This is a genomic window from Rubrimonas sp. (assembly GCF_036788415.1).
Classification (GTDB): domain Bacteria; phylum Pseudomonadota; class Alphaproteobacteria; order Rhodobacterales; family Rhodobacteraceae; genus Rubrimonas.
Map to the genome: position 1 here is coordinate 54,921 of NZ_DAIQNN010000001.1, position 55,564 is coordinate 110,484.

Sequence of the window (55,564 nt, forward strand, 5' to 3'; positions counted from 1 at the left end):
CGCTCGTAGGCCTGCGGGCGCTCCGCGCGCTCGAGGACCGGCGTCGGGACCGGGCGGGAGCCGCGGGCGCGGGTGCGCTCGAATCCGGCGAAGGCAGGGGCCGCAGCCTCCGCCGCGATAGGCGCCGTCTGGGCGACGGCGGAAGGGGCGGGCGCGGCGGCTGCGAGGCAGGCTGCGGCGGCGGCGCAGGCGGCGAGGCGTCGGGCGAGGTTCATCGGGGGCGTCCTTTCGGTCCGAGTGTCCGGCGCCGGCGGCCTTTCCGCCGACGCCCTGACACTTGCCGATTCGCCGCCCCCGATCTGTGATCCGCTTCACATGGCCCGTGGCGCTCAGGCGCCGACGACCTGCGCCTCGATCTCGGCGGCGATCCCCGCCTCCAGCCCAAGCGCGGCGGCGAGTTCGCCCAGATAGGCCCGTTCCTTCGGATCGTCGCCGCCGCAGACCAGAGCCGACACCGCGTAGATTTCGCGCCGCGCCTGATCGCTGTCCGCGAGGGCCGCGATCTCGGCCGCGACGAGCGGCTTGGACAGCTCGTCCATCAGCACCGTCTGCGCGTCGGGGCCGAGTTCGGCGAGATGCTGCTGGATCAGCTTCTTCTCGGCGTCGTCGATATGCCCGTCGGCCTTGGCCGCCGCGATCATCGCCGAGAGGATGGCGGCGCTGCGGGCGTCCGCCGCCGGGCCGGCGAGTTCGCCCACCGGCGCCGCGTCGGGCGCGGGCGCGCCGGCGCTGCGCTTGGCGTAGGCGTCGTAGGCCATCTTGCCGAGCATCCCCAGCCCGCCGAGCAGCACGCCGGTCTTGGTCGCCGAGCGCCCGGTCTTGGTGCCGAGCAGCAGGCCCAGCACGGCCGCCGCGGCGCCGCCGGCCAGCGCGGTGTTGCGCATGGTCTCGCGGCTATTGGCGTCGTCGCCGACGCCGAGCTTCTCGGCGGCGAGGTTCTCGCCCTTGGCGTAGAGGTCCTTGCCCCCCGCCATGATCTGGTCGAGCACGGATTTCATCTTCGTGTTGAGGTCGTTCATGATTTTCTCTCCCTGCGGCGCCGAATGCGGCGGCGCGACACTATAATGAAAGTGCGACGGCGATGCGTCAGCCCGGCTCGCGGTCGCTGGGATGGTTCACGCCGTCGAACCACGCCACGGGCTCGACGGCCCGCATGTCCGCCCCCTCGACGCAGCCGAGATTGACGCCGCATTCCTCGGGATTCGAGCGGCGGCGGTGATGGGTGTAGATCCCGCAGACGCCGCAGAAATAATGCTCCGCCGTCATCGTGCCGAACTGGTAGCGGCGCAGCGCGTCGCCCGCCTCGACCACCAGATCGGCTCGCGGCACGCTGACCATGACCGCGCCCTTGCGCCGGCACAGCGAGCAGTCGCAGCGGCGCGCGCTGGCGAGGTCGAGCGCGGGGAAGCGCAGGCGGATCGCGCCGCAATGGCAGCTTGCGGTGACAGTCATGCGGTGGGCGCCTCGTCGAACAGCTCGGAGAACAGGAGGGCGGGGATCGCCGCGATCGAGGGCAGGACGATGTCGGCGAGCGCGCCGAGCTCCTCCTCGTCCGCCGGGCCGGTGAGCACGCCGATGGCGAGCGCCGCCCCCGCCGCCCGCGCCGCGCCCAGATCGTGCAGGCTGTCGCCGACCATCGCGATCTCCGCCGGCGCCAGCCCGGTCGCCTCCGCGAAGGCGAAGACCATGCCCGGCCCCGGCTTCAGCCCGTGCCCGCTGTCATAGCCCGCGACGAAGTCGAAATGCGCGTGCACGCCCGCGGCGCGCAGGTGCCGTCGCGCCGCGCTCTCGCTGTCATGGGTGGCGACGCCGAGCCGCAGGCCGCGCCGGCGCAGCCCGCCCAGAAGCCCGCCCAGATCCTCCGCCGCCGGCGTCAGCGTCGCCTCGCCGAGCCCGGCCTCCGCCGCCAGCGCCTGCGCCTCCAGCGCGCGCGGGTCGGCCCCCGGCAGATGCGCCGCCAGCGCCTCGGCGACCTGCCGCCCCGACCCCGCGACGCAGGGCGAGCCCGCCGCGAAACGGCCCGAGTGCGGATCGTAACCGATCGCGCCGCCCAGCCGCAGCCGCAGCGCCGCGTCGCCCGGCGCGAGCGCGTCGAGCAGGGCCTCGACCGCGGCCCGCCAGGTCGCGGCGAAGTCGAACAGCGTCCCGTCCTTGTCGAACAGCACGCCCCGGATCGGCCGTCGCTTCATACCCCGCCTTCGCGCCCCGTTTCGCCGCCCCGATGCGAGCGCCGCCAGCAAGCCCGCCGCCGCGCCGGAACGCAAGAGAGCCAATAGCAGAAATTGGTTCCTTTGGTCTGATATTGGTCTTGCATGCGTCCCGCCGCCCGGCTATTCCTCGCGAAAACGCAGGGGAAGGAGCGCGCGGGTGGCGACGGCGGAACAGGCTCTGGAGATGTTGCGCAAGGCGCTCGACAGCGGCGCCTATCCGACCGGCGCGCGGCTGCCGCCGGAGCGCGATCTGGCGCGCCGCTTCGCGATGGGGCGCGGGACCGTGCGCAAGGCGCTCGACGCTTTGGCGCGCGAGGGCCGGATCACCCGCCATGTCGGGCGCGGCGCCTTCGTCACCCAGGCGCACGGGCCGCTCGGCCTGACCGACGCGCCGAGCCCCGCGGACGTCATGGAGGTCCGGCTGATCGTCGAGCCCGCCATCGCCGCCGCCGCGGCGCTGCGCGCGCGCCCCGACGAACTCGCGCTGATCGGCGGTCTGCTCGAGCCCGACGCCGCCCCCGATCCCGACTGGCGCGCCTGGGAGGCGCGCGACGACGCGTTCCACAGCGCGCTCGCCGCCGCCAGCCGCAATCCGCTGCTCAGTTCGCTGCTCGAGACGCTGCACCGGATGCGCCGCAGCGAGGACTGGTCGCGCCTGCGCCGCACCACGCTGAGCCCTCAGGCACAGCGCGCCAATCTGCGCCGCCACCGCGAGATCGCCGAGGCCGTCGCCCGCCGCGACGCCGCCGGCGCGGCCTCTGCGATGCGCGCCCATCTGACCGAAGTCGACGCCGCCATGCGCGCCGGCGTCGACGCGGCGCTCGCCGAAACGCCTTCACATCAGGGAGAATCCGTCCGATGAATTTCGAACCCGCCGCCGCGATTCCGGCGATGCTCGCGCGCGCCGAAGGCCCCGCCCTCGGCGCCCCCGACCGCCCCGACCTTTCCTATGCGGCCCTCGCGGCCCAGGTCGCCGCCGCCGGCGGCCAGCTCGCGGGCCTCGGCCTCGGGCCCGGCGACGCGGTGGCGATCGTGCTCCCGAACGGACCCGAGATGGCGACGGCCTTCCTGTCGGTCGCGGCCCACGCCGTCGCGGCGCCTTTGAACCCGGCCTACACCGAGGACGAGTTCGCCTTCTACATCGAGGATCTGTCCGCCAAGGCGCTCATCGTCGCGGCAGGGGTCGAGACGCCCGCCCGCGCCGCCGCCGCCCGTCTCGGCGTGCGGCTCATTGAACTCGTTGTCGCCGAAGGCGCCCCCGCAGGCGCTTTCGCGCTCACCGAGAGCGGCGCGCCGGTCGCCCCCGCCGCGCCCCGCGCCAACGGGTCCTCAGACGTGGCGCTGGTGCTGCATACCTCCGGCACCACCTCGCGGCCCAAGATCGTGCCGCTGACCACCGCCAACATCTGCGCCTCCGCCGCCAACATCGCCGGCTCGCTCGACCTGCGCGCGACCGACCGCTGCCTCAACGTGATGCCGCTCTTCCACATCCACGGGCTGATCGCCGCCGTGCTGAGCAGCATGTCGGCGGGCGCCTATGTCTGCTGCACGCCGGGCTTCAACGCGATGAAGTTCTTCGGCTGGCTCGAGGCGGTGAAGCCGAGCTGGTACACCGCCGTCCCCACCATGCATCAGGCGATCCTCGCGCGCGCTGGCCGCAACGAGGCGATCGCCAAGGCCGCGGGTCTGCGGCTCGTGCGCTCCTCCTCGGCCTCGCTGCCGGTGCCGGTGCTGACGGCGCTCGAGGAGCTGTTCGGCTGCCCGGTCGTCGAGGCCTACGGCATGACCGAGGCGAGCCACCAGATGGCCGCCAACCCGCTGCCGCCGCGCCCGCGCAAGCCGGGCTCCGTCGGCGTCGCCGCCGGCCCCGAGATCGCGATCATGGGCGAGGAAGGCGCGATCCTGCCCGCCGGCGCCACTGGCGAGATCGTGATCCGCGGGGCCAACGTCACCCCCGGCTATCAGAACAACCCCAAGGCCAACGCCGAGAACTGGACGAACGGCTGGTTCCGCACCGGCGATCAGGGCGTGCTCGACGATGAGGGCTATCTGACCATCAACGGGCGGCTGAAGGAGATCATCAACCGCGGCGGCGAGAAGGTCAGCCCGCGCGAAGTGGACGACGTGCTGATGGAGCACCCGGCGGTGGCGCAGGCCGTCGCCTTCGCGTTGCCCCACGACAAGCTCGGCGAGGAAGTCGCCGCCGTGATCGTGCTGCGCGAAGGCGCGAGCGCGACGGTCGCCGAGATCCGCGCGCACTGCCAGAGCCGCCTCGCCGCCTTCAAGACCCCCCGCGAAATCATCTTCCGCGACGAGATCCCCAAAGGCGCCACCGGCAAGCTGCAGCGCATCGGCCTCGCCGAGAAACTCGGGCTCTGCTGAGAAAGGATCGAGTCGATGAAGATCTGCGTATTCGGCGCCGGCGCGATCGGCGGCTATCTGGCGGTGCGGCTGGCGAACGCCGGTCAGGAGGTTTCGGTGGTCGCGCGCGGGCCGCATCTCGCGGCGATCCGCGAGAACGGTCTGAAGCTGCGGATCGACGGGCGCGAGGAAGTCGCCCGCATCCGCGCGGAGGAGGACGCCGCCGCCCTCGGCCCGCAGGATTACGTGATCGTCACCCTCAAGGCGCACTCGCTGCCCCCGGTGGTGGACAAGCTCCTGCCGCTGTTCGGCCCCGATACGACCTTCGTCACGGCGATGAACGGCGTGCCTTACTGGTATTTCCACGGGCTGGAAGGGCAGGCATGGCGGCGCGTCGAGGCGGTGGACCCCGGCGGCAAGGTCTCGTCGGCCATACCGCCCGAGCGCGCGCTCGGCTGCGTGGTCTATCCCGCGACGGAAGTGGTGGAGCCCGGCGTGATCGAGCATGTCTCGGGCGACCGCTTCACGCTGGGCGAGCCCGACGGCTCGAAATCCGAGCGGTCGCAGGCGCTGTCGAAGGCGATGATCGCGGCGGGCTTCAAGGCGCCGGTGCGCCCGCGCATCCGCGACGAGATATGGGTGAAGCTGTGGGGGAACCTCGCCTTCAACCCGATGTCGGCGCTGACCGGCCAGACGCTCGACGTGCTCGCGACGCAGCCCGATCTGCGGGCGGTGGCGCGGGCGATGATGGTCGAGGGCCAGCAGGTCGCCGAGGCGCTCGGCGTGAAGTTCTCGATCGACGTGGACAAGCGCATCGCCGGCGCGGCGGAAGTCGGCGCGCACAAGACGTCGATGCTGCAGGACCTCGAACGCGGGCGCCCCATGGAGATCGACGCGCTGGTGACGGCGGTCGCCGAACTCGGCGCGGCGACGGGCGTCGCCACGCCGACCATCGACACGGTGCTGGCGCTGGTGCGCGCGCGCGCTCAGGCGGCCGGCTGTCTCTGACGCGCGCCCGGCCTTCGCGTCGCGGCGCTGATGCTGCGGCGCAACGCATCCGCGGCGGAACGCAGGGCGCGCGGAGGTCCGCAGCCTCCGCCGGCGGCCTTGCGCTTGCGTAACGACTCGCGCAATGCGAAAGCACTCGGGTATGCGACGATCTTCGGCATCATGCGCCTTTAACCACTTTGGTGCTGCACCGCACGCTAACGGTCGTTATCCTCAGGCATCCGTTTTGGAGCTTCGGACTTGCTGAACCGCGTCGCCGCCGCAGAGATCGGAATTCTCGGATACGCCTGCCGATTGCCCGGCGCCGATACGCCCAGCGCCTTCTGGAACGTGCTGCGCGAGGGACGATGCGTGGTCGGGAGGATCGGGCCAGAGCGGTGGTCCGACCTGTCCTTCGTCAATCCCGACCGCATGGCGACCGGTTTCACCTATACGGCCGCCGCCGCGGTGCTCGACGACGTGTGGAGCTTCGACGCTGGCTTTTTCGGCCTGTCCCCGCGCGAGGCGGCGCAGATGGACCCGCAGCAGCGGGTGATGCTCGAAGTCGCGTGGGAGGCGCTCGAGATGGCGGGCCTGCCGCCGTCGCGGGTGGCGGGGCGCGGCTGCGGCGTGTTCGTGGGCTCGTCCGGGCTCGATTACGGCACGGCCGGCGCGGCGGGCGACCCTGCGGCGGCGGACGCGCAGTTCATGACCGGCAACACGCTGAGCATCATCGCCAACCGCGTGGCGCATGTGCTCGACGCGCAGGGGCCCAGCTACGTGATCGACACGGCGTGCTCCTCCTCGCTCTTCGCCTTCCACGCCGCCTGCGAGGCGATCCGCTCGGGCGAGATCGAGATCGCGATCGTGGGCGGCGTCAACATGCTGCTCTCGCCGATGCCCTTCGTGGGCTTCTCGCGCGCCGGGATGCTGTCGCCGGGCGGGCTGTGCCGGCCTTTCGACGCGGGGGCGGACGGCTATGTGCGGGGCGAGGGCGCGGTCGCCTTCGTGATCGGCGACATGGAGATGGCGCGCGCGCAGGGCGATCCGGTGCGCGGCGTGGTGCTCGGCTCGGGGATCAACAGCGACGGCGGGGCCGGCGGGCTGTCGGTGCCGAGCTGCCGCCGCCAGGAAGAGCTGATGCGCAAGGTCTGCGCGGCCGCCGGGCTCGACCCCGACGACCTCGCCTTCGTCGAGGCGCACGGGACCGGGACCGCCGTGGGCGATCCGATCGAGGCGCGCGCGATCGGGCGGGCCTTCGGGGCGCGTCGGGCGGCGCCGTTGCCGATCGGGTCGGCCAAGTCCAATTTCGGCCATCTGGAGCCCGCTTCGGGTCTCGTCGGCCTGCTCAAGGCGCAGATGGCGCTGGAGGCGGGCGAGTTGCCGCGCACCCTCCATGTCGAGACGCCCAATCCCGCGATCCCCTTCGCAGCCCTCAACCTCGCGCTGACGACCGAGCCCGTGGCGCTGCCGGCGCGCGGCGCGCCTTGGGCCGCCGGGGTCAACTCGTTCGGGTTCGGCGGCGCCAACGCCCATGTGGCGATCCGGCAGCCGACGGCGGAGGAGGCGGCGGCGCCGGACGACGCGCCCGCGCCCGCGACGCAGGCCCCGCTGATCCTGTCCGCCGCCTCGGAGGAGGCGCTGCGCGCGACCGCGGCGCGCTGGCGCGGGCGGCTGGCCCAGGCCGACGTGGCCACGACCGACGCGCTGGTCGCGGCGGCGGCGCATCGGCGGGCGCGGCTGGCGCGGCGGCTGGTGGTGGTCGAGGGCGGGCGCGCCGCCCGGGTCGCGGCGCTCGACGCGTTTCTCGATGGGCGCGAGGATGGCGGCTGGGTGGTCGAGCAGGCGCTGGCCGGGCACGCAGCGCCCGTCGCCTTCGTCTTCTCTGGCAACGGCTCGCAATGGCCGGGGATGGGTCTCGCGGCCTATGGCGCGGACGCGGCCTTCCGCGACAGCTTCGACGCCACGGCGGCGCTGGTCGCGGCGGAGGGCGGCCCGGACCTCGAGGCGGAGCTGCGCGGCCCCGACCTAGAAGCGCGCCTGACGCTGGCCGACGTCGCGCAGCCGCTGCTGCTGGCGATCCAGATCGCGACGGTGGACGCGCTGGCGGCGCGCGGCGTGACGCCGATGGCGGTTGCGGGACATTCCGTGGGCGAGGTCGCCGCCTCCTGGGCCTGCGGCGCGCTCAGCCGCGCGCAGGCGGCGCGGCTGGCGGTGCGGCGGGCGCGCCGGCAGGCGCCTCTGCTGGGGACCGGCGGCATGGCCGCCGTGCTCGCCTCCGCCGAGGCGGTCGAGGCGCTGATCGCCGCGCGGGGCCTGCGCGACGTCGCCGTCGCCGCCGACAACAGCCCGCGCGGCGCAACGGTCTCGGGCGCTCCGGAGGCGATCGACGCGATCATCGCCGCCGCCCGCGCGGAACGCGTCGCGGCGCGCCGGCTGCGCGTCGACTACCCGTTCCACGGGCCGCTGATGGAGCGCATCCGCGAGCCCCTTCTCGCCGATCTCGCCGATCTCGCGCCGTCGCCTTCGCGCATCCCCTTCGTCTCGACGACCGAAGGCGCGGTCTGCGCCGGCGAGGCGCTCGACGCCGATTACTGGTGGCGCAACGCGCGCCAGCCGGTGCTGTTCCGGCAGGCGGCGCTCGCGCTGACCGAACTCGGGGCGGCCTGCTTCGTCGAGATCGGGCCGCAACCCTCGTTGCAGAACTACGTCGCCGACACGCTCTCGGCGCAGGGCGCGCGTTTCGTGACGGCGCCGACGCTGCGCCGGCAGGGCCGCGGCGCCGAGGATTTCGCCGTGATCGCGGCGCGGATCGCGGCGCTGGGCGGCGCGGTCGACGACGCGCGCCTGTTCGGCCCGCCCACGGCGATGCGCGTCGACCCGCCGCTCTATCCGTGGTCGCGCAAGGTTCACCGGATGGCGCAGACGCCCGAGGCGCTGAACGTGCTGCGCGCGCCGGCGGCGCGCCCGCTGCTCGGCTGGCGGGCGCGCGCCGACGAAGGCGCGTGGCGCGCGGTCTTCGATCTCGCAGAGCCCGAGCGCGGGGCGTGGCTGGCCGATCATGCGGTGGACGGACAGGCTGCCTTTCCGGCGGCCGGGTTCGTCGAACTGGCGCTGGAGGCGGCGGCCGAGGTTCTCGGCGACGGGCCGGTCGAGCTGTCGGGCTTCGAAGTTCTGCGCCCGCTGGCCTTGCCGCCCGGCGGACGGGTCGAGCTGCGCACCGCGCTCGACCCCGCGAGCGGCGCGGTCCGCATCGCGAGCCGCCCGCATCTCGGCGCCGGCGACTGGACGCTGCACGCCCAGACGACCGCGCGCAGCTGCTGGGCGGAAACTCCGCCGCCCGCCCCCGCCGCTTCGCCGGCCGATGCGCCCGACCCGACGCTCTACGCGGCGCTCGCCGGCGTCGGGCTCGACTACGGGGCGGTTTTCCGGCGCGTCGGCGGCCCGCGGTCGGGCGCTGAGGCGGGGTCGGAGGCCGGCGCGGCGCTGACGCGGTCGGCGCTCGCGCGGGGCCGCGTCTGGTCGCAGGGGAGGGTGCTCGACCCGACCGACCTCGACGCGGCGATGCATCTTCTGGGGCCTCTGCTCCAGCGGCGGGCCGAGCCGGGGCTGGGCTTCCTGCCGAGCCGCTTCGAACGCGTGATCGTCCACCGTCCCGGCGCGCTGGCCGCGCGCGCGGAGGCGCGGCTGCTCCGGGTCGGGGCGCGCAGCGCGCAGGCGGAGTTCGTCCTGCGCGACGCCGACGGCGCCGCCATCGCCGAACTCCGCGGCGCCCGCTTCGCCGCGGTGCGGCTGCGCCGGCGCGCCGACGCCGAGACGCCGTTCTGGCGGCAGACGCTGGTCGCGCCCGCAGGCGAGATCGGCGCGGGCGATCCCTGGGCCGATCCGCAGGCGCGCCTCGCCGCGCTCGGCCTCGCCACCTCCGATGCGCCGGACCCCGACGCCGGCGCGCTGATCGTCGAGGCCGCCTGCCGCCGGATCGCCTGGGACGCCGCCGCGGCGCGCGCGCAGAAGGGCGGCGTGCGGGCGGCGCTGCGCGCGCTGTCGCCGGCCCGGCGCGCCGCGCTGCTGATCGGGATCGACGCGCTCGCCGAGGATGGCGGCTACGATCCCGCCGCCGACCGCCTCGCCGACGCGCCGCCGGTGGCGCCCTTCGAGGCGCTGGTCGAGGCGTTGATGCTCGAAGCGCCCGAGCGCGCCGCCGATCTGGGCGATCTTCTGAACCTGCGCGCGGCGCTGCTCGGCGAGGCGGGAGACGCGGCTCCCGCCCATCCCCCGCGCGAGAGCGCGGCGCTCGAGACGGCGTGGCGGACGTTGCGCCGCGCCGCCGAAGACCTTCTGCGCGCGCGCGCGCCCACGGCGCGGCTGCGGGCGCTGGCGCTCGGCCACCCGCCGCGCGCCGTCGCCGAGGCGCTCTGCGCCGGGGCCGAAAGCGGCGCGCGCATCGTCGCGCTGAGCGACGCGGCGGATCCGGAGGCGCTGGCGGCGCGGCTTACGGAGGCGCAGGAGGTCGGCGCGTCCTTCGATCTGGTGCTCGCGGCCGGCGCGCTCGGGCAGTTCGACGCGCCCTCGCTGCGCCGGCTGGCCGGGGCGATGGCGCCCGGCGCGCTGCTCCTCGCCGTCGAACCCGAGCCCGACCTCGCGGCGGCGATGCGCGCCGCTCTGGCGGGCGACCCCCGCGCCGAGCAGGTCGTTGAGACGGGCCTCTCCCGCGCCCGGCCCGACTGGCGCGGCCGGCTCTTCGCCGCCGGTCTGGTCGAGGCCTACGACACGGCGCTGGCGAGCGCGGCGGTCGCGGCGCGCGCGATCAGCGCCCGCGCCCCCGCGGCGCATGGCGCGCGGGCGGAGCCGGCTGCGGCCCCTGCGCCGCGCGCGCTGGTCGTCCTCGCCGACGCCGCGAGCGCCGAATTCGCCGCGACGCTGACGGCGCGGCTGGCGGCGCTGGGCGTCGACGTCGAGACGGCGACCGACGCCGCCTCCGTGCGCCCCGGGGCGGAGTGCGTCGCGCTGGCCGGAGCCGTGGACGGGTCGAACGTCGAGACGACCGTCGCGCGCGCAGGTCTCCTGTCCGATCTTCTGGGCGCCGGGAAACCATCGCGCCTCTGGCTCGTCACGCGCGCCGGTCTGGCGGGCGGCGGCGAGGCGCAGCCTGCGCAGGCGGCGGCGGCGCGGATCGCGCGGTGCCTGACGAACGAACGGCCCGATCTCGATCTGCGGGTGCTCGACCTCGATCCGTCGCTCGACGCGGCGGAAGCGGGGGCGCGTCTGGCCGCCGCGCTCGCCGCGCCCTCGGCGGAGCGCGAACTTCGACTGACCGCGCAGGGCGCGCGCGCGCCGCGCGTCGAGCCCGCGCCCGACATCGCCGCCCGCGCGGCGCGCGCCCGCGCAGGCGGCGCGCCCGCCCTGCGGCTCGACGCCGGACATGGCGGGCTCGAAGCGCTGCGCTGGCGCCCCGCTTCGCGCCGCGCCCCGGGCGCGGGCGAGATCGAAGTGGAGGTCCGCGCGGCGGGGCTGAACTTCCGCGACGTCATGTGGGCGATGGGCGTCCTGCCCGAAGAGGCGATCGAGGACGGCTTCGCCAGCACGCTGCTCGGCATGGAATGCGCCGGGGTCGTGACGCGCGCCGGCGCCGGGGCGGGCTTCGTCGAGGGCGACCGGGTGATCGCCTTCGCCGCCGGCGCTTTCGCCACGCATGTCGTCGTGCCCGCTGAAGCCGCCGCGCCGGCGCCGCGCGATCTCGATTTCGCCGCTGCGGCGAGCCTGCCGGTGGTGTTCGGCACCGCCTGGCGCGCGCTGGTCGATCTCGGCCAGTTGCAGGCGGGCGAGAGCGTGCTGATCCATGGCGGCGCCGGCGGCGTCGGGCTCGCGGCCCTGCAGATCGCGCAGGCGCGCGGGGCGCGCGTGTTCGCCACCGCCGGCTCGCCGGAAAAGCGCGCGCTGCTGCGCATGCTCGGCGCGGAGGCGGTTTTCGACAGCCGCACGCTGCGCTTCGCCGACCAGCTGATGGCGGCGACCGGGGGCGAGGGCGTCGACGTCGCCCTGAACAGCCTGTCGGGCGAGGCGATGGAGCGCACGCTGGGTTGCCTCAAGCCCTTCGGCCGCTTCGTGGAACTGGGCAAGCGCGACTTCTACGCCGACACGCGGATCGGGCTGCGCCCGATGCGGCGCAACATCTCCTATTTCGGCGTCGATCTGGACGCGATGCTGGCGCTGCGGCCCGGGGGCGCGGGCCGGCTGCTGCGCGAAGTGGCGCAGCGCGTGGACGACGGGGCGTTCTCGCCGCCGCCCTTCCGGCTGTTCGAAGGCGCCGACGCGCTCGACGCCTTCCGGCTGATGCAGCGCGCCGGCCATATCGGCAAGATCGTGATCGCCCCGCCGCCCGCGCCCGCCGTCGAGGAGGCCGCCGCGCCGGCGCAGGGTCTGCGCGTCCGGGCCGACGGGGCTTATCTCGTGACCGGGGGCGCGCGCGGCTTCGGTCTGGCGCTGGCGGAGCGGCTGGTCGCGCGCGGCGCGCGCAGCATCTGGCTGACGAGCCGCAGCGGCGCGGCGGCGCTCGACGCCGACGCGGTCGCCGCGTCCCGCGTCGCCGCGATGCGGGACGCGGGCGCGCAGGTCGAGATCGCCGCCTGCGACGCCTCCGACGCGGCGGCGACGGCGGCGCTGCTCGCGCGCATCGCGGCGCAGGGCGCGCCGCTACGTGGCGTGGCGCATGCCGCGATGACGCTCGACGACGCGCTGTTCGACAAGGTCGACGCCGCGCGGCTGCGCGCGGCGCTCGCGCCGAAGCTCGGCGGCGCGCTGGCGCTCGACCAGCTGACGCGCGGCTGCGATCTCGACTTCTTCCTGCTGTTCTCCTCGGTCGCCGCCCTGTTCGGCAATCCCGGCCAGTCGGCCTATGTCGCGGCGAATGCGGCGCTCGAGGCGCTCGCGGCGGCGCGGCGGGCGGAAGGCCTGCCGGGCTTCGCCGCCGCCTTTGGGCCGATCGCCGATGTGGGCGTTCTGGCTGCGGACCCGGAGGCGCGGGCGCGACTCGAGCGGCGGGGCGCGGGGCTGATGCGCGCCGATCAGGCGCTCGACGCGCTCGAGACGGCGATGGAGGGCGCGGGCCCGGACGACGCTGCGCTCGCCATCGCGCCGATGCGCTGGGGGGCGCTGAAGTCGGATCTGGCGATCCTGCGGACGCCGCTCTTCTCGACGGTGGACCTCGGCGGCGCCGAGGCGGCGGTCGCGGCGGGCGGCGAGGATCTGCGCGCGATGGTGGCCGGTCTCGACGACGCGGCGGCCCTGCGCAAGCTGACCGGGGTCTTCTGCGCCGAAGCCGCGATCATCCTGCGCCAGTCGCCCGAGGAGATCGACCCCGCCCGTCCGATGGCCGAACTCGGCTTCGACTCGCTGATGGCGGTCGAGCTGAAGCTCTCGGCGGAGGAGAAATACGGCGTCTCCCTGCCGGTGCTGTCGCTGTCGGACGGGGCGACGCTGGCCGCCATCGCCGCGCGCACGCTCGCCGATCTGCGCGGAACGGCCGCCGCCGCGCAGCCGGTGGAGGTCGAGATCGCCGAAGCGCTTGCGGCGCGGCATCTGGGGGCGGAGGCGGCCGCGGCGGTCGGGCGCAGGTTGGCGGACACGGTCGAGGCGGAAGCGCTCGGCGTCGACGGAGCGGCGCGATGAAGCGGGGCGAGGGCGGGGAGGGTGCGGCGGCGCTGGTGGCGCAGTTGCGCGACGCGCGCCGCGCCAGGATCGAGGTCGCCCGCGCCCGGCCCGCAGCGCCCGAACCCGCGGCGCGCCCGCGCCGTCAGAGCTTCGACTTCGCCACGCTTCCGGGCTATCGCGAATTGCAGATGACGGAGGCCGCCGGCGCGCTGCTCGGCGTCGACTCGCCCTTTTTCCATGTCTGCGAAGGTCCCGGCGCGCCGGTCGCCATGATCGACGGGGCCGAGCGGATCAATTTCGGCTCCTACGACTATCTCGGCCTGAACCGCCACCCCGACGTGCTGCGCGCGGCGCGCGAGGCGGTGGACCGCTACGGCGTGTCCTGCTCCGCCTCGCGCGTGGTCGGCGGCGAGCGGCCATTCCACCGCGCGCTGGAGCGCGCTTTGGCCGATCTCTACGAGACCGAGGACGCGGTCGTCATGGTGTCGGGCCACGCCACCAACGTCACCACCATCGGCGCGCTGGTCGGGCCGGGCGACCTGATCATCTGCGACGAGCTGATCCACAATTCCGCCCTCGAAGGCGGGCGCATTTCCGGGGCCAAGCGGATCAACTGCCCGCACAACGATCTCGACTGGCTGGAGCGCACGCTCGAAAGCCTGCGCGCGCAGTATCGCCGCGTGCTGATCGTGGTCGAAGGGCTCTACAGCATGGACGGCGACGCGCCCGATCTGCGCCGGCTGGTCGAGATCAAGAACGCTTTCGACGCCTGGCTGATGGTCGACGAGGCCCATGGGCTCGGCGTGCTGGGCGAGACCGGGCGCGGGATCGCCGAGGCGCAGGGCGTCGATCCGCGCGGCGTCGAGCTGTGGATGGGCACGCTGTCCAAGACGCTCGCCGCGGCGGGCGGCTATATTTGCGGCTCGGCGCCGCTGATCGCCTATCTCAAGGCGCGCGCGCCGGGCTTCGTGTTCTCGGTCGGGCTCGCGGCGCCGCTCGCCGCCGCCGCCGAGGCCGCGCTCGCCGCGATGCGGGCAGAACCGGAGCGCGTGGCCCGGCTGCGCGAGAACGGGCGGCGGCTGCGCGACGCGCTGCGCGCGCATGGCCTCGACACCGGGTTGTCGCAGGGCTTCGCGGTGACCCCTGTGGTGCTGGGCGACTCGCCGACCACGGCGGCGACGGCGCATCTGGCCTTCCTGAAGGGCGTCGCGGCGCCGCCGATCCTGCACCCAGCCGTTCCCGAGCGCCGCGCCCGGCTGCGCCTGTTCGTGACCTCCGAGCACAGCGCCGCCCAGATCGACCGTGCGGCGGCGGTCGTGGCCGAAGCCGTCCGCGAGGCGCCCGCCATCACCCGCCGCCTGACCGGCGGCTGACGCGGCGCTACTGCGCCGCGCGAAGCCCGGCGGAGTCCGGCGGCTCCAGCCCGTAGCGGTCGAGCTTGGCGCGCAGGCCGACGCGGCTGAGGCCGAGCTCGTCCGCGGCGCGGCTCTTGTTCCAGCCATGCCGCGCCAGCGTCTCGCGCAGGATGCGCGCCTCCAGCCGCTCGACCCGGTCGCGCAGCGCGCCGCCCTGCGCCTCCGGCAGCGCGATGGCGACGTCGTCATTGGCGTGGGCGGGCGGCGCTGCGGCGAGGCGGATGCGGGCGGAGACGAGCTCCGGGCCGATCCGCCCGTCCTGCGCCGAGATCAGCATGCGCAGCACTTCGTTCTCGAGCTCGCGGATGTTGCCGGGCCAGCGCCAGCGCCGCAGCAGCGCCAGCGCCTCGGGCGCGATCCCGTCGACGCGCTTGCCATGCGCGGCCATCGCGCGCGTCAGCAGCCGATCCGCCAGCATCGGCAGATCGCCCATCCGTTCGCGCAGAGGCGGGATGCGGACCGGCGCCACGGCGAGGCGGTAATAGAGATCGGCGCGGAACCGGCCCTCCTGCACCGCCGCCTCCAGATCGCCGTTGCAGGCGGCGATCACCCGCACGTCGAGCCGCAGCGTCTCGTTCGAGCCGACCGGGCGGATCTCGCCTTCCTGCAGGAACCGAAGCAGCTTGACCTGAAAGGCGGGCGAGGTGTCGCCGATCTCGTCGAGAAAGATCGTGCCGCGGTCGACCTCCTCCAGCAGGCCGATCCGGTGGGCGTGCGCGCCGGTGAAGGCGCCCTTGCGGTGACCGAACAGTTCGCTTTCCAGCAGTTCGTCGGGGATCGCGCCGCAATTGACCGCGTGGAACGGCTTGTCGGAGCGCAGGCTGGTCTCGTGGATGGCGCGCGCGAGCAGCTCCTTGCCGACGCCGGTCTCGCCGAGGATCAGCGCCGGCACGTCGAAGCTCGCGACGAGGGCGGCGGCGCGGCAGGTCTCGGCCATCGGCGAGCCCGGGCTGCGCACGATGCGGGCGAAGGCGTCGGCGCGCTCGGGGTCGGCGGCGCGGGCGCGACGGGGGCCGCGCAACGCCAGTTCCGCGCGCAGCCGTCCGGTCTCGCGGCGGGCGCGGAACAGCGCCTCGGCGGCGCGGGCGGCGATGCGGGCGAGCGGCGCGCGCAGCGGCGTCGGCAGGTGGAGCTCGGCGCCGGCGGCTTCGGCGGCGAAGCCGGCCCCGTCCTCCGCCGCGCTCACGCCGACGCGCGCGATGTCGGGCCAGTCGCGCGCGAGCATGCCGAGCGCCGCGCAGCCGCGATCGGGATCGTCGAGCCCGACGAAGGCCGCGACGATGTCGCGCTCGGCCAGCAGCGCGCGCGCCGCCTCCAGGCCGTCCGCCGGATGCAGCTCGGCGCAACCCGAAAGCGCGGCCTCGAGCGCCGCGCGCCGGCCCGGGTCGGGGTCGATGGCCAGCATGCAGGGCAGGGCGCGTTTGAGGGTCATGCCGCCTCCAGATCCTTCACGCGCATCTCGTCGCCGCCGGTCGGCCTGAGGCGGGCGCCGCCGCAGCGCGGGCAGTCGTCGAGCCGGCCTGCGATCTCGACTTCGACGCCGCAGTCGAAGCACCAGGCGCGGCCGGGCAGGTCGATGATTTCGAGCGTCGCGCCTTCCGCCACCGAGCCGCGCATGACGACGTCGAAGCCGAAGCGGAGCGCCTCCACCTCGACGCCGGCGAGCCGCCCGATTTCGAGCCGCACGCGGCGGATCGCGCGCAGGTCGTGGCGTCGGGCGTGGTCTTCGAGCACGTCGCGGATGCTCTCGCAGAGGTCCATTTCATGCATCTTCGCAGGCCTCGACCTCGATGCGCGCGCCCATGCAGGGATCGACGCTCTCCAGCGCCAGCGCGCCGGCGACCGCGAGCGTCAGCCCGCCGCCGCTGCGCAGGCCGGCGAAAGCCGCGGCGAGGGCGCCGCGCTCGTGCAGCGCGCAGTCGGTGGGCGTGAGCGTGCGGAAGGCCCGCACGCGACCGCCTTCGGCTTCGCCCAGCGCGATCAGCGTTCCGCGCGCGGCCTGCGCGACGCCGAGGCCAGGGCCGAGCGCGCGCGGCGCGACCTCGCCTTCGCCCTCGCGCAGCGCCTCGATGAGCCGGGCCGCGTCGAGCAGGCGGGCCGCGACGCGCCAGAGCGCGCCGCGCCCGGTCTCGGCGGCGACCGCGCGCATCAGCGGATGCGCGCCCATCCGCGCCGCGAGGCCGGTCTCGACAGGGCGTCCGTCGATCTCGGCCCGCGCGAAATCGACCGCGCTGGCGGCGAGGGCCTCGGGCGGCGCCCAGAGGTCGGGGCCTGCGGCGGGGTCCTCGCGCCATGCGGCCCAGAGGCGGGCGAGGGCGCGGGCCGGGGCGGTCGCGGCGCGGGCGCGCCAGTCGGCGAAGGCGGCGCCGTCGGAGGGCGGACCTCCGGCCCCGAACAGCGCGCGCGACAGCAGGTCCATGTCGGGCTGCGCGCCGACATGGGCGAGGGCGCCGCGGTCGGCGTCGAGGCCCAGCGCCTCGGGCCAGTCGACGCAGAGCTTGAGCGCGTGATGGCGCAGGCTTTCGAGGGCGATGCGCCGCCCGATGTCGGGGCGCTGGGGCAGGCCGAAGGCGGCGCGGGCCGCCCCCTCCTGCGCAGCCCCGCACAGGTTGAAGACGAGGCCGGCGAGGCGCGCCGCCTCCTCCGGGGTCCTGCCTGCGAAGAGCCGCTCGGGCGCGCCCGCCCCTTCGACCTGCGAACGCGCGGCGACGCCCTCGCCCTGCGGGCGCAGGAAGATGGCGACGCCGCCGGAGATCACGTCGCGTCCGCCCCCCGGTCGGACGGCGCGTCGGCGGCGAGCCCGCCCGAGATCACTGCGCGCCGCGAGGGCGCGGCCCCGGCGGTCGCAGCGGCGGCCTGCGCAGCGGCGACGGCGTCCAGCTCGGCTTCGCGGGCGGCGCGGATTTCGCCCTGCCGGCTGGTCTCGGCCCGGTTCTTCGGATCGAACAGCGCGACCATCGCGGCGCGGGCGACGTCGGTCGCCTGAAGCTGGCTGGCGAAATCCTGCATCGGCGAGAACAGCGAGCACGCCTTGTAAGGCCCGATCATCGGGCGGCTGTTGGCGATGAACTCGTAGACGCCCGAGGGGAAGGCGACGTCCTCCTTGGCGCCGGCGACGAGGCCGGACCAGTCGTCGCCGGGGCCGGGCAGGGCGAACAGATTCATGAACCAGGGCGTGACCAGCGCGCCGAGCAGCCGCCCGTCCCAGATGCGGAAACCCACGGCCTCGACATGCAGCGAGCGGTTGACGATCGGCACGTCGCGCATCTTGCCGTTCCATATCTCGCGGAACTCGGCGACGAGCTTGGGCGGCTCGGTCACGAGGCGCGCGCGCAGAACAGAGTCGCGCGCATCCCCGGAGGACGGGTCGGCAGCGCGCGGCGCAGGTTGCTCGGCGGCCTCCGGCGCGTCGCCCGAAGCGGCGTCCGACGTCACCATGAACTGCGCCTTGGGGGCGGAGCAGGTCGGGCAGCGCCAGTCGTCGGGCAAGGCCCGGAACGGCGTGCCGGGGGGGATCATCCGCGTCTCGTCGCCGAGCGCGGGGTCGTAGGGCGTCCAGCAGATCTTGCACTCGAGCAGCGCGCTGTCGGAGATGCGCGCCTGCTCGCCGCCATAGGAGCCTTCGAAGCGCGCGTTCACGCGGCGGCTCCGGCGAGGGTGGCGTGGACTTCGCGCAGGCGCTCGGCGCTGTCGGCGAGGTCCTCGGGGGCTGCGAGCGCGACTTCGGGGACCTCAACCGCCTCGATCGTGTCGAGGATCAGCGCGTCCATCGAGTTGAAGAAGCGCACGCGCCAGACCCCGCGCGTCGCCGTCGCGTCCAGCCGGCAATTGCCGTAGCCGCGCGAGAGCAGCGTCGCGGCGCCATGGCCGAGCGCCGCGTCGAGATGCGCCAGATCCTGAACCGTGTGGGGCAGCAGGGTGAGGTTGACCACATGCGCCGGCGCGCCCGGCGCGGCGCCAGCGGCCTTGTCGAGCAGTTCCGCCACCAGCGCCGGCGCGCTCATCACCCCCTCGCCCGCGCGCGCCGACAGGCCCGGCGGCGGCGCGGCGGCCTCATGGGCGCGCGCGCGCAGCGCCTGCGGGATCGCGCCGATCTCGACGCTGTGGGCGTCGCCGCTCCGCACCCGCCAGACGCCCGCGAACACCGCCTCCTGCGCCAGCGTCTCGGGGGCGGCGCGGACGGCGCGCAGCGTGAGCGCCACTTCGCCCTCGCCGAGCGTCTCCTCCACCAGCGCGCGGTTGAACGGGTCGAGCCCGTCGAGCGGCAGGACGGCGCCGCCGCCCCCCGACGCCGCGCTCTCGCACGCCTCGGAGAGCCGCAGCAGGAACGCCAGCGCGGGGGCGGCGCGCTTGGGGTCGTCGATCTCCGGCAGATGCGCCTCGTAAGTCCGCATCCCTGAGGGCATCGCCATGTAGGACAACTCGCCATCCTCGGGCGCGGGCTGCGAGCCGGGTCCGAAGCCCATAGGCGGAAGCGTGAACGACATCGGCGGGCTCCCTATTCGGCGGCGAGCGCCGATCCGTCGAGGATCTGGCGGCAGCGCAGGATGTAGTCGTCCCAGTCGCGGACCTTGGCGATGTCGCCGAGCTGGACGCCGTCGCGGAAGAAGATCAGCGAAGGCGTCGGCCACACTTCGCAGCGCTCGCGCACCGCGCGCTCCGCCGGCTGGCCGATCACGGCGGGGCGGAAGCGGCCCTGAAAGGCCTGGACGAGTTCGGGCAGGATCACCGCGACGTCGGTGCTTTCGAGGTTCTTCGCCGGATCGCCCGTGACGAACAGGACCTGTTCGCCGCCTTCGTCGAGAAAGGCGTCGAGCGCGGCGAGGTCGTCGATGCGGGGCCAGCCCAGCTCGGTCGTCAGGCGGTCGATCAGCGGCGAGGGCATGGGCGGCTCCGTCGGCTCGTCTTCGGCGTCAGGCTGTCTCGCGGCCTTCGCGCACGGCCTCGGCGAGATGCGGCGGCAATTGGGGCTCGCGCCCCTCCAGATCGGCGAAGGCGTCGCCCAGATCGCCGCCCGCCAGCACCGAACGCAGACCCGCCAGAGCGCGCGAAATCTGCTCGGCCTGCACGGCGTCGATCGCCTCGCGCGCGGCGCCGAGATGGGTCAGCACCCAGCCGCCCACCGGCTGCGGCCCGACCAGCGACAGGTCCACCATCCCCTCGCGGTCGTCGCCGCGGCAGAACGCGCTGAGCCCCTCGACGCGCAGGACCTGCATCGGCACGCCCATGCACATCGCGATCACTCCGCCGCGAGGTTCAGAAAGCGCGCATCGCCGGTGCGGCAGGCCGCGTGCGCCGGCGGGCGACCGCCCTCGTAAGCCTCGCGCGCGAGCGCCTGCGCCGTCAGATCGTCGGCGCGGTCGGCGCGCAGCACCGGCTGGATGCGGTGGACGCGGCTGAGTTCGCTCAGCGCGATCTCGACGGCGGGCCCGATCTGCGCGGCCACCACGTCCCGCAGCCCGCCGCCGTAATCGTCGAGCTCTTCGGGTTGCACGCCGATGAGCGTCATCCGCCTCGGGCGCTGGCCGAGCAGTTCGGCGGTCGCCACCACGTCCTGAAATCCGGTCTGGTGCAGGCTCATCTTCTTGGCGCCCATGAAGGCGGGCACGGCGTCGTCGCGCACGATCTTCAGCGTTCCCGGGCGCAGGCCGTAATCGATCGCGTCGAAGACGATCAGCGCGTCGGCCTCGGCGAGATAAGGCAGAAGGTAGAGGCCCTGGGTGCCGCCATCCATCACGGTGACGCGGTCGGGGAAAGCCCAGCGGGCGTTGAGCGCCTCGACGGCGCGGACGCCGAACCCCTCGTCGGCCCAGAGGACGTTCCCGATGCCGAGGATCAGCACCCGCCCGGCGGTTTCTGCGTCGGCCATCGGAACCCCTCCCCAGCGCGGCGCGTCTCGGGCGCGCCCGTGAACGACGACACAATCGCGAAAGTCGGAAGTACCGATATGCGACTTTCGCACGAGACCAAGGCGCCGGGGCGGAAATCTGCGCGATCGATCAGTTGCTTGCGCGCACTGCGCGTCAGGTGGACGCAGCGCCGGCCCGCCCCCGCTTCGGCGGGTTGGACCTGCGGCGCGCAAGCCGCTAGCTTCCCCGCGAGGGGCCGCGTACGGCGCAAGGGGCGACATGACTTCCAGAACCATCGCGATCACCGGAGCCACCGGCTTCATCGGCGAGCGCCTGACCGAGGCGCTGCAGGCGCGCGGCGATGCGGTGATCGCGCTCACCCGCGACCGCGCCCGCGCGGCGCAGGAGCTGCCGCCGGCGCGCTATCCCGGTCTGAGGGTCGTCGAGTATTCCCCCGACCGGCTCGGCGACTGGGTCGGCGCGCTGGAGGGGGCGGATGCGGTGGTGCATCTGGCGGGGGCGCCGATCAACGGGCGGTGGACCCCTGAGTTCAAGAAGGCGATCCTCGACAGCCGCAAGCAGGGCACGCATGCGCTGGTCGAGGCGCTGGCGGCCCTGTCCAGGCGCCCCGAAGCGCTGATCAGCGCGTCGGCGGCGCGCTATTACGGCACCTCCGAGACGGCGCTGTTCGACGAGGACAGCCCGCCGGGGCCGATCAGCGACTATCTCAGCTTCGTCTGCCGCCACTGGGAGAACGAGGCGCTGCGCGCGAAGACGCTCGGGATGCGCGTGGCGGTCGCGCGCTTCGGCTTCGCGCTGGCGATGGGCACGACGTTCAAGAAGGCGCTGCCGGTGCTGGGCCGCTTCATGGGCGGGCGCGTGGGGACGGGTCGGCAATGGGTGAGCTGGATCCATCGCGACGACATCGCGCAGGCGCTGATCAGGCTGATCGACGATCCCGCGCTCGACGGCCCGTTCAACCTCACCGCCCCCAACCCGGTGCGGATGCGCGACTTCAGCGCGACCATGGCGCAGGTGACCGGCGGCAAGACGCCGCTGCCGGTGCCGGGCGCGGTGATCCGCCAGTTCCTCGGCGACGGCGCGACGGTGATCCTCGACGGCCAGCAGGTGGCGCCGAAGCGGTTGACCGAGGCGGGCTTCGCCTTCTCCCATCCCGACCTGCGCCCGGCGCTCGCGACGATCCTGTGAAGGGGGCTGCGCCGTTCAGGCCGCCATCCGCTCCAAAATCCACGCATGCGCTTCCGCGCGCGCGGCGCGCGCGATGGCGAGGTCGAACTGGTCGAAAGCGTGGACGCCCCCCGGATAGAGGCGCGCCGAAACCGCGCGCCCGGCCGCGGCCAGCCGCGCCGCCAGGAACAGCGTGTCGTCTATGAGCGGGTCGGCGGTCCCGCAGATCAGCAGCGCAGGCGGAAATGCAGCGAGATCGCCGAGCAGCGGCGAGAGCGCGGGGTCGGCGCGGGCTGCGCGGTTCCCCCCGGTCAGATTGTCTGCGAACCACTCCACTGTCGGCGTCGAGAGGATCAGCGACTCCGGCCCCCAGTTCGCCATCGAAGGCGTCAGCCGCAGATCGTAGAGCCCGTACCACAGCACCGCGCCTGCGATCCGCCCCGCCTCGCCCCGCGCCGCGAGCCGCGCCAGCGCGACGGCGGCGTAATGCGCCCCCGCCGATTCGCCCCCGATGAAGACCGGCCCGGCGCCGAATTCGGGATGCGTCAGGATGAAATCCAGCGCTTCGCAGGCGTCGTCGGCGCCGGCCGGCCAGGGATGCTCGGGCGCGAGGCGATAGCGCGCCGAGAGCACCGCCAGCCCGGTCGCGCGCGCCAGCGCCTGATTCGCAGCGTCGTAATGCTCGGGCGATCCGAAGGTCCAGCCGCCGCCATGCAGATGCAGATAGACCCCGCGCGGCGCGCCCTCGGGCGGCGACAGCCGCAGCCGCCCGTCCTCGATCCAGCGCGAGCCCTCCAGCGGGCCGCCGAGCGGGAAGATCCCCTTGCCGGCGGCGCGCGCGGCGCGGGTGACCTCGGGCGGGATCTGATGCGCTTGCGGCATCGCCGCGAGGGTCGCGCGCAAGCTGGCGTTGAAGGCGGCGGTCTCGGGGGAAGGCGGGGCGGTCAGTCCGGCGAAGTCGATCAGCGTCTCAGGCCCCCTTGAGCAGCCGCGCCCGCGACGGCGGCACGCGTGCGATCTCGACGCCCGTGAACACATGCAGCGTGTTCAGGTCGTGGTCGATCACCGCATGGTCCGACACCCAGCCGCCCATGACAAGATAGGTGCGCAGGAGCGGCGGCATGCGGCGCATCGCGAGCTTCATGTCGGGCCGCTTCAGCCGCAGCTTCAGCGCGAAGCGGAACACCTTCGGCGCCTTGACGCGCGGGAGCCAGCGCGGCGGCGCGAGGTGCCGCTCCTTCAGCAGCGCGAAGGCGTCCATGTACTCGTCCTCGTCCACTCCGTGGAAGGACGAGCAGCCGAACAGCATCCCCACCGCGTTCTTCTCGACGTAGTCGGTCATTGCGCCCCAAGCGGAGCGCAGGACGTCGGGGTCGCCGCGATGCTCCGGCGCGATGCAGAAGCGGCCCATCTCGACCATGCGCTCGGGATAGTCCTTCAGCGCAGAGAGGTCGTAGTAGCGCGCCGAATAGGTGCGCGCGATCTGCGAGCCGTCGTCGAGCGGCAGCATCCGGAAGCAGCAGACCAGCTCGCCCGACCGGCGGTCCTCGATCAGCATGTGGTCGCACAGCGCGTCGAGATCGTCGGCGTCGAGCCCCGCGGCGCGCGGCCCTTCGAGCGGCGTGTCGCGGCCCTCGATGAACGCCCGGAAGCGCAGCCGCTGGGCCGCCCGCACGTCGGCGATGCTCTCGGCGAGCCGCACGCCGTATCTGCCGCGCAAGAACACGCCCATCGCCCCCTCCGATCGCCCCCACACTCTGCGTCGCCGATACATCAGCGCTGCGACACTGGCGTGACAATCGCTCCCCGCCTTGAAAATAACCACCCGGGCGTGATCTGAACAGGCGAAAGCGCGGCCCCCCGCGCGCAGGAGGAACCGATGGAGAAAGTCGTCAAGACCGAGGCCGAATGGCGCGCCCAGCTCTCGCCCGAGGCGTTCAAGGTCACGCGCAAGCACGGCACCGAGCGGGCGGGCACACATGACGCCTTCCCCAAGGGCCCGGCGACCTATCGCTGCGTGTGCTGCGACGCGCCGCTGTTCGACGCCGCGCACAAGTTCGACAGCGGCACGGGCTGGCCCTCCTTCTTCCAGCCGATCGACCCCTCGGCGGTCGAGGAGCGCGAGGACCGCAGCTGGCTGATGCGCCGCACGGAAGTCGTCTGCGCCCGCTGCGACGCGCATCTGGGCCATGTGTTCCCGGACGGCCCGAAGCCCACCGGCCTGCGCTACTGCATGAACGGCGTGGCGCTGAAGCACGAGCCCTCCGAGTGAGGGCCGCCCCCGCCGAGGCGCCGGATGCGCGGGTCTCGGCGGTCCGCGCCTGGGTGTTCGACCTCGACAACACGCTCTACCCGCCCGAGGCGCGGCTGTTCGATCAGGTCAACGCGCGCATCACCGCCCATGTGATGCGCGCGCTCGGCGTGGCGGAGGCGGAGGCGGAGGCGCTGCGCGCGCGCTACTGGCGCGAGCACGGCACGACGCTGGCGGGGCTGATGGCGCATCACGGGATCGATCCGGAGGCGTATCTGGAGGACGTGCACGAGATCGACCTGTCGCCGCTTTCGCCCGATCCGGCGCTGGCGGCGGCGATCGCGCGGCTGCCGGGGCGCAAGATCGTCTACACCAACGGATCGCGCGGGCATGGGCGGCGGATCACGGCGGCGCTGGGCTTGAGCTTCGACGCGATCTACGGGGTGGAGGACGCCGGTTTCGCGCCCAAGCCCCGGCGCGAGGCGTTCGAGAGGGTGTTCGCGGCGGACCGGCTCGACCTGTCGGCGGCGGCGATGGTCGAGGACGACCAGCGCAACCTCCGCGCCCCGGTGGAGATGGGGATGGTCGCGATCTGGCGGCCCGCCCGCGCTGACGAGGCCCCGGAGCCGCATGTCCACTTCGTCGCCCGCGATCTGGCGGCGTTTCTGTCGGCGGTCGGCTGAAAGCGCGTCAGGGCAGCGGCGCGGTCCGGTGGAGCTGGATGCGCAGCTTGCCATGCGGGACCGGCGGCCCCGGAGGCGCGAAGGGCAGGCCCGTCGCATGGGCGAGCGCGGGTTCGGAGGTGATCACCGCCGCGCGCCAGCCCGCGAACCGCTCGCGCAACACGCGCCCGAGCGTCCCGTAGAGCGCGCGCAGGTCTCCCGCCTCGCCGATCCGCTCGCCATAGGGCGGGTTGACGATGACGAGGCCCGGGGGCTTGGCGCGGAGTTCGTCGGGCGGCGCGAAGTCCGAGATCGTCTGGCGCCGGAAGGTCGCGACATGGCCGACGCCCGCGCGCTCCGCATTGGCCTGCGCGGCGGCGACCGCGCCCGCGTCTCGATCCATGCCGAAAAAGCGCAGGGCGGTGTCGCCGGGCGCGACGGCGGCCCGCATGCCCGCCCACGCCTCGGCGTTGAAACTGGCGAACCTTTCGAAGGCGAAGGCGCGCGCGCGGCCCGGCGCCAGCCCCAGCGCGATCTCGGCGGCCTCCAGAACGAGCGTCCCCGAGCCGCACATCGGGTCGAGCACGGGCTCCGTCCCGCGATAGCCCGCCTCGCGCAGGAACAGGGCGGCGAGAGTCTCGCGCAGCGGGGCCTTGCCGACGTCCTGCTTGAAGCCGCGCTTGTGCAGCGGCTCGCCCGAGGCGTCGAGGCTGATCGAACAGAAATCGTCGTCGATGCGGACCAGCACGCGGATCGCGGCCTCCGGGTCGGTCGGCGCGCCGGCTATGTCGGCGATGGCGCGGGCGACGCGTTCGGCGGCGGCGCCGGCATGGTAGATGCGCGACTTGCGGCAGGCGGCGTCGACGCGGACGGGCGCGCCCGGGCGCAGCAGCCCATCCCATGGCAGGCGGTGGGCGCGCTTGTCGAGTTGGGCGAGGTGGACTGCGTGAAACGCGCCGACCCGCACCAGCACGCGCCCCGCCCCGCGCAGCGTCAGGTTCGCGCGCCAGACCTCCGGCCAGTCGCCGCGCGTCAGCACGCCGCCCGGCGACGGCTGCGGATCGGCGAAGCCGAGCGCGCGCGCTTCGTCCGCAAGCGCGGGCTCGAGGCCGGGCGTCGCGGCGAGGAAGATCTCCAGCTCGGCGGGCGGGGGCATGGCGGGGCTTTCGGGGCGGGCCGGAACCCCGGCCGCCGGCGTGCGGCGGCCGCGGCCCTTCCCCGAACGGCTCAGTTGGGCAGATCGCCGACCACGCCCTCGACGAACCAGTTCATGCCGAGCAGCATCTCGTCAGTGGCGACTTCGCCCGCCGCCAGACGCTCGACGCCCTCGCGGTCGCGGATCGGGCCGGTGAAGGGGTGCAACTCGCCCGCCTTGATCGCGGCCTCCACCGCCGCGGCCTCCGCCGCGACTTCCGCTGGCATGTTCTTGTAGGGCGCCATCAGCACTTCGCCTTCGGCGAGGCCCGCCCAGGTGTCGCCGGTCTCCCACGTCCCGTCGAGCGCCTGCCCGACGCGCTTGACGTAATAGGGCGACCAGTCGTCGATGATCGCGGTCAGGTGGCGGGTCGGGCCGAAGCGCTCCATGTCGGACGCCTGCCCGAAGGCCCAGACGCCCGCGGCCTCGGCGGTCTGCACCGGCGCGGGGCTGTCGGTGTGCTGCATGATCACGTCGATGCCCTGCGCGATCAGCGCCTTGGCGGCGTCGGCCTCGCGGCCCGGATCGTACCAGCTGTTCACCCACACCACATGCATGGTGACGTCGGGGTTCACCTTGCGCGCCGCCAGCAGCGCCGAATTGACCCCCATGATCACTTCGGGGATGGGGAAGGAGGCGATGTAGCCGATCTTGTTCGACTGGGTCATCCGCCCCGCGATCGTGCCGATCACCGCGCGCCCCTCGTAGAAGCGGGCGTTGTAGATGGCAAGGTTAGGCAGGGTCTTGTAGCCGGTGGCGTGCTCGAACTTCACGTCCGGGAACTGCTCGGCGACCTTCACGGTGGCGTCCATGAAGCCGAAGGAGGTGGTGAAGATCAGGTTGTGGCCCGAGGCCGCGAGCTGGCGGATGACGCGCTCGGCGTCGGCGCCTTCGGGCACGCTCTCGACATAAGTGGTCTCGACGCGGTCGCCATAGGCCGCCTCGACCGCCTGCCGGCCCTGATCGTGCTGGTAGGTCCAGCCGAAATCGCCGACCGGGCCGACATAGATGAAGCCGACCTTGAGGTCGGCGGCGGAAGCCGGCGCTGCGGCGAGCAGCGCGGCGGCTGCGGCGCTGGCGAGGAAAGTTCTGCGGATCATGCGTGCGTCTCCATGCTTGGGGTGTGTCAGCGGGTCGCCCGGAACGGCCGCCCGATGCAGGCGGGCGCGTTGGCGAGGGTGAGGTTGCGGTCGCGCGAGATGATGACGAGCGCCGCGATGGTGGCCAGATAGGGGGCCATCGCAAGGGCCTGCGACGGCACGCCGAGGCCCCATCCCTGCCCGTAGAACTGCAATTGCGTGACGGCGGCGAACAGATACGCCCCGACCAGCAGCCGCCACGGCCGCCATGTGGCGAACACCACCAGCGCCAGCGCGATCCAGCCGCGCCCGGCGGTCATGTTCTCGCCCCACATCGGCGTGTAGGCGAGGCTGAGGTAAGCGCCGCCCAAGCCCGCCATCGCGCCGCCGAACAGCGCCGCCAGCGTGCGCACGCCGATCACGCCGAAGCCGAGCGCATGGGCGCTGTCGTGATTGTCGCCGACGGCGCGCAAAACCAGCCCCGCCCGGCTGCGCGCCAGGAACCACGCGACCGCCGGAACCATCGCCAGCGCCAGATAGACGAGCGCGTCCTGCCCCAGCACGATCCGCCCCAGCGCCGTGCTCTCGCTTAGAAGCGGGATGTCGAGCTTCGGCGGCGCCTGCAGCGGCTGGCCGACGAAGCCCTGCCCGATCAGCCCCGAGGCGCCGATGCCGAAGATCGTCAGCGCGAGCCCCGTCGCCGCCTGATTGGCCATCAGATGCAGCGCCACCAGCGCGAAGATGCCCGCCATGACCAGCCCCGCGCCTGCGCCCGCGACCACCGCCAGCACGGTGGAGCCGGTGGTGAAGGCGACGGCGAAGGCGGTCACCGCCCCCATCAGCATCATCCCCTCGACGCCGAGATTGAGCACGCCGGCGCGCTCGGCCACAAGCTCGCCGAGAGCTGCGAACAGGAAGGGGGTCGCGGCGATCATCACGGAGGCGAGGAAGGGCTCCATCAGGCCTCCCTCCGCGTCGCCCACACGATCCGCCAGCGGATCAGCGTGTCGGTGGCCAGCAGGAAGAACAGCAACATGCCCTGGAAAACCCCGGTCACGTTCTTCGGCAGCTTGAGCAGGATCTGCGCGTTCTCGCCGCCGATGTAGCTGACGGCGAGGATGAAGGCGCCGGCCAGCGCGCCGAGCGGGTTCAGCCGGCCCAGAAACGCCACGATGATCGCGGTGAAGCCGTAGCCGGCGCCGATGTCGGGCTGCACCCGCCCGATCGCCGCCGACACCTCCACCGCGCCCGCGAGCCCCGCCAGCCCGCCCGAGAGCAGCAGCGCGAACCAGATCGTGCGGTCGCCCGAGAAGCCCGCGAAGGCCCCGGCGCGCGGCGCCGCGCCGAACACGCGCAGTTCGAAGCCGCGCATCGTGCGCGCCATCATCACCCACAGCGCGACGCAGGCGGCTATCGCGACGACCAGCCCCAGATGCAGCCGCGTGCCGTCCAGCAGCACCGGCAGGATGAAGCCCTGCGAGAAGCGGGGGCTCTGCGGGAAGCCGAAGGCGAGCGGGTCGCGCCACGGGCCGCGCACGAGGAAGTCGAGCAGCAGCGCCGCCACATAAGTCAGCATCAGGCTGACGAGGATTTCGTTGGCGTTGAAGCGCACCCGCAACAGCGCCGGGATCGCCGCCCAGAGCAGCCCGCCAAGGGCGCCCGCAGCGAGATAGGGGACGAGCCAGAGCTTCGACGCCGCCTGCGGCATGGCCAGCGCCAGCCAGCCGGCGAAAATCGCGCCGAGGGTGAACTGCCCCGCCGCCCCGATGTTCCAGACATTGGCGCGGAAACAGACGGCGAGCCCCGCGCCGATCAGCGCGAGCGGCGCGGCCTTCACGGTCAGCTCGGCGCGCGAATAGCCGTCCATGAAGGGCGAGACGAAATAGACCCACAGCGCCTGCCCCGGATCGCGCCCGAGCGCCGCGATCAGCGCCGCGCCCGCGACCAGCGTCAGCGCGATGGCGATGACGGGCGAGAGCAGCGACAGCGCCGTCGAGGGCCGGGCGCGGGGCTCCAGCGCGATCACGCCGCCGCCTCCCCGCGCGCATCCGCCGCCGGATCGGCTTCCGGATGCGCGCCCCCCATCAGCAGCCCGACCGCCTCGGGGGTCATCGCGCCGGCGGGGCGCGCCTCCGACAAGCGGCCCTTGTGAAGCACCGCGATGCGGTCGGCGATCTCGAAGATCTCGTCGAGGTCCTGGCTGATCACCAGCACGGCGGCCCCGCGCCCCGCCAGATCGATCAGCGCCTTGCGGATCAGCGCGGCGGCCCCCGCATCGACCCCCCATGTCGGCTGGTTGACGATCAGCACGCCCGGCTCGCGCAGGATCTCGCGCCCGATCACGAATTTCTGGAGGTTGCCGCCCGAGAGCGACCCCGCCACGGGCTGCGCGCCGCCCGACCGCACGTCGAACGCCTCGCGCACGCGGCGCGCCCAGCTTGCGGCGGCGGCGAAGTCGATCCAGCCGCGCTTCGCCACGCCCTCGGCGCGGTGATGCGAGAGGATCACGTTCTCCGGCAGGGTCATCTCGCCGATGGCGGCGTGGCCGTTGCGCTCCTCCGGGGCGAAAGCCGCGCCGCGCAAGCGCCGCTCGGTCGGGCCCATCCGCCCGACCGGAGCGCCGTCGAGCAGGATCATCTCGGGTGAGGGCGCGCGCCGCTCGCCGCTCAGCGCCGCCGCAAGCTCGGTCTGCCCCTCGCCCGCGACGCCCGCGACGCCGACGATCTCGCCGCCGCGCACTTCGAGCGAGACGTCGCGCAGCGCCATCGCGAATTCCGAGGGCGCGGGCAGGCTGAGATGATCGAGGAGCAGGCGCACCGGGCCGGGCGGCGGCGCGTCGGGCTTCTCGACCCACGCCACCGCCTCGCCGACCATCAGCTCCGCAAGCGCCCGCGCGCTCATCTCGCGCGGATCGCAGCGCGCGACGACCCTGCCATGGCGCAGGATGGTGGCGGCGTCGCAGAGCGCGCGCACTTCCTCCAGCCGGTGCGAGATGTAGAGGATCGCGCGCCCCTCGCCCGACAGCCGGCGCAGGATGGCGAACAACGCCTCGGCCTCCTGCGGGGTGAGCACAGAGGTCGGTTCGTCCATGATCAGCAGGCGCGGGTCCTGCAACAGGCAGCGGATGATCTCGACGCGCTGCTTCTCGCCGACCGACAGCGTGTGCATCGCGCGGTCGGGGTCGATGGCGAGGCCGTACTCCTGAGACACCTGCGCGATGCGCCGGGTCAGCGCCGGCATCGGCTGCGGCGGCAGCGCGAGCGCCACGTTCTCGGCGACGCTCAGCGCCTCGAAGACCGAGAAATGCTGGAACACCATGCCGACGCCGAGCGCGCGCGCCTCCGCCGGGCGCGCGACGCGCACGGGCTGGCCGTTCCAGAAGAACCGCCCTTCGGTCGGCTGGAGCACGCCGTAGATCATCTTGACGAGGGTGGACTTGCCCGCCCCGTTCTCGCCGAGCAGCGCGTGGCGCTCCCCCGCCCGGATCGTCAGCGACACGTCGCGGTTGGCGGCGAAATCGCCGAACATGCGGGTGACGCCGCGCGCCTCGAACAAGGGCGGGGAGGGGGCTGACAAGGCGGGCGCGCTCCTGACGCTGACGGACCTGCATCGTTGCGCAGCGCAGCAAGACCGCGCAAGAGGAAGTTGCGCGCGCATCGAGGCGGAGGCGGCGATTGACAGCGAGCCGGCGCTGCGGTCGGAATGTCGGCGCAGACCTCCCCGCGAAAGGCGCAGCCCCTCATGCAGCGGATCGGCCCGGCGGCGGGCGCCGGACAGAGCATCGGCCTGCTCGGCGGGTCCTTCGATCCGCCGCATCGGGGTCATGTCCATGTGACGCTGACGGCGCTGCGCGCGTTCGGGCTCGACCGGGTGTGGTGGCTCGTCTCCCCCGGAAATCCGCTCAAGCGCCGCAGCCCCGCCGAGATGGCGCGCCGCGTCGCCGCCTGCCGGGCGCTGATCCGCCATCCCCGCGTCGCGGTGACGGATCTGGAGGCGCGCCTCGGCACCCGCTTCACCGCCGACACGCTCGCCGCCCTGCGCCGCCGCCGCCCCGAACTGCGCTTCGTCTGGCTGATGGGGGCCGACAACCTCGCCTCGCTGCATCGCTGGGAGCGGTGGGAGGCGATCCTGCGCTTGGTTCCGGTGGGCGTGGTTCCGCGCCCCGGCGCCCAGCTGCGCGCGGGCCTGTCGCCCGCCGCGACGCGCTTCGCGCAGGCCCGTCTGGGGCCGCTTGCGGCGCAGGGGCTGGGGCGCGCCGACCCGCCCGCCTGGGCGATGGCGGGCGGCCCGATGTCGCCGCTCTCCTCCACGGCGTTGCGCGAGAGCGGGGTCTGGCCGTGAGCGCGCGCCTCACCCGGCGTGCGGCCATCGCCGCGCTCGGCGCGGCGGTCGCCTGCGCGGCGCAGGCCGGCGCTCCGCCGATCGCCCCCGCGCCCCGCCCCCGCAGCGCGCCGACCGGCGCGGCGCTCGCGCAGGCGCGCGGCTTCAGCGGCGAGGTCGGCTTCGTCCTGTGCGACGCGGCGACTGGCGCGACGCTCGAAGCGCTGAACGCCGGGCGCGGTTTCGCGCCGGCCTCGGTCGTCAAGCTCGCCACGGCGCTCTACGCGCTCGAGACGCTCGGGCGCGCGCATCGCTTCGAGACGGCGACGCTGGCGCGCGGCGCGCTCGCGGACGGGCGGCTCGCAGGCGATCTGGTCCTGCGGGGCGGCGGCGATCCCGAACTCGACACGGCGCAGCTCGCGCAGCTCGCGGCGGAGACGGCGCAACGGGTGCGCGGCGTGACGGGGCGATTCCTCGTGGAGGACGCGCCGGCGGCGGCGCTGATCGACGCGGACCAGCCGGCGGAGGCGTCCTACAACCCGGCGGTCGGCGCGCTCAACCTGAACTTCAACCGGGTGCGTCTGGCCTGGTCGCGCCGCGGCGGCGCGCTCGACGCGCGCATCGAGGCGCATTCGGAGCGCCTCAGCCCGCCGACCGCCGCGGTGGGGCTGCAGATCGAAGGTCTGGATTGCGGGTGCCCGGTCTTCTCGCACGACGCCTCCCGCGCGCCGGAGCGCTGGCGGGTCCGCGCGGACGCGCTGCGCGGCGAGGGCTCGGTGTTCCTGCCGGTGCGCGCGCCGGCGCTCTACGCGGCGGACGTCTTCCGCAGCGCGGCCGCGCAGGCCGGCCTCGCCCTGCCGCCGCCCGTAGTCGCGGCGGCTGGCGCGGGCGGCGGCGCGCCGCTCGCGGCGACGCGCAGCCGGGCGCTGGACGAGATCGTCGGCGACATGCTGCGCCACTCGACCAACCTGACCGCCGAGGCGCTGGGCCTCGCGGCGACGCGGGCGCGCGGCGGCGACGCGGCGAGCCTCGAAGCTTCGGGCGCTGCGATGTCGGCCTGGGCCGAGGCGCGGGCCGGCGCGCAGGGCCTCGCGCTGCGCAACCATTCCGGTCTGAGCGCCGAGAGCCGCGCGCGCCCCGAAGCGTTGGCCGCGCTGATGCGCGCGCCCGGCGCCTTCGAGACGCTGGCCCCGCTGATCCGGGCCTACCCGCTGGAGGGCTTCGAAGCGGCGGTGGTCCTCGCCAAGACAGGGACGATGGACTTCGCGCGGGGCCTCGGCGGCTGGCTGGTCGGGCCGTCGGGGCGGCGGATGGTCTTCGCGATCTTCTCGGGCGACCTGCCGCGCCGGGCCGCGAGCCGGGGCGGGCCGGCGCAAGGCGCGCGCGGCTGGCGCAACGCGGCGCTCGGTTTCGAGCGCGCCCTTCTGGGCTCGTGGTTGACGCGCTTCGGGTGAGCGGCGGGCTTGCGCGGACTCCGGCCGTTCGCGATCACCTCCGTCGACGTCGGCAGCGCGGACCAAGCGGCCATTGGTCAAAGGGCAGGTACGGCTCCTTGGGGCCATTCCCGACTTGCGCGGCGACGGTCGGATGGGGTCCATCCTCGTCACGAGACGCTCTGCGCCGAAGGACCGCTCTCGTGTGCGTCTCAAAGGCGCAGGTCTGAGGCATCGCCAAAGGCGGCGCGCCATCGATTCGCGGACGGCTCCAGCTGCGCCTAAATCTTCGATAGCGCCGCGAGCGCAAGCGGCGCGAGAAGGATGGTCAGCAGGGCGTTCATGATCATGCCGAGACTCGCGAAGGCCCCGGCGGTCTCGGAGATCTGGAACGCGCGGGCCGTGCCGATGGCGTGCGATGCGACGCCGAGGGCGAAACCCTTCGCGCGGTCGTCACTGACGCCAGCCGCGTCAAGCATCGGCGGACCGAAGGCGGCGCCTATGATCCCGGTCGAGATCACGATCACCGCCGTCAGTCCTGGAACGCCGCCTAGGCGGTCGGTGATCTCTACCGCGACGGCCGCCGTCGCCGACTTGGGCGCGAGCGTGGCCATCAGCACGGCGTCCCCTCCGTCGGCGCCTGGATAGGCCAGAGCACTGCCGAGGGCCACGACCGATCCGGTCAGCAGTGCGACACCTATGGGAACGCCCGCCTGGCGGATCAGCCCGAACTGGCGACAGAGCGGCACCGACAGCAGCACGATCAGGAGGGCGAGCGTCTCGTTGATCAACTCGGTCCTCCGGAGATAGTGCGGGTAGGAAATCCCCAGCGCCATGAGGAGCGCTGCGACAAGGCACGTCGCCACGAGCACGGGGTTCAGGAAGGCGGAGTGGCCCGAGCGTCGCCAGAGGCCGTCCGCGACGGCGTACGCCGCCACAGTGACGCCCACCGCGAACAGCGGCTGGCCGCTGACGAGGGCGAGGGCGTCGTTCATGCCTCCGCCGCTTGGGCGATCCGCCGCATGAGGAACTGGAATACGATGCCGGTGATCAGCAGCGTCGCAGAGGTGCCCGCCACGACCGCGACCAAAATGTAGGTCCAGGCAGACGCCAGCATGCCAGAGTTCGCCATCACCCCGACGGCCGCAGGCACGAAGAACAACGGGAAGTATGGCGCCGCAAAATCGAAGAGCTCTCCCGACCCCCGGTCCGGCCCGCCACGGATCGCGAATGCGGCCGTGAGCGCCGCGAGGCCGAGAGCCGCCCCGGGAACCGGCAAGTCGTAGCCCTCGGCGATCGCGTCGCCCGCCAGCAGGAGAAGGAGCACGATCGCGGCGGACCTGATCATGAAAATTTCCTTCCATTCAGCATATTGCGACGTCATGGCGACGCTGCGCGCCAGTATCTTTTCGCCGGGAGACGATGAGTCACGCCGTGCAGATACCGCAATTCTGGCGCGCGTTTAATTCACTGATGGGTATACTTCGCGCCATGCCGAGAGATTCAGCCGAGACCCGCCAGCGAATCCTGAATGGGGCCTACGCCCTGTTTTATCGACAAGGCTTCGAGCGAACCGGCGTCGACGCCGTGGCTGTCGCCGCGGGGGTGACGAAGCGCACCCTCTACAATCACTTCGCGTCCAAGGACGACCTGCTTGCAGAGGTGCTCGCGGGACAGGCGCGTTTTGCTGCGAAAGAGATCCGGCGCTGGTGCGGCGATGAACCTCGCACGGCGGAGGATCTGGTCGGGGCGGTCTTTGGAGGTCTGCGCGAATGGTCCCGATCGCCGGACTGGCGGGGCTCCGGATTCACCCGGGCCGCCATGGAGCTCGCCTGGGCGCCTGGACATCCGGTCCGGCGCGCCGCGGCGACCCAGAAGAGCGCCGTGGAGCGCGCGCTGTCCGACGCGCTCCTAAAAGCCGGCGCCGTGGAGTCCGATCGGCTCGCACGAGCCCTCGTCGTCCTGATCGAGGGCGCGATGACTCTGCGCCTGATCCACGGGGATCCGCTCTGGTTCGACGTCGCCGAAGACTCCGCAAGAACCCTGGTGCAAAGCACTGTCTCCGGATGACGGTCTCCTTGTATCGGGCGAGAAAGCCAACTCGTTCGGACCAGCGATGCGACAGAGCGGCCCGAGACAGGCGAGACCTTCGAAATCGACCGTGCTTTCGGATCGACCGTGAGCCGACATTCACCGAACGCCCGGGAGGATCAACCTTTCGACCTCAAGACGGGCGGGCGCGATGGCGAAACCCCGCCCGGACCGGTCATCGCGTGAGCCGCTGCGGATAGCTGCTCTGGGCTCGCTCCAGTCGTTCGAGGCGCACGGCGCGAACGGCCGAACTGTGCGCGATGCGGCCGCCGCAGCCGTCAGAGCCGCGCGTAGCGCACCCGCGCGCCGCGTTCGATGGCCGCCGCCGTCAGCCGGTCCACCCCGAGGCCGTGCCGCAGGATCTCGAGGAAGTTCAGCTCCTCCAGCGAGGCGTCGCTGTCGGAGGCGGCCACGTCGCAGGCCAGCGCGTAGGCCGTGGCCCGCAGCCGCTCGGGCAGGACTTCGTCGATCATCCGCAAGGTCTGATCGATGCCGTCCTCCTCCTGCAGCAACTCCACCACCACGGCGCTGATCTGGCCGAACCGGCCCTCGGGGAACCCCCGGAACACCGGCAGGCGCGCGATGGTGTCCGAGATCGCCGCGCCTTCCTGGTCGGTCATCTCGCCATCGGCGGCGGCGGTCACCATCATCGCGGCGACGAGCGCGTCTTGCGGGCTGAAAGGCAGGGTCATGGACGGCGGGCTCCCGGGCCGGGGCCGTCGCGGCCCCGCCTCAGAGTTATTGACCGCGCGCGGGCGCTTCAATAGGCAGACGCCGCGCGACGCCCCCCTTTGTCGAGGAGCCCGATCCGATGTCCAGCCTGCGCGAATTCGCCGAGACGGCGAAAGCCTGGCCCTTCGAGGAGGCGCGCAAGCTCCTGAAACGGCTCGGCGGCAAGGACCCCGCCAAGGGCTACGTCCTGTTCGAGACCGGCTACGGCCCGTCCGGCCTGCCTCATATCGGCACGTTCGGCGAAGTGGCGCGCACGACCATGGTGCGCCGCGCCTTCGAGACGCTGTGCGACATCCCCACGCGGCTGCTATGCTTCTCCGACGACATGGACGGCATGCGCAAGGTTCCCGACAACGTGCCGAACCCGGCCATGCTGCGCGAGCATCTGCAGCGCCCGCTTACGGTCGTCCCCGACCCGTTCGGCGAATACGAGAGCTTCGGTCACCACAACAACGCGATGCTGCGCCGCTTCCTCGACACGTTCGGCTTCGAGTACGAGTTCGCGAGCGCGACAGACTACTACAAGTCCGGCAAGCTCGACGACATCCTGCTGCGCGCCGCCGAGAAGTATGACCAGATCATGGAGATCATGCTGCCGTCGCTGGGCGAGGAGCGGCAGGCGACCTATTCCTGCTTCCTGCCGATCAGCCCGACCACCGGCCGCGTCCTCTATGTCCCGATCCGCAACGTCGACGCCAAGCGCGGCGAGATCACCTTCGACGACGAGGACGGGACCGAGACCACTCTCCCCGTCACTGGCGGCCAGGTGAAGCTGCAATGGAAGCCCGATTTCGGCGCGCGCTGGGCGGCGCTCGGCGTCGATTTCGAGATGTACGGCAAGGACCACCTGCCCAACACCCCACTCTATGACGGCATCTGCGAGGCGCTGGGCGGGCGGGCGCCGCAGCATTTCATCTACGAGCTGTTCCTCGACGGCGACGGGCGCAAGATCAGCAAGTCCAAGGGCAACGGCATCTCGATCGACGAATGGCTGCGCTACGCCAGCGCCGAGAGCCTGTCGCTGTTCATGTTCCAGAAGCCCCGCACCGCCAAGCGCCTGCACTGGGACGTGATCCCCAAGACGGTGGACGAGTACGACGCGCATCTGCGCGCCTATCCCGGCCAGACCGCCGACAAGCAGGTCGAGAACCCGGTCTGGCACATCCATTCCGGCCATCCGCCGGCGTCCGACCTCGCCGTGTCCTTCGCGATGCTGCTCAACCTCGCCTCGGTGGCTCAGGCGCATGACAAGGCCGTGCTCTGGGGCTTCATCCGCAAATACGCCCCGGAGGCGAGCCCCGAGACGCATCCCGGGCTCGACGCCGCCGTGGGCCGCGCAGTGGCCTATGTCGAGGACCACATCCTGCCGAACCGCCGCTTCCGCGCGCCGACCGAACAGGAGCGCGCGGCGCTCGCCGACCTCGCCGACCGCCTGCGGGCCTGGGAGGGCGGTCCGGACGCGGCTGCTCTGCAGGACATGGTCTACGAGGTGGGCAAAGCGCACGGTTTCGGGGAGCTGCGGGCCTGGTTCGGCGCGCTGTACGAGACGCTGCTCGGCGCGGAGCAGGGTCCGCGCTTCGGCGGCTTCATCGCGCTCTACGGCGTCGCCGAGACGGCGGCGCTGGTCGAGCGGGCCTTGGAGGGGGCGCTGGTCGAGGCCGCGGACCCCGCCTCAGCCACACCGCGCCAGAGCGCAAACCGACCCGGGAAAATCAGGTGACCGAGCTTTTTCCGTTCGAGAACGACACTCCCCACCCGGTGGCCAGCTTCGTTAAGGTCGATCTCCGCTCCAGTCGGGGCGCCGCGCCTCAGTTGCGGTAGCTGTCCCAGTCGGTTCCGGGCGGCCGCTCCCGCGCGGCGGTCTCGCGGATGAATTCGACGATGCCAACTCCCGTCGATCCGCCGATCTCGCGCGTCTCGGTTTCGCGGGCGGTCGGAGTCGGCGCGCGCGCGGGCGCTTTGGACGGGGAAGGGGTCGAGGCGACGCGGACCGGTTCACCCGAAAGCGTCTGGGACAGGAGCGCGGCGCGCGCGGCTTCCAGGGCGCGGTCCGGATCGGCGAGCGGCGCGGGCGGGACGTAAACGACGGCCGACAGACCGATCGGCCATCGCCCCATGGCGGCGGAGGTTGCGACCGGCGCGACCGGCGTCGAAAGCGCAGCGTCCGCCGTTGGACCTTGATCGCCGAAGCTCGGCTCGCGGACGATCAGAAGCGCTGTGGAGAGGACGACGAACCCGATCGCCGCATGACCCGCGAGCCGACCAATTCTGTCCGGACTTCGCATCCGTCGTCCCGCTCCTTTAACCACTCCTTCTTTCTACATCGATCCGCCCGAATATCAAATGCGGATCACGCTAAAGCGAGCGGATCGGGGCGGCCGCCCGCGCGTTCGCGAGGCGGCGCGTCAGAATTCCGACCACAGGAACAGCTTGATCCGTGTGCCCAGGTCGATCTCGCGACCTGCGACATCGCGCTCCACGCCGACCCCGAGATGGAGGCCGTCCCGCACCTCTCGCGCCGCCGAAGCTGCGAGCTTGACCGAATCGAACCCCTCGCTCTGGTCGCCGTCGCCGTTGCGCAGGCTCAGCACGCTGAAGCTCTGGACCAGCGCCAGCCATCGCCCGTCGTCGAGTTCCCGGGGGCGCAGCCCCGCCGTCAGATCGACCCGGATCTCGTCGGAGGGGTCGCCCAGGCGCAACCGAAGGCCGGCCTGCGCGTCGTAGAAGGCGTCGCCGAGCGAGGTCGCGAAGCCGCGCCCGTAGAGGCTGCGCAGGTCGAACTCGAACCCGTCCGTCGCGCGCTGCTGCGGCTCGCCCGCCCGCGCGCCCTGCCGCGCATAGGACGCGCCGACCTGAACCGACAGCGGGTCGCCCGCCGCGCCTTCGCGCAGCTTCACGCGCGCGAACGCCGACCAGGTGAGGCGGTCCTCCAGCGCCGCGGCGGGGCCGGTCGGGCGGCTGAGTTCGGCGGCGCCGCCGACGGTCAGCCCCTCGCGCAGGCCGTATTCGCCATAGAGCGCGCCGAACATCTCCTCGTAGCCGCCGTCGTCGGTGCGATAGGTCGACGTCGAGACGCTCAGGAAGGTCTCGCCCGGCGCGCGCGTCCACGCCCCCGCCGTCGCCTTCGATCCTTCCGCAAGGCCCGCCGCCGCAGCGACGAGCGCCGCCGCGATCGGCCCGCCGCGTTTCATGATGCGCATCCGCGTCTCCGTACTCGCCGTCCCCGGCGCAATATGCATGTCGCGCCGCCGCAGGGGTTGCGACCATCCGCCGTGCCGCGCGGTCCGCCGCGCTTGACCCTCCGTCCCCCCGCCTATATCGAACGCCGGCGCGTCGGCGCGGGCGGGTAGCTCAGTGGTAGAGCATCCGACTTTTAATCGGATGGTCGAGGGTTCGATCCCCTCCCCGCCTACCAGCGCACCCTTGCGCGCAACTCCGCGCCGCGATCGAGCCTGCAGGTGCGCCGATGCCCGTGTTCCTCCGTCATGACGCCCTCGGCTTCGAGCGCGACTTCGCCGCCCTGCTCGGGCGCAAGCGCGAAAGCGCGCCGGAGGTCGACGACGCGGTCGCCGCGATCATCGCGCAGGTCCGCGCCGAGGGCGACGCGGCGCTGATCGCGCTGACCGACCGCTTCGACCGCCTCAGCCTGACCCGCGAGACGCTGCGCGTCTCCGACGCCGAGATCGAGGCGGCCTGCGCCGAAGTTCCCGCCGCCGAGCGCGCCGCGCTGGAGCTCGCCGCCGCGCGCATCCGCGCCTATCACGACCGCCAGCGCCCCGACGACGCGCGCTGGACCGACGAGACCGGCGCGGAACTCGGCTGGCGCTGGACGCCGGTCGACGCGGCGGGGCTCTATGTGCCGGGCGGCACCGCGTCCTATCCCTCCTCGGTGCTGATGAACGCGATCCCCGCGCAGGTCGCGGGGGTCGGGCGGCTCGCGATGTGCGTCCCGGCGCCCGACGGCGTTCTCAACCCGCTGGTGCTGCTGGCCGCCCGGCTGTGCGGCGTGTCGGAGATCTGGCGCATCGGCGGCGCGCAGGCCATTGCGGCGCTCGCCTACGGCACCGAGAGCGTCGCGCCCGTGGACAAGATCACCGGCCCCGGCAACGCCTGGGTGGCGGCGGCCAAGCGGCGGGTGTTCGGGCAGGTCGGCATCGACATGATCGCGGGCCCGTCGGAAATCCTCGTGATCGCCGACGCCGCCCAGAACCCCGACTGGATCGCCGTGGATCTGATGAGCCAGGCGGAGCACGACGTCAGCGCGCAGGCCATCCTCATCACCGACGACGCGGACTTCGCGCAGGAGGTCGGCCGCGCCGTCGACCGGCTGTTGCAGCGCCTGGCCCGCGCCGAGATCGCGGGCGAAAGCTGGCGCGAGAACGGCGCGCTGGTGGTGGCGCGCGACCTCGCCCACGCCGCCGCCCTGTCCGACCGCGCCGCGCCGGAGCATCTGGAGCTCTGCGTCGCCGACCCCGAGGCGCTGGCCGCGCGCATCCGCCACGCAGGCGCGATCTTTCTCGGCGCGCACACGCCCGAGGCCATCGGCGACTATGTCGGCGGCCCGAACCATGTGCTGCCGACGTCGCGCGCCGCGCGCTACGCCTCGGGCCTCTCGGTGCTCGACTTCATGAAGCGGACCACGCTGGCGCGGATGAGCCCGGATGCGCTGCGCGCAGTAGGGCCGGCGGCCGAGACGCTCGCGCGTTCGGAGCGCCTGGAGGCGCACGGGCTGTCGGTGCGGCGGCGGCTGGACGCGCTCGACAGCGGCCCGCCGAGGGAGAGCGGCGGCGCATGACCGAAATCGGGCCGGAACCGGGATCGCTGCGCGCGCACCGCACCGCCGCGCCCCCCGAGCCGCCCGAACCGACGCTCCGCCCGCTGTTCTGGCTGGTCTCGCTGTTGCTCGGGGTCGCGGCGGGCTACGCCGCCATCGGCTTCCGCCTCGCGATCTACGAAGCGCAGACGCTGCTCTACGGCGCCGACGACTACACCATCCACAGCCAGGCGGCGACGCTCAACCCGCTGATCGTGATGGTCATTCCCATTCTCGGCGGGCTGACGGTCGGCTGGATCCTCACCCGCTTCACGCCCAATGGAAAGGCGCTGGGCGTGGCCGACGTGATCGAGGCCTCGGCGCTGCGCGAGGGGCGGGTGAAGCTGCGCGAGGGCCTCGCCTCCGCCGCCGCAGCGCTCGTCACGCTGTCGAGCGGCGGCAGCACCGGGCGAGAGGGGCCGGTGGTGCATCTCTCCGCAGTGCTGTCGAGTTGGGTGGCGGACCGGTGGAAGAGCACCGGGCTGGAGGCGCGCGACCTGCTGGGCTGCGCCGTGGCCGCGGCGGTCTCGGCGAGCTTCAACGCGCCGATCGCCGGCGCGCTCTTCGCGCTGGAAGTGGTGCTGCGGCACTACGCGGTGCACGCCTTCGCGCCCATCGTGATCGCCTCGGTGGCGGGCGCAGTGGTCAGCCGCATCCATATGGGCGACGTCGCCGAATTCGCCCTGCCGCCGCAGACGGTCGAGTTCTATGCGGTGCTGCCGGCCTTCGTGCTGCTCGGCGCGGTATGCGGGCTGGCGGCGGTGGCGATGATCCGGGCGATGTTTTTCGCCGAGGAACTCGGCGACCGTTTGCAGGCGCGCTGGAAGCTGAGCCTGATGCGGCGCGCGGCGCTGGCCGGCGCGCTGCTGGGCCTGACGGCGACGATGTTTCCGTTCGTGATCGGCGTCGGCTACGAGACCACCTCGCGCGCGCTGACGGGCGGGCTCGACCTGTGGGCCTGCCTGCTCTTCGCCGTCGTGAAGATCTGGGCGGTGGCGACGACATGGGGCGGGCGGATGGGCGGCGGCGTGTTCTCGCCCTCGCTGATGCTGGGCGCGCTCGTGGGCGGGGCGTTCGGCGCCGGCGTCGATCTGATCGTCCCGGGGCCCGCGGGGGCGCAGGGGCTCTATGCTCTGGCGGGGATGGGGGCGGTGGCGGCGGCGGTGCTCGGCGCGCCGATCTCGACCACGCTGATCGTGTTCGAGCTGACCGGCGACTTCCAGGCCGCCATCGCAGTGATGGTGGCCGTGTCGGTGGCGACGGTCGTGGCGCACCGCTTCGTGCGCAAGAGCTTCTTCCTGACGCAGCTAGCGCGCGCGGGGGTGAACCTGATCTCCGGGCCGCTGGGCTTTCTGTCTGGCACGCTGCGGGTGAAGCGGCTGATGCGCGTGCGCGGCTCGGAGGACGGCGCGTCCGACACCGCCTGTCAGGCGCTGATCGACCAGGGGGCGTATCTGGAATCCGACGAGACCCTGCGCCACGCGCTGCCGATGCTCGACCGGCTCAAGGGCCCGTTCCTGCCGGTGGTCGAGACCAACGCCGAGGGCCGCAAGGAGCTGATCGGCGCCCTCTACCACCTCGACGCGCTGCGGGCGGTCAACCGCCTGCTCGAGGAGACGCACCGCGAGGAGCATTCCTGACCGCGCGTCCCGGCTGAGGCTGGACCCCGCGCCGCTCTCATGCAAATACTACATCTATGGCTGACGACACGCTCGACGACGATATCCCGGGCGGCGCCCCCGATGCGGTGAGCGCCGAGCCGCTCTCCCGCGCGCTGGGCGAGCGCTATCTGCAATACGCGCTCTCCACCATCATGCACCGCGCGCTGCCCGACGCGCGCGACGGCCTCAAGCCGGTGCATCGCCGCCTGCTCTACGCGATGCGCCAGCTGCGGCTCGACCCCGGTTCCGGCTTCAAGAAATCCGCCCGCGTCGTCGGCGACGTGATCGGCAAGTATCATCCGCATGGCGAGCTGTCGGTCTATGACGCGCTGGTGCGCGCGGCGCAGGATTTCTCCCTGCGCTATCCGCTGATCGACGGGCAGGGCAATTTCGGCAACATCGACGGCGACAACGCCGCCGCCCAGCGCTACACCGAAGCGCGCCTCACGCCGGTCGGCCAGGCGCTGCTCGACGGGCTCGACGAGGACGCAGTCGATCTGCGCCCCACTTACGACGGCTCGGAGATCGAGCCGGTGGTGCTGCCCGGCGCCTTCCCCAACCTGCTCGCCAACGGCGCGTCCGGCATCGCCGTCGGCATGGCGACCTCGATCCCGCCGCACAATGCGGGCGAGCTGTGCGCGGCGCTGCAGCGCCTGATCGCCGAGCCGCAGGCGTCGGACGAGGAGATCGCGGCGCTGGTCCCGGGCCCCGATTTCCCCACGGGCGGCGTGCTGGTGGAGCCGCGCGAGAGCGTGCTGCGCGCCTACGCCACCGGGCGCGGCGGCTTCCGGCTGCGCGCGCGCTGGGAGACGGAGGATCTCGGGCGCGGCATGTGGCGCGTCGTCGTCACGGAAATCCCGTATCAGGTGCAGAAATCCAAGCTGATCGAGCGCCTCGCCGAGCTGATCGCCGAGCGCAAGGCGCCGCTGCTCGCCGATGTGCGCGACGAATCCGCCGAGGACGTGCGCATCGTGCTGGAGCCGCGCGCCCGCACGGTGGAGCCGGCGGTGCTGATGGAGAGCCTGTTCCGCCTCTGCGACCTCGAAACCCGCTTTCCGCTCAACATGAACGCGCTGATCGACGGGCGCACGCCCAAGGTCTGCTCCCTGCGCGAGTTGCTGCTCGCCTTCCTGCGCCACCGCCGCGAGGTGCTTCAGCGCCGCTCCCGCCACCGGCTCGAGAAGATCGCCGCCCGCCTCGAAGTGCTGGAAGGCTACATCGTCGCCTTCCTCAACCTCGACCGCGTGATCGAGATCATCCGCACCGAGGACGAGCCCAAGCCGGTTATGATGGCCGAATTCGGCCTCACCGACACGCAGGCCGAAGCGATCCTCAACATGCGCCTGCGCTCGCTCCGCCGCCTCGAGGAAATGGCGCTGCGCCGCGAGCGCGACGCGCTCGTCAAGGAGCAAAAGGGCCTCACCGCGCTGCTCGGCTCCGAGGCGAAGCAGTGGGCGCGCATCTCCGAGGAAATCGCCGAGATCGACCGCCGCTTCGGGCGCGACGCCCCCGGCGGCGCTCGCCGCACCGCCATCGCCGAAGCCCCCGAAATCGAGGATGCGCCGATCGAGGCGCTGATCGAGCGGGAGCCGATCACCGTGATCTGCTCGAAACAGGGCTGGATCCGCGCCATGAAGGGCCACCAGCCGCTCGACGCGGAGGTGAAGTTCAAGGACGGCGACGGCCCGCGCTACGGTTTCCACGCCGAGACGACCGACAAGCTGCTGCTGCTCTCCAGCTCAGGGCGCGCCTTCACGCTGGGCGCCGACCGCCTGCCCGGCGGGCGCGGCATGGGCGAGCCGTTGCGGCTGATGATCGACCTGCCCAACGAGGACGAGATCGTCGCCCTGTTCCGCCATGCGCCGGGGGCGAAGCGCCTGCTCGCCTCCAGCGCCGGCGACGGCTTCGTCGCCGCGGAAACCGAGATGCTGGCCCAGACCCGCGCCGGCAAGCAGGTGCTCAATCTCGCGCCGGGCGCCTCGGTCGCGGTCTGCGCGCCGGTCTCCGGCGACGCGGTGGCGGTGGTCGGCGACAACCGCAAGCTTCTTGTGTTCGGGCTCGACGAATTGCCCGAGCTCGGCCGCGGCAAGGGCGTGCGGCTTCAGAAATACAAGGATGGCGGGCTGTCGGACGCCGTCGTGTTCTGGAAGGGCGAGGGCCTGATCTGGCGCGACCCAGCGGGCCGCACCCGCACGGTGGCCGGCGCCGAACTCGCCGAATATCTCGGCAAGCGCGCCACCGCCGGGCGGATGGCGCCGCGCGGCTTCCCCCGCGGCAACCGCTTCGCCTGAAGGGCGGGGCGCGGGCTCAGGGAGCCGTGCGCCCGAAGAGCTGCGGGCGGCGCTGCGCCCAAGGGGCGGCCTCCTCGATCTGCGCGCAGAGCGCCATCAGGGCCGCATCCGCGCCGAATCGCGCGGCGATCTGCACGCCCACCGGCAGGCCTTCGGCGCTCGTCCCCAGCGGGAGCGACGCCGCCGGCTGGCCCGAGGCGTTCGCGGCGACCGTGAAGGGCGAATAGGCGAAGACGCCCTCGGGTCCAGTGCGGTAGGCGGCGAAATCGTCGACGGCCGAATGCGCGAAGCGCCCGACGAGGGCCGGCGGCTCGGCCAGCGTCGCGGTCAGCAGCATGTCGAAGCCCTCGAAGAACGCCGCCGTGGCGCGCCCGAAGGCGTGGACCGTCTCGACCGCCTCCAGATAGTCGGCGCCGCCCAGCCCCGCCGCCATGCGCAGCGCGGCATGCGCCGCGGGCTCCAGATCGTCCGGGCGCAAGGGCCGGGCGCGCTTCGCCAGCGCCTGCCGCACCCACAAGGTCGTGCCGCAGGCGACGATGCGGGTCCAGGCCGCCATGAGCCCGTCGAGATCGGCCTGCGGGCGGGCCTCTTCGACGCGATGGCCGAGGCGTTCGAGCAGCGCCGCCGTCTCGCGCACGGCGCGGGCGCAGTCGGGGTGGATCGGGGCGCCGGAGGGGGCGTCGTCGTGGAAGGCGACGCGCAGGCCGCGCGGCCTCGTTCGGATCGCGTCGAGAAAGGTTCCCTCCATCGGCGGCGGCCAGTAGGGGGCGCCGAGGTCCGGCCCGCACACCGCGTCGAGCAGCGCCGCCTGATCGCGCGCCGAGCGGGTGAGAAACCCCTCGATGGCCATCCCCGCCCAGCCTTCCCCCGCATAGGGACCGTCCGGCGCCCGCGCGCGCGTCGTCTTGAAGCCGAACAGGCCGCAATTGGAGGCCGGGATGCGGATCGACCCGCCGCCGTCCGAGGCATGCGCCGCCGGGACGATCCCCGCCGCCACCGCCGCCCCGGCGCCGCCGGACGAGCCGCCGGGCGTGCGCGCGAGGTCCCACGGATTGCGCGTCGGGCCGCCATAGACCGCCGACTCCGTCACCGGGCCGACCCCGCCTTCGGGCGCTGTGGTGCGCCCGAAGACGACGAGCCCCGCCGCCCGCAGCCGCGCGACCAGCGCGCTGTCCACCGGGTAGCGCGTGTCCGCCAGCAATCGCGAGCCGTTGTTCGCAGGGAAGTCCGCCGCCTCGCCGCCTAGGTCCTTCAGAAGGAACGGAACGCCTCGCAGCGGCCCCGCCGGCGGACCCGCGGCGATCGCCGCGCGGGCCGTCTCGGGGCGGAGCATCGTCAGCGCGTTGAGCGCGGGGTTCAGCGCCTCGGCCCGCGCCAGCGCCTCCTCCAGCAGCTCCGAGGGCGAGACATCGCCGCGCCCGACCGCGGCGGCGAGGCCGGTCGCGTCCTCGGCGTCGTAGAGCGCGGCGACGGACAACGGCGCGGCGTCAGTCGGGGATCGGCGCGGTCAGCGTCAGCGCCTTCATCGCGTCGCCCATCGCGTTGGGCGCGAAGGACGCCTCGAAGATCTTCGCGACTTCGCCGCTGCGGTACATATGGCTGAGTTCGCTGTCCACCGCGGCGCGGAAGGCATGGTCGCCGAGCGGCAGCGCCAGCGCCTGCGGCTCGATGGTCAGGATGTCGGAGGAGATGGCGAGCTCGCTGCGCCGCTCGGAGCCGGCGAGCAGCCCCATCAGGATCGACTGGTCGGCGAAATAGGCGCGCACGACGCCGCCGAGCAGGTCGGTCAGTCCGTCGCCATGATCGTTCAAAGTCACCACTTCGGCCTCCATGCCGAGCTTGGCGAGCGTCGCGCGCAGGCCGGTCTCGGTGGTGGTGCCGGCCCGCACGCCGATGCGCGCGCCGGCGAGCCCCTTGAAGTCGGTGATCCCGTCGCGGCGCATGATCACCGTCGCGCCGTCGATGAAGACCGGGATCGAGAAATCCACCGTCGCGCGGCGCGAGATCGTCTCGGAGGCTGCGCCGCAGAGCAGGTCGATCCGGCCCTCGGCGACGGCGTCGAAACGGTTCGTCGCGTCGACTTCGACGGCGCGCAGGGTCAGCTCGCGCCCCAGCCGCGCCGCGAGCCGTTCGGCGAGCCGTTCGCAGACCGCGACCGTGTAGCCTGCGGGCTTTCCGTCGCGCAGATGGGATAGGGGGGCCGCGTCGGCGCGCACGCCGATGCGCAGCTCGCCGGTCTCGGCGAGGCGATCGAGCGTCTGGGCGTGGACGGAGGCCGCGAGCGCGCAGAGCGCGGCGGCGAAGGCGAGAGGGCGCATCATGGTGTGCCTCATTGGTGGGCGTCTCCGATGGCGGACAGGGCGCGTCGCCCCGGCACCCTAGCGCGCCGCGCGGCGCAGGTCAGCCCGTCCGCAGCATCTCGAGCGCGGCGCGGATCGCCGGCGGGATGTCCACGGGCTGCGAGGTCTCGCGCGCGACATAGACGTGTACGAAATGGCCTTTCGCCGCCGTCGTCGGATCGTCGTTGCGGAAGAGCCCGATCTCGTAGCGCGCCGAGCTGCGCCCGACATGGGCGACGCGCAGGCCCGCGTGGATCGCGTCGGGAAAGCCCGCCTGCGCGAAATAGGCGCAGCCGGTTTCGACCACGAGGCCGATCACCGGGCTCGTCGCGGGGTCGAGCCCGCCATGGCGGATCAGATGCAGCGCCACGGCGGTGTCGAAGAAGCTGTAATAGACGACGTTGTTGAGATGGGCGTAGGCGTCGTTGTCCATCCAGCGCGTCGGGATGAGGTGGAAGGCGCGATAGGCGGCGCGGGGCTCGGGGGTCGGTCGCTGCGCCGCCATGTCGTCGCTCCTCAGTCCTTCAGCGCGTCCTCCGCCGGGACATAGCCGAGGCCCTGCGCCTGCGCCACGGGTTCGCAGGTGATCTTCCCGTCCCACACGTTGAGCCCCGCGCGCAGATGCGCGTCGTCGCGCAGCGCCCGCCGCCACCCCTTGTCGGCGAGCGCCAGCGCGAAAGGCAGCGTCACGGCGTTCAGCGCGTAGGTCGAGGTGCGCGCGACGCCGCCGGGCATGTTGGCGACGCAGTAATGCACGATCCCGTCCACCACATAGGTCGGCTCGGCGTGGGTGGTGGGGCGCGAGGTCTCGAAGCAGCCGCCCTGGTCGATGGCGACGTCGACCAGCACCGCGCCCGGCTTCATCGCGGACAGCATCGCGCGGGTCACGAGCTTGGGGGCGGCGGCGCCGGGGATCAGCACCGCGCCGATCACGAGGTCGGCTTCGGCGACGCACTCCGCGAGGTTGGCGCGGTTGGAGAAGCGGGTGGCCGCGCGCGCCTCGAAATGCGTCGAGAGCCGCTCGAGCGCCTCGGGGCTGCGGTCGAGGATGGTCACGTCGGCGCCGAGGCCCACCGCCATCTGCGCGGCGTTGAAGCCCACCACCCCGCCGCCGATCACCGCGACTTTCGCCGGCGCGACGCCCGGCACGCCGCCGAGCAGCACGCCGCGACCGCCCTGCGCCTTCTCGAGCGCATGCGCGCCGGCCTGCACGCTCATGCGGCCCGCGACCTGGCTCATCGGCTTGAGCAGCGGGAGCCCACCGAAACGGTCGGTGACCGTCTCGTAGGCGATGCAGACGGCGCCCGAGGCCGTCAGCTCGCGCGTCTGTTCGGGGTCGGGCGCGAGGTGGAGATAGGTGAAGAGGATCTGGCCGGGCCGCAGCATGGCGCGCTCGGGGGCGAGCGGCTCCTTGACCTTCACGACCATCTCGGCCTGGGCGAACAGCTCCGCCGGCGTCTCGACGATGCGCGCGCCGGCGGCGCGATAGGCGTCGTCGGTCTCCCCGATGCCCGCGCCGGCGCCGGTCTCGATCAGCACGTCATGGCCATGCGCGGCGAGCTCGCCCGCGCTCTGCGGCGTCAGGCCGACGCGGTATTCGTGAGTCTTGGTCTCTTTCGGCGATCCGATGCGCATCGCGGCGTCCTCCCCTGTCGGCGTTCGCGGAGCATGCCCCGACTCGGCTCGGAAAAAATCCCGAAGACGAGCCGCGTATTTCGGGCTACGGGATGACGTTCGACAAAGCAGGCTGTTTTCGGGACCAAATTCGATGGATGAGGCGGACCTGCGAATTCTCGCCGCATTGCAGCGCGATGCGCGGCTGTCGGTGGCCGAGCTCGCCGAGCATGTCTCGCTGTCGCCTTCGGCCTGTCATCGCCGCGTGAAGCTGCTGGAGCAATCCGGGGCGATCGCCGGCTACGGGGCGCGGATCGACCGCGACGCGGTGGGTTTGAGCCTCGACGTCTTCGTCGAGATCACTCTGCGCGAGCAGACCGAGGCGGCGATGCTCGGCTTCGAGGCGGCGGTGCGGCTGTGCGAGGACATCCTCGAATGTCATCTGACCACCGGCGACGCCGACTACGCCTTGCGGGTCGCCGCGCGCGACATGGAGGATTTCGAGCGCATCCACCGCACCCGCCTCGCGCGGTTGCCGGGGGTGAGCCGGATGCGCACGAGCTTCGCGCTGCGCGCCGTCAAGTCGTGGTCGGGATTGCCGGTGCGTAGGAGGTGACGGGCGACGTCGGGCGGCGCGACCTCGCGCCCCGTTGGCGCCGCCGGCGCGCGCGCGATGATCGCGCCGCCCGCCAGGAGACTTCCGATGACCCGAGCCTACGCCCCGTTCCCCGCCTGCCGCCCCCGCCGCCTGCGCCAGGCGCGCTGGGCGCGCGATCTGGTCCGCGAGACCGAACTCACCGTGCGCGACCTGATCTGGCCGATCTTCGTCGTCGAGGGCGAGGACCGCGCCGAGCCGGTCGCCTCGATGCCGGGCGTCGCGCGTCTCAGCGTGGACCGCGCGGTGAAGGCGGTGGAGGAAGCCGCGAAACTCGGCATCCCCGCCATCGAGATCTTTCCCAACACCGAGGAGCGCCTCAAGACCACGTCCTGCGAGGAGGCGTGGAACCCCGACAACCTCGTCTGCCGCGCCACCCGCGCGATCAAGAAGGCGGTTCCCGAGATCGGCGTGATGCTCGACGTGGCGCTCGACCCCTACAACGCCGACGGCCATGACGGGCTGGTGCGGAACGGGCGCATCCTCAACGACGAGACGCTGGAATGCCTCGTGCGCCAGACGCTGGCGCAGGCCGAGGCGGGCGCCGACATCCTCGGGCCCTCCGACATGATGGACGGGCGCGTCGCGGCGATGCGCGGCGCGCTCGAGGGGGCGGGCTTTCACGACGTGACGATCATGTCCTACGCCGCAAAATACGCCTCCTGCTTCTTCAGCCCGTTCCGCGACGCGGTGGGCTCGGGCGGCGCGCTGAAGGGCGACAAGCAGACCTATCAGATGGACCCCGGCAACACCGACGAGGCGCTGCGCGAAACGGCGATGGACCTCGCCGAAGGCGCCGACATGGTGATGGTCAAGCCGGGGATGCCCTATCTCGACATCGTCTCCCGGGTGAAGCGCGAATTCGGGGCGCCGGTCTTCGCCTATCAGGTGTCGGGCGAATACGCGATGATCAAGGCGGCGGCGCTCAACGGCTGGCTCGACGGCGAGCGCGCGATGATGGAGAGCCTGCGCGCCTTCAAGCGCGCCGGTTGCGACGGGGTGCTGACCTATTTCGCGCCGGAGGCGGCGAGGCTGCTGCGCGGCTGAACCCCCGCCCCGGTCAGCGTTGCGCGCGCAACGCGTCGATTCTGGCGCGGCGCCGCGCAGCCGAGCGTTCGAGCATGGTCAGACCCGCCGCCGCGTCGTCGAGCGCCGTTTCCGAGGTCGCGTGCGACGCGACGTCCTCGACGATTTCGATCGCGCGCAGCGCAAGCGCCACCTGCATGCCGATCGCCAGACATGGCCGGTCGTGCGAGATCAGTTCCGATTGATGCTGGACGGACAGTGTCATGAGCGCCTTCCTGCCATGGGTGCGGCGATGCGGGACCGCTCCGTCGCGCGGAGCGTCGCTTCCCGCCGTCTGTTTGCATCGGGCTCACTTGCGGCCCATGCCGCGCGCGCGCAACCCCGCTTCGCGCATGCGTGATATTCTGCAACAGCATGGCCGCACGAGGCCCCACCAGATGTCGCGTATCGGCGCGCGCTCTACCCAAGCGGTCGCGGCTCGCCTATGGTGGTTGGGGTTGGGGCTGATCGGGGACCGGCATGCGCTGTCCGTTCTGCGGCAATGTCGACACGCAGGTGAAGGATTCGCGGCCCGCCGAGGATCACGTCGCGATCCGCCGCCGCCGCTTCTGCCCGGCCTGCGGCGGTCGCTTCACCACCTATGAGCGCGTGCAGCTGCGCGATCTGGTGGTGCTCAAGCGCTCGGGGCGGCGCGAGGATTTCGACCGCGACAAGCTCGCCCGCTCGATCCGCATCGCGCTCCAGAAACGCCCCGTCGAGCCCGAGCGCGTCGAGCAGATGATCTCAGGCATCGTGCGCAGGCTGGAGAGCACCGGCGACACCGACATCGCGTCGGAGACCATCGGCGCCATCGTGATGGAGACGCTGGCGCGCATCGACACCGTCGCCTATGTGCGCTTCGCCAGCGTCTACAAGAACTTCCAGGAGGCCGGCGATTTCGAGGAGTTCGTCGCCGAACTCCGCCCCCACGCCGCCGACCCGTCCCGCCCGCCCGAAGACTGACCCCTGCCCGGGAAGCCGCCGATGAACGCCGCGACCGCCGAGGAGGACCTCGCCCGGATGCGCGACGCGCTGGGTCTGGCGCGGCGCGGGCTCGGGACGACCTGGCCGAATCCGTCGGTCGGGTGCGTGATCGCGCGCGACGGCGCGACGCTCGGGCGCGGGGCGACCCAACCAGGCGGGCGCCCGCATGCCGAGCAGGTCGCGCTGGCGCAGGCGCGCGCGCGCTACGGCGCGGAGGCGCTGCGCGGGGCGACGGCTTGGGTCTCGCTCGAGCCCTGCGCCCATCACGGCCGCACCCCGCCCTGCGCCGACGCGCTCGCGAAATCCGGGATCGCGCGGGTCGTGTCGACCGTCGAGGACCCCGATCCGCGGGTGCGCGGCCGCGGCTTCGCGGCGCTGCGCGCTGCGGGGGTGGCGGTGGAGACGGGCATCTGCGCCGACGAGGCGCGGCGGCTGAACGAGGGGTTCCTGCTGCGGTTGGCCGAGGGGCGCCCGCATGCGACGCTGAAGCTCGCCGCGAGCCTCGACGGGCGGATCGCGCACGAGACGGGAGAGAGCCGCTGGATCACCGGGCCGCAGGCGCGCGCGCGGGTGCATCTGATGCGCGCGCGCGCCGACGCGGTGCTGATCGGCGCCGGCGCCGCGCGCGAGGACGATCCGATGCTCGACGTCCGGCTGCCGGGCCTGGAAGGCCGTCGCCCGGTGCGGGTCGTCGCCGATGGCGGGCTGAGCCTGTCGCTGATGTCGCGGCTCGCGCGCAGCGCCGGCGACGCGCCGCTCTGGCTGCTTCACCGCCCCGGCGTCGATCCCGCGCGCCGCGCGGCGCTCGCCGGCCTCGGCGCGCGCCCGGTCGAAATCGCCGCCGCGCGATCCGGCGAGATCGACATGGCGGCCGCTCTGACGTTTCTCGGCGGCGAGGGGCTGACGCGGCTGATCTGCGAGGGCGGCGGGCGGATCGCGGCGGCGCTGCTGCGCGCGGGCCTCGTCGACGAGATCGCGTGGTTCTCCGCCGGCGTCGCCATCGGCGCCGAGGGCCTGCCCGCCGTGGCGCATCTGGCGCTTCCCGACCTCGCCGCCGCGCCCCGCTTCGCGCTCGACCGCGTCGAGACGCTCGGCGAGGACGTGCTCAGCCTGTGGCGGCCCCGGACGGAAGCTTGAGCAGCCGCGCCAGCGCCGCGTCGAGCAGCGCGTCGGGCGCGCGCATCAGGCGCGGGCCGGCGGTGTAGAGCAGCGACATCTCGACGGCGCAGCCGGGATGGAGGCGGCGCAGCGCCTCGCGATAGGCGGCGAGCTGGCGCAGATAGGGCTCGGGGATCGCCTCGGGCGCGTCGGGCGGCGCGGCGTCGGTCTTGAAGTCGACGGCGCGCAGGCGCTTCGCATCCACGGCCAGCCGGTCGATCCGTCCGGCGATGCGCGCGCCGGCCAGATCGAGCGCGACGGCGATTTCGGCCAGCGCGCCGTCGGCGAAGAAGGGCGCGGCCTCCGGCGCCGCCATCGCGCGCGCCGCCTCCCCCGTCATTTCCGCGCGCTGCGCCGCGTCGGCCCAGGGGGCGCGGGCGCGCAGGAGGCGATCCGCGAGGGCCGGGCGCATCTCGGGCGGGGCGTCCGGCAGATGTTCGAGCAGGGCGTGGATCGCCTCGCCGCGCAGCCGCGCCGGCTCTGCCCCCGTTCCCGATCCGACCGTCCCCGATCCGACCGTCCCCGATCCGCCGGCGCCCGCGTCGCCCCCCAGCGCGCTCGCGGCGCGCCGGGGCGGCTCGGAGGGCGGAGGGGGCGGGGGCCTCCTCGCCCAGTTCGGAACGCGCGAGGGCGGCGCCGCTGCGTCTTCGGCGCGCCGTGGACGCTCGGTCGCGACGCCGACGTCCTCGACGCGCAGCATCCGCGCATCCTCCGGGAAACCCACAGGAGCCGCGACCTCGACCGCAGGCGCGGCGCGCATGCCGGCTTCGACGAGGCTGCGCCAGGTCTCCGCCTCGCCTTGCGCGCCGGCGCCGCAGACGATCAGCCAGTTCTGCGCCCGCGTCATCGCCACATAGAGAAGCCGCCGCGATTCCGCCCGCTCCAGCGCCTTCGCGGCCTCCTTGGCGCCTTGCAACGCATCCGGCGCCTCGCCCTCGGCGGCGGACCATGCGGGCAGCGGGCCGCCTTCCGCCTCCATCGCGACGATGGCGCGGGCGCGGCCGCCCTTGGCGCTCATCGAATCGGGCAGGATCACCACCGGCGCTTCGAGCCCTTTGGCGCCGTGCACGGTCATCACCCTGATCTCGCCTGCGGTCTTGTCGAATTCGCGCTTGATCGAGACCTCCGAGCGCGCGAGCCAGTCGAGAAACCCCTCCAGCGTCGGGATGCGGCCCTGTTCGTAGGCGAGCGCCTGGGCGAGGAACTCGTCGATCGCGTCCTCCGCCTCGACGCCGAGCCGCGCCAGCAGCCGCGCCCGCCCGCGCCCCTGCCCGGGGCCGGCGCCGAGCGCCGCTTCGAAGAACTCGTAGGGGCGCGCGAAATCGGCGTCGGCCATGGCGCGCTCGATCAGGCCGACGGCTTCCGGGTGGCGGTCGCGCGCGCCGCGCAGCGCGTCCCAGAGCCGCCCCTCGCGGCCATGCGCGAGCGCGAACAGGTCGTCCTCCGACAGCCCGCAGAGCGGCGAGCGCAGCAGCGCCGCGAGGCTGAGATCGTCCGCCGGCGTCAGCGCGACGCGGGCGAGCGCCATCAGGTCGCGCACCGCAAGCTCTTCGGCGACCTTGATCCGGTCGGCGCCCGCGACCGGCTGGCCGAGCGCCTTCAGCCGGCGCACCAGCTCCGCCGCCAGCTTGTCGCGCCGGCGCACCAGCACCATGACGTCGCCGGGCGCGACCGGGCGGCCCGCCCCGGGCAGAGGCTCGCCCTCGCGCAGCCAGCGGGCGATCTGCCCCGCGAGCAGGCCGGCGAGGCGGAGTTTCGGGTCGGTCGGCGGGGGCGCGTCGAGCGGCGCGTCCCAGGGCGGCGGGTCGTCGGGCTTCACGGGCTCGACCAGCGGCCACAGGTCGACGCGCCCCGCCAGATCGCGCTTGGCCGCGACGTGCATTGGCGCGAGCCCGTCGGCGCTCAACCCCTCGGGCGCGGCGTCGAAAGTGCGGTCCACGACGCGCAGGATCGCGGGCGCCGAGCGGAAGGAGGTGCGCAGCGTGGCCTCGGTCAGCGCGCCGCCCATGCGCGCGGCGAAGAAGCCGCGCTCGGCGCCGAAGCGGCGGGGATCGGCGCCCTGGAAGGAGTAGATCGATTGCTTCTCGTCGCCGACGACGAAGAGGGTCCGCGCTCTGCCCTCGCCCTCTCCGGCATGGGTCTCGGCGGCGAGCGCGCGGATCGTCTCCCATTGCGCGGGCGCGGTGTCCTGCGCCTCGTCCACCAGAATGTGGTCGATCCCGCCGTCGAGCTTGTAGAGCGCCCAGGCCGCCGCGTCGGCGGTCGCGAGCAGCCGCCGGGCGCCCTCGATCAGATCGTCGTAGTCGAGCGCGCCCCGCCGGCGCTTCTCGGCCTCGTAGGCGGCGAGGAAGGCGGCGCCGAACCTCCCCAGCGCTTCGGCGCGGCGTGCGGCGGCGATGGCGAGGGCGCGCGCGCGACGCGGCTCGAAGCGTTCCGACAGCGCGATCAGCAGCGGGCGGACCCATGGATGCGCCGCGTCGGCGGATTTGGTGGGAACCTTGGCCCAGTCGCGCGGCGCACCTGCGCCCACCTGCAGCGCCTTTGCGAGCGCCGCGCCCAGCGCCTCCGCCTCGGCGCCGGCGTCGCGGAGGGCGAACGCCTCGCAGAGCGGCGCGCCGATCCAGCGATCATTGCGCGATCCCGCGGCGAGGAGCGCCGCCGCCCGCCGCAGCGCCGCGATATCGAGCCCGTCGAACAGCCCCGCCATCGGGTCCGGGTCGTCGAGATCGGCTTCGGCGAGCCCGAAGGACGCGGCGATGCGGGCGCGATCGGGCGGGGCGCGGAACAGGGCGCGGCGCGACAGGATTTCGCCGATCAGCGCGTCCATCCCCTCCTCGGCCAGATGCGCCGCCGCCGCGTCGAAAGCGCCGTCCGCGCCCGCTTCCGCCGCCTCGGCGAGGCGGTCGCGGGCCTGCATCGCCAGATCGTCCGCCGCCGCCTCGTCGAGGACCGCGAAGTCGGGCGAGACGCCCGCCTCCAGCGGAAAGCGCCGCAGCGCCGCGTCGCAGAAGGCGTGGATGGTCTGGATGCGCAGGCCCCCCGGCGTCTCCAGCGCCTTGGCGAAGAGGCGGCGCGCCTGCGCCAGATCGGCGCCTTTGGGCGCCGCGCCGCCGGTCAGGACGGCGAGCGCTTCGCGCAGATCGGCCTCCTCCATCAGCGCCCAGCGGCCCAGCATGGCGGTCAGACGGTCCGACATCTCGGCGGCGGCGGCGCGGGTGTAGGTGAGGCAGAGGATGCGCGCGGGGTCGGCGCCGGCCAGCATCAGCCGCGCCACCCGCTCGGTCAGCACGCGCGTCTTGCCGGAGCCGGCGTTGGCCGAGACCCATGCGCTGGTCGCGGGGTCGGCGGCGCGGCGCTGCTGCCTCGATGCGTCGGCGAGGACCGCGGCGAGGTCGGGATCGGCGGTCATCGGTCCTCTCCGTCGCGCCATTCGCCGAGCCGGGAGAGGTGGTCGTAATCGCCGGCGTGCTTGAGCATCAGCGGGCGGGCGCGCGGCTGATAGGCGGTCTTGGGGTCGTCATAGGCGTCGATCAGGCGCATCAGCCCGGTCCACGCCTCGGC

The 55,564-nt window shown here is 73.3% G+C and carries 50 protein-coding genes and 1 tRNA gene (2 of these 51 only partly in view); 20 read left to right on the top strand and 31 right to left on the bottom strand.

Annotated features, from left to right (window positions below; genetic code table 11):
• The 4 genes from V7Q31_RS00270 to V7Q31_RS00285 all read right to left on the bottom strand — a co-directional run.
• Positions 1–215, bottom strand: partial view of a hypothetical protein gene (locus tag V7Q31_RS00270; RefSeq protein WP_333831653.1) — the 5' portion only. It extends 130 nt beyond the left edge of the window; 215 of the gene's 345 nt are visible here — the first part of the coding sequence; it begins with the start codon at positions 213–215; its stop codon lies off the left edge, out of view.
• Between the two features lie 114 nt (positions 216–329).
• Positions 330–1,019: a tellurite resistance TerB family protein gene (locus V7Q31_RS00275; protein ID WP_333831654.1), complete on the bottom strand. Its 690-nt coding sequence runs from the start codon at positions 1,017–1,019 to the stop codon at positions 330–332.
• A gap of 67 nt (positions 1,020–1,086) precedes the next feature.
• Complete coding sequence (locus V7Q31_RS00280) at positions 1,087–1,452, bottom strand: GFA family protein (protein ID WP_333831655.1); 366 nt, start codon at positions 1,450–1,452, stop codon at positions 1,087–1,089.
• Positions 1,449–2,189: an HAD family hydrolase gene (locus V7Q31_RS00285; RefSeq protein ID WP_333831656.1), complete on the bottom strand. Its 741-nt coding sequence runs from the start codon at positions 2,187–2,189 to the stop codon at positions 1,449–1,451. The genes V7Q31_RS00280 and V7Q31_RS00285 overlap by 4 nt, the downstream gene beginning before the upstream one ends.
• A 178-nt stretch (positions 2,190–2,367) precedes the next feature.
• Between V7Q31_RS00285 and V7Q31_RS00290 the strand changes: the two genes are divergently transcribed.
• From V7Q31_RS00290 to V7Q31_RS00310, 5 genes are all read left to right on the top strand, one after another.
• Positions 2,368–3,072, top strand: a complete 705-nt coding sequence (locus tag V7Q31_RS00290) for a FadR/GntR family transcriptional regulator (protein WP_333831657.1) — start codon at positions 2,368–2,370, stop codon at positions 3,070–3,072.
• A complete protein-coding gene (locus tag V7Q31_RS00295) occupies positions 3,069–4,592 on the top strand; it encodes an acyl--CoA ligase (RefSeq protein WP_333831658.1) in 1,524 nt (507 codons plus the stop codon). Before V7Q31_RS00290 ends, V7Q31_RS00295 begins: the two co-directional genes overlap by 4 nt.
• A 15-nt stretch (positions 4,593–4,607) precedes the next feature.
• Complete coding sequence (locus V7Q31_RS00300; RefSeq protein ID WP_333831659.1) at positions 4,608–5,579, top strand: 2-dehydropantoate 2-reductase; 972 nt, start codon at positions 4,608–4,610, stop codon at positions 5,577–5,579.
• Between the two features lie 240 nt (positions 5,580–5,819).
• Positions 5,820–13,226, top strand: coding sequence for an SDR family NAD(P)-dependent oxidoreductase (locus V7Q31_RS00305; RefSeq protein ID WP_333831660.1), 7,407 nt, complete (start codon positions 5,820–5,822; stop codon positions 13,224–13,226).
• Entirely contained in the window at positions 13,223–14,581 is a 1,359-nt protein-coding gene (locus tag V7Q31_RS00310; protein WP_333831661.1) for an aminotransferase class I/II-fold pyridoxal phosphate-dependent enzyme, read from the top strand. Before V7Q31_RS00305 ends, V7Q31_RS00310 begins: the two co-directional genes overlap by 4 nt.
• 7 nt (positions 14,582–14,588) lie before the next feature.
• Here the strand turns inward: V7Q31_RS00310 and V7Q31_RS00315 are convergent, their stop codons facing one another.
• The 8 genes from V7Q31_RS00315 to V7Q31_RS00350 are packed head-to-tail and all read right to left on the bottom strand — an operon-like array spanning position 14,589 to position 20,492.
• Complete coding sequence (locus V7Q31_RS00315; RefSeq protein WP_333831662.1) at positions 14,589–16,055, bottom strand: sigma-54 interaction domain-containing protein; 1,467 nt, start codon at positions 16,053–16,055, stop codon at positions 14,589–14,591.
• Positions 16,052–16,393, bottom strand: coding sequence for a hydrogenase maturation nickel metallochaperone HypA (gene hypA / locus V7Q31_RS00320; protein ID WP_333831663.1), 342 nt, complete (start codon positions 16,391–16,393; stop codon positions 16,052–16,054). Before hypA ends, V7Q31_RS00315 begins: the two co-directional genes overlap by 4 nt.
• Positions 16,386–17,381: a hypothetical protein gene (locus V7Q31_RS00325; RefSeq protein ID WP_333831664.1), complete on the bottom strand. Its 996-nt coding sequence runs from the start codon at positions 17,379–17,381 to the stop codon at positions 16,386–16,388. The genes hypA and V7Q31_RS00325 overlap by 8 nt, the downstream gene beginning before the upstream one ends.
• Positions 17,378–18,262 (bottom strand): [NiFe]-hydrogenase assembly chaperone HybE, encoded by an 885-nt coding sequence (gene hybE / locus V7Q31_RS00330; protein ID WP_333831665.1) that lies wholly within the window; start codon positions 18,260–18,262, stop codon positions 17,378–17,380. Before hybE ends, V7Q31_RS00325 begins: the two co-directional genes overlap by 4 nt.
• Entirely contained in the window at positions 18,259–19,110 is an 852-nt protein-coding gene (locus tag V7Q31_RS00335; RefSeq protein WP_333831666.1) for a hydrogenase expression/formation protein, read from the bottom strand. The genes hybE and V7Q31_RS00335 overlap by 4 nt, the downstream gene beginning before the upstream one ends.
• An 11-nt stretch (positions 19,111–19,121) precedes the next feature.
• Positions 19,122–19,508: a hydrogenase accessory protein gene (locus V7Q31_RS00340; protein WP_333831667.1), complete on the bottom strand. Its 387-nt coding sequence runs from the start codon at positions 19,506–19,508 to the stop codon at positions 19,122–19,124.
• 28 nt (positions 19,509–19,536) lie between these two features.
• Positions 19,537–19,857, bottom strand: a complete 321-nt coding sequence (locus V7Q31_RS00345) for a HypC/HybG/HupF family hydrogenase formation chaperone (protein WP_333831668.1) — start codon at positions 19,855–19,857, stop codon at positions 19,537–19,539.
• 5 nt (positions 19,858–19,862) lie between these two features.
• Positions 19,863–20,492 carry a HyaD/HybD family hydrogenase maturation endopeptidase gene (locus V7Q31_RS00350; protein WP_333831669.1) on the bottom strand — a complete coding sequence of 210 codons (630 nt, stop codon included), beginning with the start codon at positions 20,490–20,492 and terminating at the stop codon, positions 19,863–19,865.
• Between the two features lie 259 nt (positions 20,493–20,751).
• Here V7Q31_RS00350 and V7Q31_RS00355 point away from each other — a divergent pair, with 259 nt between their 5' ends.
• Positions 20,752–21,681 carry a TIGR01777 family oxidoreductase gene (locus V7Q31_RS00355; protein ID WP_333831670.1) on the top strand — a complete coding sequence of 310 codons (930 nt, stop codon included), beginning with the start codon at positions 20,752–20,754 and terminating at the stop codon, positions 21,679–21,681.
• 15 nt (positions 21,682–21,696) lie between these two features.
• On the opposite strand, the gene V7Q31_RS00360 is transcribed toward V7Q31_RS00355, so the two are convergent.
• Positions 21,697–22,542: an alpha/beta hydrolase fold domain-containing protein gene (locus tag V7Q31_RS00360; protein ID WP_333831671.1), complete on the bottom strand. Its 846-nt coding sequence runs from the start codon at positions 22,540–22,542 to the stop codon at positions 21,697–21,699.
• A gap of 88 nt (positions 22,543–22,630) precedes the next feature.
• Positions 22,631–23,392 (bottom strand): GNAT family N-acetyltransferase, encoded by a 762-nt coding sequence (locus V7Q31_RS00365; protein WP_333831672.1) that lies wholly within the window; start codon positions 23,390–23,392, stop codon positions 22,631–22,633.
• A gap of 147 nt (positions 23,393–23,539) precedes the next feature.
• On the opposite strand from V7Q31_RS00365, the gene msrB reads away from it, so the two are divergent.
• Both msrB and V7Q31_RS00375 read left to right on the top strand, forming a co-directional pair.
• On the top strand, positions 23,540–23,932 hold the full coding sequence (msrB, locus tag V7Q31_RS00370; protein WP_333831673.1) for a peptide-methionine (R)-S-oxide reductase MsrB: 393 nt from the start codon (positions 23,540–23,542) through the stop codon (positions 23,930–23,932).
• Entirely contained in the window at positions 23,929–24,594 is a 666-nt protein-coding gene (locus tag V7Q31_RS00375; RefSeq protein WP_333831674.1) for a pyrimidine 5'-nucleotidase, read from the top strand. The genes msrB and V7Q31_RS00375 overlap by 4 nt, the downstream gene beginning before the upstream one ends.
• A gap of 7 nt (positions 24,595–24,601) precedes the next feature.
• On the opposite strand, the gene V7Q31_RS00380 is transcribed toward V7Q31_RS00375, so the two are convergent.
• The 5 genes from V7Q31_RS00380 to V7Q31_RS00400 all read right to left on the bottom strand — a co-directional run bounded on the left by V7Q31_RS00380 (position 24,602) and on the right by V7Q31_RS00400 (position 30,375).
• Entirely contained in the window at positions 24,602–25,729 is a 1,128-nt protein-coding gene (locus V7Q31_RS00380) for a THUMP domain-containing class I SAM-dependent RNA methyltransferase (protein ID WP_333831675.1), read from the bottom strand.
• Between the two features lie 71 nt (positions 25,730–25,800).
• Positions 25,801–26,868: a BMP family ABC transporter substrate-binding protein gene (locus V7Q31_RS00385; RefSeq protein ID WP_333831676.1), complete on the bottom strand. Its 1,068-nt coding sequence runs from the start codon at positions 26,866–26,868 to the stop codon at positions 25,801–25,803.
• 26 nt (positions 26,869–26,894) lie between these two features.
• Positions 26,895–27,806, bottom strand: a complete 912-nt coding sequence (locus tag V7Q31_RS00390) for an ABC transporter permease (protein WP_333831677.1) — start codon at positions 27,804–27,806, stop codon at positions 26,895–26,897.
• The gene (locus tag V7Q31_RS00395) at positions 27,806–28,873 is read right to left on the bottom strand and encodes an ABC transporter permease (protein ID WP_333831678.1); all 1,068 of its coding nucleotides are present in this window, start codon (positions 28,871–28,873) and stop codon (positions 27,806–27,808) included. The genes V7Q31_RS00390 and V7Q31_RS00395 overlap by 1 nt, the downstream gene beginning before the upstream one ends.
• A complete protein-coding gene (locus V7Q31_RS00400) occupies positions 28,870–30,375 on the bottom strand; it encodes an ABC transporter ATP-binding protein (RefSeq protein ID WP_333831748.1) in 1,506 nt (501 codons plus the stop codon). The genes V7Q31_RS00395 and V7Q31_RS00400 overlap by 4 nt, the downstream gene beginning before the upstream one ends.
• Positions 30,376–30,588: 213 nt before the next feature.
• Here V7Q31_RS00400 and V7Q31_RS00405 point away from each other — a divergent pair, with 213 nt between their 5' ends.
• Positions 30,589–31,188, top strand: a complete 600-nt coding sequence (locus tag V7Q31_RS00405) for a nicotinate-nucleotide adenylyltransferase (RefSeq protein ID WP_333831679.1) — start codon at positions 30,589–30,591, stop codon at positions 31,186–31,188.
• Entirely contained in the window at positions 31,185–32,621 is a 1,437-nt protein-coding gene (locus V7Q31_RS00410) for a D-alanyl-D-alanine carboxypeptidase/D-alanyl-D-alanine-endopeptidase (protein ID WP_333831680.1), read from the top strand. Before V7Q31_RS00405 ends, V7Q31_RS00410 begins: the two co-directional genes overlap by 4 nt.
• 260 nt (positions 32,622–32,881) lie before the next feature.
• Here the strand turns inward: V7Q31_RS00410 and V7Q31_RS00415 are convergent, their stop codons facing one another.
• Both V7Q31_RS00415 and V7Q31_RS00420 read right to left on the bottom strand, forming a co-directional pair.
• The gene (locus V7Q31_RS00415; protein ID WP_333831681.1) at positions 32,882–33,595 is read right to left on the bottom strand and encodes an LrgB family protein; all 714 of its coding nucleotides are present in this window, start codon (positions 33,593–33,595) and stop codon (positions 32,882–32,884) included.
• Positions 33,592–33,984, bottom strand: a complete 393-nt coding sequence (locus tag V7Q31_RS00420) for a CidA/LrgA family protein (RefSeq protein WP_333831682.1) — start codon at positions 33,982–33,984, stop codon at positions 33,592–33,594. The genes V7Q31_RS00415 and V7Q31_RS00420 overlap by 4 nt, the downstream gene beginning before the upstream one ends.
• A gap of 38 nt (positions 33,985–34,022) precedes the next feature.
• On the opposite strand from V7Q31_RS00420, the gene V7Q31_RS00425 reads away from it, so the two are divergent.
• Positions 34,023–34,670, top strand: coding sequence for a TetR/AcrR family transcriptional regulator (locus V7Q31_RS00425; protein ID WP_333831683.1), 648 nt, complete (start codon positions 34,023–34,025; stop codon positions 34,668–34,670).
• 299 nt (positions 34,671–34,969) lie between these two features.
• On the opposite strand, the gene V7Q31_RS00430 is transcribed toward V7Q31_RS00425, so the two are convergent.
• The gene (locus tag V7Q31_RS00430) at positions 34,970–35,383 is read right to left on the bottom strand and encodes a tellurite resistance TerB family protein (RefSeq protein ID WP_333831684.1); all 414 of its coding nucleotides are present in this window, start codon (positions 35,381–35,383) and stop codon (positions 34,970–34,972) included.
• 119 nt (positions 35,384–35,502) lie between these two features.
• On the opposite strand from V7Q31_RS00430, the gene V7Q31_RS00435 reads away from it, so the two are divergent.
• Positions 35,503–37,143 carry a lysine--tRNA ligase gene (locus tag V7Q31_RS00435; protein WP_333831685.1) on the top strand — a complete coding sequence of 547 codons (1,641 nt, stop codon included), beginning with the start codon at positions 35,503–35,505 and terminating at the stop codon, positions 37,141–37,143.
• Positions 37,144–37,231: 88 nt separating this feature from the next.
• Here the strand turns inward: V7Q31_RS00435 and V7Q31_RS00440 are convergent, their stop codons facing one another.
• Positions 37,232–37,708 (bottom strand): hypothetical protein, encoded by a 477-nt coding sequence (locus tag V7Q31_RS00440; RefSeq protein ID WP_333831686.1) that lies wholly within the window; start codon positions 37,706–37,708, stop codon positions 37,232–37,234.
• Positions 37,709–37,828: 120 nt separating this feature from the next.
• A complete protein-coding gene (locus tag V7Q31_RS00445; RefSeq protein WP_333831687.1) occupies positions 37,829–38,623 on the bottom strand; it encodes a hypothetical protein in 795 nt (264 codons plus the stop codon).
• 140 nt (positions 38,624–38,763) lie between these two features.
• On the opposite strand from V7Q31_RS00445, the gene V7Q31_RS00450 reads away from it, so the two are divergent.
• From V7Q31_RS00450 to parC, 4 genes are all read left to right on the top strand, one after another.
• A tRNA-Lys gene (locus V7Q31_RS00450) sits at positions 38,764–38,838 on the top strand.
• Positions 38,839–38,889: 51 nt separating this feature from the next.
• Complete coding sequence (hisD, locus tag V7Q31_RS00455; protein WP_333831688.1) at positions 38,890–40,218, top strand: histidinol dehydrogenase; 1,329 nt, start codon at positions 38,890–38,892, stop codon at positions 40,216–40,218.
• Positions 40,215–41,876 carry a chloride channel protein gene (locus V7Q31_RS00460; protein WP_333831689.1) on the top strand — a complete coding sequence of 554 codons (1,662 nt, stop codon included), beginning with the start codon at positions 40,215–40,217 and terminating at the stop codon, positions 41,874–41,876. The genes hisD and V7Q31_RS00460 overlap by 4 nt, the downstream gene beginning before the upstream one ends.
• A 56-nt stretch (positions 41,877–41,932) precedes the next feature.
• On the top strand, positions 41,933–44,188 hold the full coding sequence (gene parC, locus V7Q31_RS00465) for a DNA topoisomerase IV subunit A (RefSeq protein ID WP_333831690.1): 2,256 nt from the start codon (positions 41,933–41,935) through the stop codon (positions 44,186–44,188).
• A gap of 16 nt (positions 44,189–44,204) precedes the next feature.
• Here the strand turns inward: parC and V7Q31_RS00470 are convergent, their stop codons facing one another.
• From V7Q31_RS00470 to ald, 4 genes are all read right to left on the bottom strand, one after another.
• Positions 44,205–45,665 (bottom strand): amidase, encoded by a 1,461-nt coding sequence (locus V7Q31_RS00470; protein ID WP_333831691.1) that lies wholly within the window; start codon positions 45,663–45,665, stop codon positions 44,205–44,207.
• 10 nt (positions 45,666–45,675) lie between these two features.
• Complete coding sequence (locus V7Q31_RS00475; protein WP_333831692.1) at positions 45,676–46,521, bottom strand: amino acid ABC transporter substrate-binding protein; 846 nt, start codon at positions 46,519–46,521, stop codon at positions 45,676–45,678.
• Positions 46,522–46,588: 67 nt separating this feature from the next.
• Complete coding sequence (locus V7Q31_RS00480; RefSeq protein ID WP_333831693.1) at positions 46,589–47,032, bottom strand: acyl-CoA thioesterase; 444 nt, start codon at positions 47,030–47,032, stop codon at positions 46,589–46,591.
• Positions 47,033–47,043: 11 nt separating this feature from the next.
• Positions 47,044–48,162, bottom strand: coding sequence for an alanine dehydrogenase (gene ald / locus V7Q31_RS00485; protein ID WP_333831694.1), 1,119 nt, complete (start codon positions 48,160–48,162; stop codon positions 47,044–47,046).
• 133 nt (positions 48,163–48,295) lie between these two features.
• Between ald and V7Q31_RS00490 the strand changes: the two genes are divergently transcribed.
• Positions 48,296–48,757, top strand: a complete 462-nt coding sequence (locus V7Q31_RS00490) for an Lrp/AsnC family transcriptional regulator (protein WP_333831695.1) — start codon at positions 48,296–48,298, stop codon at positions 48,755–48,757.
• Positions 48,758–48,844: 87 nt separating this feature from the next.
• Positions 48,845–49,843 carry a porphobilinogen synthase gene (gene hemB, locus V7Q31_RS00495; protein ID WP_333831696.1) on the top strand — a complete coding sequence of 333 codons (999 nt, stop codon included), beginning with the start codon at positions 48,845–48,847 and terminating at the stop codon, positions 49,841–49,843.
• A 13-nt stretch (positions 49,844–49,856) separates the two neighbouring features.
• Here hemB and V7Q31_RS00500 read toward each other — a convergent pair whose 3' ends face one another.
• Entirely contained in the window at positions 49,857–50,087 is a 231-nt protein-coding gene (locus tag V7Q31_RS00500; RefSeq protein ID WP_333831697.1) for a hypothetical protein, read from the bottom strand.
• Between the two features lie 254 nt (positions 50,088–50,341).
• On the opposite strand from V7Q31_RS00500, the gene nrdR reads away from it, so the two are divergent.
• Together nrdR and ribD are read left to right on the top strand one after the other, a co-directional pair.
• Positions 50,342–50,824, top strand: coding sequence for a transcriptional regulator NrdR (gene nrdR, locus V7Q31_RS00505; RefSeq protein ID WP_333831698.1), 483 nt, complete (start codon positions 50,342–50,344; stop codon positions 50,822–50,824).
• A 21-nt stretch (positions 50,825–50,845) separates the two neighbouring features.
• Complete coding sequence (gene ribD, locus V7Q31_RS00510) at positions 50,846–51,982, top strand: bifunctional diaminohydroxyphosphoribosylaminopyrimidine deaminase/5-amino-6-(5-phosphoribosylamino)uracil reductase RibD (RefSeq protein WP_333831699.1); 1,137 nt, start codon at positions 50,846–50,848, stop codon at positions 51,980–51,982.
• On the opposite strand, the gene addA is transcribed toward ribD, so the two are convergent.
• A complete protein-coding gene (gene addA / locus V7Q31_RS00515; RefSeq protein WP_333831700.1) occupies positions 51,951–55,412 on the bottom strand; it encodes a double-strand break repair helicase AddA in 3,462 nt (1,153 codons plus the stop codon). The genes ribD and addA overlap by 32 nt on opposite strands.
• On the bottom strand, positions 55,409–55,564 hold the 3' end of the coding sequence (locus V7Q31_RS00520; protein ID WP_333831701.1) for a PD-(D/E)XK nuclease family protein. The gene runs 2,757 nt beyond the window's last position; the window shows 156 of its 2,913 coding nt (coding positions 2,758–2,913); its start codon lies beyond the right edge, outside the window — the gene reads right to left on this strand; it ends in the stop codon at positions 55,409–55,411. Before V7Q31_RS00520 ends, addA begins: the two co-directional genes overlap by 4 nt.

Coding starts and splice junctions, on each gene's coding strand:
- V7Q31_RS00275 (WP_333831654.1), bottom strand. CDS start 1,019: ATGAACGACCTCAACACGAAGATGAAATCCGTGCTCGACCAGATCATG.
- V7Q31_RS00280 (WP_333831655.1), bottom strand. CDS start 1,452: ATGACTGTCACCGCAAGCTGCCATTGCGGCGCGATCCGCCTGCGCTTC.
- V7Q31_RS00285 (WP_333831656.1), bottom strand. CDS start 2,189: ATGAAGCGACGGCCGATCCGGGGCGTGCTGTTCGACAAGGACGGGACG.
- V7Q31_RS00295 (WP_333831658.1), top strand. CDS start 3,069: ATGAATTTCGAACCCGCCGCCGCGATTCCGGCGATGCTCGCGCGCGCC.
- V7Q31_RS00300 (WP_333831659.1), top strand. CDS start 4,608: ATGAAGATCTGCGTATTCGGCGCCGGCGCGATCGGCGGCTATCTGGCG.
- V7Q31_RS00310 (WP_333831661.1), top strand. CDS start 13,223: ATGAAGCGGGGCGAGGGCGGGGAGGGTGCGGCGGCGCTGGTGGCGCAG.
- V7Q31_RS00315 (WP_333831662.1), bottom strand. CDS start 16,055: ATGACCCTCAAACGCGCCCTGCCCTGCATGCTGGCCATCGACCCCGAC.
- hypA (WP_333831663.1), bottom strand. CDS start 16,393: ATGCATGAAATGGACCTCTGCGAGAGCATCCGCGACGTGCTCGAAGAC.
- V7Q31_RS00335 (WP_333831666.1), bottom strand. CDS start 19,110: ATGTCGTTCACGCTTCCGCCTATGGGCTTCGGACCCGGCTCGCAGCCC.
- V7Q31_RS00340 (WP_333831667.1), bottom strand. CDS start 19,508: ATGCCCTCGCCGCTGATCGACCGCCTGACGACCGAGCTGGGCTGGCCC.
- V7Q31_RS00345 (WP_333831668.1), bottom strand. CDS start 19,857: ATGTGCATGGGCGTGCCGATGCAGGTCCTGCGCGTCGAGGGGCTCAGC.
- V7Q31_RS00350 (WP_333831669.1), bottom strand. CDS start 20,492: ATGGCCGACGCAGAAACCGCCGGGCGGGTGCTGATCCTCGGCATCGGG.
- V7Q31_RS00355 (WP_333831670.1), top strand. CDS start 20,752: ATGACTTCCAGAACCATCGCGATCACCGGAGCCACCGGCTTCATCGGC.
- V7Q31_RS00360 (WP_333831671.1), bottom strand. CDS start 22,542: ATGCCGCAAGCGCATCAGATCCCGCCCGAGGTCACCCGCGCCGCGCGC.
- V7Q31_RS00365 (WP_333831672.1), bottom strand. CDS start 23,392: ATGGGCGTGTTCTTGCGCGGCAGATACGGCGTGCGGCTCGCCGAGAGC.
- msrB (WP_333831673.1), top strand. CDS start 23,540: ATGGAGAAAGTCGTCAAGACCGAGGCCGAATGGCGCGCCCAGCTCTCG.
- V7Q31_RS00380 (WP_333831675.1), bottom strand. CDS start 25,729: ATGCCCCCGCCCGCCGAGCTGGAGATCTTCCTCGCCGCGACGCCCGGC.
- V7Q31_RS00385 (WP_333831676.1), bottom strand. CDS start 26,868: ATGATCCGCAGAACTTTCCTCGCCAGCGCCGCAGCCGCCGCGCTGCTC.
- V7Q31_RS00390 (WP_333831677.1), bottom strand. CDS start 27,806: ATGGAGCCCTTCCTCGCCTCCGTGATGATCGCCGCGACCCCCTTCCTG.
- V7Q31_RS00400 (WP_333831748.1), bottom strand. CDS start 30,375: ATGTTCGGCGATTTCGCCGCCAACCGCGACGTGTCGCTGACGATCCGG.
- V7Q31_RS00405 (WP_333831679.1), top strand. CDS start 30,589: ATGCAGCGGATCGGCCCGGCGGCGGGCGCCGGACAGAGCATCGGCCTG.
- V7Q31_RS00415 (WP_333831681.1), bottom strand. CDS start 33,595: ATGAACGACGCCCTCGCCCTCGTCAGCGGCCAGCCGCTGTTCGCGGTG.
- V7Q31_RS00420 (WP_333831682.1), bottom strand. CDS start 33,984: ATGACGTCGCAATATGCTGAATGGAAGGAAATTTTCATGATCAGGTCC.
- V7Q31_RS00425 (WP_333831683.1), top strand. CDS start 34,023: ATGAGTCACGCCGTGCAGATACCGCAATTCTGGCGCGCGTTTAATTCA.
- V7Q31_RS00430 (WP_333831684.1), bottom strand. CDS start 35,383: ATGACCCTGCCTTTCAGCCCGCAAGACGCGCTCGTCGCCGCGATGATG.
- V7Q31_RS00435 (WP_333831685.1), top strand. CDS start 35,503: ATGTCCAGCCTGCGCGAATTCGCCGAGACGGCGAAAGCCTGGCCCTTC.
- V7Q31_RS00440 (WP_333831686.1), bottom strand. CDS start 37,708: ATGCGAAGTCCGGACAGAATTGGTCGGCTCGCGGGTCATGCGGCGATC.
- V7Q31_RS00445 (WP_333831687.1), bottom strand. CDS start 38,623: ATGCGCATCATGAAACGCGGCGGGCCGATCGCGGCGGCGCTCGTCGCT.
- hisD (WP_333831688.1), top strand. CDS start 38,890: ATGCCCGTGTTCCTCCGTCATGACGCCCTCGGCTTCGAGCGCGACTTC.
- V7Q31_RS00460 (WP_333831689.1), top strand. CDS start 40,215: ATGACCGAAATCGGGCCGGAACCGGGATCGCTGCGCGCGCACCGCACC.
- parC (WP_333831690.1), top strand. CDS start 41,933: ATGGCTGACGACACGCTCGACGACGATATCCCGGGCGGCGCCCCCGAT.
- V7Q31_RS00475 (WP_333831692.1), bottom strand. CDS start 46,521: ATGAGGCACACCATGATGCGCCCTCTCGCCTTCGCCGCCGCGCTCTGC.
- V7Q31_RS00480 (WP_333831693.1), bottom strand. CDS start 47,032: ATGGCGGCGCAGCGACCGACCCCCGAGCCCCGCGCCGCCTATCGCGCC.
- ald (WP_333831694.1), bottom strand. CDS start 48,162: ATGCGCATCGGATCGCCGAAAGAGACCAAGACTCACGAATACCGCGTC.
- V7Q31_RS00490 (WP_333831695.1), top strand. CDS start 48,296: ATGGATGAGGCGGACCTGCGAATTCTCGCCGCATTGCAGCGCGATGCG.
- hemB (WP_333831696.1), top strand. CDS start 48,845: ATGACCCGAGCCTACGCCCCGTTCCCCGCCTGCCGCCCCCGCCGCCTG.
- V7Q31_RS00500 (WP_333831697.1), bottom strand. CDS start 50,087: ATGACACTGTCCGTCCAGCATCAATCGGAACTGATCTCGCACGACCGG.
- nrdR (WP_333831698.1), top strand. CDS start 50,342: ATGCGCTGTCCGTTCTGCGGCAATGTCGACACGCAGGTGAAGGATTCG.
- ribD (WP_333831699.1), top strand. CDS start 50,846: ATGAACGCCGCGACCGCCGAGGAGGACCTCGCCCGGATGCGCGACGCG.
- addA (WP_333831700.1), bottom strand. CDS start 55,412: ATGACCGCCGATCCCGACCTCGCCGCGGTCCTCGCCGACGCATCGAGG.